Source organism: Streptomyces mayonensis (genome assembly GCF_018982965.1).
In the GTDB taxonomy this organism is placed as follows: domain Bacteria; phylum Actinomycetota; class Actinomycetes; order Streptomycetales; family Streptomycetaceae; genus Streptomyces; species Streptomyces mayonensis.
The window spans coordinates 1-56,607 of sequence record NZ_JACBYP010000034.1 but is presented as its reverse complement, the minus strand read 5'-3'; the positions used below and the strand labels follow the sequence as shown (position 1 = coordinate 56,607).

The window sequence follows — 56,607 nt, the reverse complement described above, 5'->3', positions numbered from 1 at the left end:
CCATCCACCCCTGGTCGCACGGGCACACCAAGGACTACTTCGGCCGCCTCATCGGCGCCCTCGCGGACGCGCTCGGCTTCCGCACGGACATCCCCTTCGCGGGCCTGCCGCTGCGCGCCCGCAAGGCCCTGCTGAACGGCCACAAGACCCAGGTCGAGGTCCGCTACCGCAACCGGTACGGGCGCGAGCGCCGGTACACCACGGCCTTCGAGGGTGCGATCCCCTTCGTCAAGCGCCGGCACAGCGAGGCCGAGAGCGACGCCAGCCGCGAGCGCTTCGAGGGCTACATGCGCGAGGTGCCGTGCCCCACCTGCGAGGGCACCCGCCTCAAGCCCCTCGTCCTCGCGGTCACCGTCATGGGCAGGTCGATCGCCGAGGTCTCGGCGATGTCCATCAGCGACTGCGCGGACTTCCTGGGCGAGCTGAAGCTCAACGCCCGCGACAAGAAGATCGCCGAGCGCGTGCTGAAGGAGGTCAACGAACGGCTGCGCTTCCTGGTCGACGTGGGCCTCGACTACCTCTCGCTCAACCGCGCGGCCGGCACCCTGTCCGGCGGCGAGGCCCAGCGCATCCGCCTGGCCACCCAGATCGGCTCCGGACTTGTCGGCGTGCTCTACGTCCTCGACGAGCCGTCCATCGGCCTGCACCAGCGCGACAACCACCGGCTGATCGAGACCCTCGTCCGCCTGCGCGACATGGGCAACACACTCATCGTCGTCGAGCACGACGAGGACACCATCAAGGTCGCCGACTGGATCGTCGACATCGGCCCCGGCGCGGGTGAGCACGGCGGCAAGGTCGTGCACAGCGGCTCCCTCAAGGAGCTGCTGGACAACACCGAGTCGCAGACCGGCCTGTACCTGTCCGGCAGGAAGGCCATCCCGCTGCCCGACATCCGGCGACCGCACGATCCGTCCCGGCAGCTCACCGTGCACGGCGCCCGGGAGAACAACCTCCAGGACATCGACGTGTCCTTCCCGCTGGGCGTCTTCACGGCCGTCACCGGCGTCTCGGGGTCCGGCAAGTCGACGCTGGTCAACGACATCCTCTACACCCACCTCGCCCGCGAGCTGAACGGCGCGAGGAACGTCCCGGGCCGGCACACCCGCGTGGACGGCGACGACCTCGTCGACAAGGTCGTCCACGTCGACCAGTCGCCCATCGGCCGCACCCCGCGGTCCAACCCGGCGACGTACACCGGTGTCTTCGACCACGTCCGCAAGCTGTTCGCCGAGACGACGGAGGCGAAGGTCCGCGGCTACCTGCCCGGCCGCTTCTCCTTCAACGTCAAGGGCGGCCGCTGCGAGAACTGCGCGGGCGACGGCACCATCAAGATCGAGATGAACTTCCTCCCGGACGTCTACGTCCCGTGCGAGGTCTGCCACGGCGCCCGGTACAACCGGGAGACCCTGGAGGTCCACTACAAGGGTAAGTCCATCGCCGACGTCCTGGACATGCCGATCGAGGAGGCGACCGACTTCTTCGAGGCCGTCCCCGCGATCTCCCGGCACATGAAGACCCTGAAGGACGTCGGCCTCGGCTACGTCCGGCTCGGTCAGTCCGCGACCACCCTGTCCGGCGGCGAGGCCCAGCGCGTCAAGCTCGCCAGCGAACTGCAGCGCCGCTCCACCGGCCGCACGGTCTACGTCCTGGACGAGCCGACCACCGGCCTGCACTTCGAGGACATCAGCAAGCTGCTGACGGTCCTCGCCGGACTGGTGGACAAGGGCAACACGGTCATCGTCATCGAGCACAACCTCGACGTGATCAAGACCGCCGACTGGGTCGTCGACATGGGGCCCGAGGGCGGGGCCGGCGGTGGCCTGGTGGTCGCCGAGGGCACGCCGGAACAGGTCGCCGGGGTCCCCGCCAGCCACACCGGCAAGTTCCTGCGGGACGTCCTCGGCGCCGACCGGGTCAGCGACGCGGCCTCGGTGCGGTCCCCGCGCAAGGCGGCGAAGAAGACCGCCGTCAAGAAGACGGAGGTCAAGGCGACCGCCGCCAAGACGGCCAGGGCGGCGGCCAAGAAGGCAGCCAAGCCCGCCGCGAAGAAGGCGACGCGGACGAGCAAGGCCTGAGCGACGACGCCTCGTGGAATTGGGGTGCCGGGGCCCGCGGACGATCGAACCCGTGGGCCCCGGCACCCCGCCGTACGGCAACCACAGGCAGCAACGGCAACAGCAGCAGCGGCGCGCGTCAGGCCTGCACCTCGTGCGCGTACGGCGGCTCCGCGCCCGCGCGCGAGCACGTGACCGCCGCCGCGCGCGCGGCGAAGCCCAGCAGTCCCGTCCAGCCCTCCCGCCCCAGCGCGGCAACGGCCGCCGCGTCGAGCGTGTCGCGGGCCGCGAGACCGTGCAGCAGCGCGGCGTTCACCGTGTCGCCCGCGCCGATCGTGTCGACCACTTCGACCCGCTCGCCCGGCACCGTGTACTCGCCCCCGTCACGGGTGTACGCCGTCAGCCCCGCACCGCCCCGGGTGACCACCACCGCCGCCGGGCCCGCCGCGAGCCACTCCCGCGGCGTGCCGCCGAGCCACTCGGCGTCCTCGGCGGACAGCTTCAGCAGGGACACCGACGGCAGCCAGCTCCAGAACCGGGTCCGGTAGGCGTCCGGGTCGGGGATCAGCCCCGCCCGGATGTTCGGGTCCAGTGCCGTGAACACGCCCTGCGCGGCCGTCTCGTGCAGCAGCGCCTCGTACGCGCTCGCACCCGGTTCGAGCACCAGGGAGCAGGTCCCGAAGGAGACCGCCCGAGTGCCCGGCGGCAGCCCGGCCGGCACGGTGAACAGCCGGTCCGCCGTGCCGTCCACGTAGAAGGAGTACGCCGCCGAGCCGTCCGCGTCGAGCGAGGCCACCGCGAGCGTGGTCGGCTCCGGCCCGCGCTGCACCGGAGAGACATCCACGCCGGTCTCCTCCAGCCTGCCGAGGAGCGCCTCACCGAAGGCGTCGCGGGACACCCGGGAGCAGAACGCGGTGGGGGAACCGAGGCGGCCCAGGGCGACCGCCGTGTTGTACGGGCCGCCGCCGAGCGCCGGGCGCAGCGCGGCGAGGGCACCCGTGCCCTGCGGTACCAGGTCGATCAGTGCCTCACCGGCGACGACGATCACGGGAGGGTCCTTTCGTGGGCCTTGACGGTTTGCTCGGGGCAGCCGCACGACGTGCGGTGGACGTAGGTGCAGGGCAGGCGCACGGTCCGAGCGGGCCGGTCCGGCGCGGCGAGGCGCTCCAGCAGCAACTGGACGGCCTGCGCGCCGATGTCCCTGCTGGGCTGGGCGACGGCGGTGAGCCGGGGAGCGAACAGGTCGGCCCAGGCGAAGTCGTCGAAGCAGCAGAGGGCGAGGTCGCCGGGCACGGACAGGTCCCGGGTCCGCAGGGCGCGCAGGGCGCCGATGGTCATCGCGTTGTTCGCGGTGACCAGCGCGGTGGGCGGCACCGCCAGGGACAGCAGCTCCGCCGCGGCCCGTTCGCCGCCGGCCGCCTCGGAGTCGCCGTGGACCAGCAGCCGTTCGTCGAAGGGCAGCCCCGCCGCGGCGAGCCCGTGCCGGTACCCGGTGATCCGCTCGCTCGTGGTGCTGAGCCCCGGCCGGCCCGCGACCAGGCCGATCCGCCGGTGGCCGAGCCCGGCGAGGTGGCCGACCAGGAGGGCCGTCGGCCCGGCGCTCTCGGCGCAGACCTGGTCGAAGGGCAGGGCGTCCGTGTCCTGCGGCGCGCCGACGACCCGGTCGAGGAACACGGCCGGCACCCGGTGGCGCGCGAGGTAGCCGACGAGGTCGCGCGGCTCGGCCGAGGGGGCGACGATCATGCCGTCCACGCGCCGCTCGTGCAGCAGCTGCACGACCTTGCGCTCGTGCGCGGGATCGTCGTGCGGGTCGGCGATCAGCAGGCCGTAGCCGTGTTCCAGGGCGCTCGCCTCGACGCCCTGGAGGATCTCCGTGAAGTACGGGTTGCTGATCGCCGACACCGCCAGCCCGATGGAACGGGTCCGTGAGGTCACCAGGGAACGGGCAAGGGTGTTCGGGGTGTAGCCCAGCTCCTCGACGGCGTCCAGCACGGCCCGGCGGGTGCGGGGGAGCACGGGCCGGGTGTCGTTGAGCACGTGCGAGACGGTCGCCACGGAGACCCCGGCGCTCCGTGCCACATCAGCCATGGTCGGCACCGGCCCACCCCCTTCGCTCACGGCCGCGGCTTCGGCCCACTGCCCCCTGCGTGCTGCACCGGCCGGGACCGTATCCCATCCGACGTAGGCGCGTAAACGCTTGCGCAAACGTTTACGCGCAGGCGCCCCAGCCAGCGCGCCCCGGCAGCACGCCCGCGGCCGCCCGGACAGCGCGCCCGCCGCACCCGGTCCGGGGGCGGCCCGGATCGCCCGATATCGTCACCCCTGCACGCCCCCCCCGACCAGTGGAGACCTCATGTCCGGCCGTACCGTCCCGAGCCGTCGTACCGTCCTGCGCTCGGCGGCGGTCCTCACGCCCGTCGCGGGACTCGGTGCGTCCGCCTGCTCACCGGGCGACGACGGCGCCGCCCCGGCCAGGCCCGCCGAGCCCGTCGAGCTGGGTGCGGACGGCGAGGTGACGAAGGGCGCGACCAAGTTGTACCGCGACGCGAACGTCGTGGTCAGCCGGGCCGGGGACGGCTCTCTGAAGGCGTTCAGCACGGTCTGCACGCACGCGGGGTGCCCCATCAAGAAGCTGGAGGGGACGAAGCTGGTCTGTCCCTGTCACGGCAGCGAGTTCGACGCCCGCACCGGCGAGGTGCTGCACGCCCCGGCGACCACGCCGCTCATCGAACTGCCCGTCGAGGTGAAGCAGGGCCGCATCGTCGCGAGCCCCGGCACCTGAGGCGAGCCTCCGCCCTCACTGACGTGAGCCCGGGGCCCGACCGGAGCGTTCCGGAGTCGCCGTCCCGCGCCGGAGCCGCCCGGTCGGCGGTGCCCTGCTCCCTCACTCCCAGTCCCACCCGATCCCCAGCATCCCCGACCGCACCCGCGGCTCCACGAGGTGCACCGAGCGGTGCCGCCCGCTCAGGGCCAGCTCGTGCCGGCCGCTGCGCGGCGCCGCCGGGGAGTGCTGCGTGAAGCGGTGGCAGCGCACCGGCACGGCCGCGGCGTCGAAGCACACCTGGAGCGCGTACTGCCCGCCCGCGGCGTCGAAACCGCGGACGTACTCCCGCGACGCACCCGCCGTGCCGTCCTCGACGCCGTACCGGAAGAGATACGTGTCCCCGGTGCGCAGCCGAGTGTCGAAGAGCAGCTCGGCCACGAGCACGCCCGTGTCGTGATGGGTGCGGACCCGCCCGGTGCGGCAGTTCTCCAGCGCGTGGACGGCCATCCGCGCCGGTACGCAGCCCGGGTCGCCGTAGTGGACGGCCACGAAACGGTCGACGCCGTCGTGGTGGGCGCGGACGATGTGGTGCGACTCGCGCTCCGCCAGCTCACGGCGGGGCCCGACCCTGACCCGCTCGTGGTGCCCGAGGGTGTGCACCCCGCCGTCCGCCGGCGGCCGGTCCAGCTCGGCCAGCAACCGGTCCAGGACGTCCGAGGCCTCCAGATGGGCGCGGTAGGTGCGGCCTGTGGGCCGACGGCTCGCAGGCTCCTCGTCGGCGTCGGCGAGCAGGCGGATCAGCGACTCCTCCGGCAGCCGCAGTATCTCCTCCAGGGCCCGCACGGCCCGCAGCGACTCGGGACGCTGCGGGCGCCGGGCGCCCTGCTGCCAGTAGCTCAGACTCGTGACGCCCACCCGCACCCCGTGCCGCGACAGGTGGTGCTGCACGCGCTGCAGCGGCAGTCCGCGTGCGGCGATCGCGGCGCGCAGGGCGACGTGGAAGGGGCCACCGCGCAGGGCCGAGTCGAGTTCCGCGGTGGCGAACTCCGCGTGCTGTGTGGCGTGCGGCATGCAGGGGCCTTTCTGTGAAGTTCGCGACGGCTGGTCAGACCGTTCGCGCGGACCGGCCGGGGCCGCCCCCCGCTCGCCGGCGCAGAGGTCTCCACATCCGTGCGCCGCGCTTCAGGGCCCCGAGTCCCTCCGCATTGAAGCGTGTTGACCTAGTCCCGACAACACCTGAAGGCCCGCCGGCACGTGTCCTGGCCGAGAACGCACGGGCCGGGGCGTCCCGGCGGCACAGGGGGTGACCGACCGGTCCCGTACCGTCCTCTCCGGGTGTCCCCGCGGCCCTGCTCCCCGGCTGCTCCCAGCCGCCCCGGGCACCCGCCACGTCGTCCGCGGACACCCCGCGCCGGCCTGTCCACAGGCGCCCCGGCCCGTTGTCCACAGGCGCCCCGGCCCGTCGTCCACAGCCCCGCCGCGGTGTCGGTCCCCGCCAGTAGGGTGTGAGTCATGGCCGACCCCTCCAGCTACCGCCCCAGGCCGGGAGAGATCCCGGACTCCCCGGGGGTGTACAGGTTCCGAGACGAGCACCGCCGGGTGATCTACGTCGGAAAGGCGAAGAGCCTGCGCCAGCGCCTGGCGAACTACTTCCAGGACCTGGCGAACCTCCACCCCCGCACCCGCACCATGGTCACCACGGCCGCGTCCGTGGAGTGGACGGTGGTGTCCACGGAGGTCGAGGCGCTCCAGCTGGAGTACTCCTGGATCAAGGAGTACGACCCCCGGTTCAACGTCAAGTACCGCGACGACAAGAGCTACCCGTACCTCGCGGTGACGATGAACGAGGAATTCCCCCGCGTCCAGGTCATGCGCGGCCAGAAGAAGAAGGGCGTGCGCTACTTCGGGCCCTACGGCCACGCCTGGGCGATCCGCGACACGGTCGACCTGCTGCTGCGCGTCTTCCCGGTGCGCACCTGCTCCGCAGGCGTGTTCAGGAACGCCGCCCGCACCGGCCGCCCCTGCCTGCTCGGCTACATCGGCAAGTGCTCCGCCCCGTGCGTGGAGCGGATCTCGCCCGAGGACCACCGGGAGCTCGCCGACGAGTTCTGCGACTTCATGGCCGGGCGCACGGGCACCTACCTGCGCCGTCTGGAGCGGCAGATGGGCGAGGCCGCCGAGGACATGGAGTACGAGCGGGCGGCCCGCCTGCGCGACGACATCGGCGCCCTGAAGAAGGCCATGGAGAAGAGCGCGGTCGTCCTCGCCGACGCCACCGACGCCGACCTGATCGCGGTCGCCGAGGACGAGCTGGAAGCGGCCGTGCAGATCTTCCACGTGCGCGGCGGACGCGTGCGCGGCCAGCGCGGCTGGGTCACCGACAAGGTCGAGGAGATCACCACCGGCGCCCTCGTCGAACACGCCCTCCAGCAGCTGTACGGGGAGGAGAGCGGGGACGCCGTCCCCAAGGAGGTCCTGGTCCCCGCCCTGCCCGACCCGGTCGAACCCGTGCAGCAGTGGCTGACCGACCGGCGGGGCTCCGGCGTGTCGCTGCGCATCCCGCAGCGCGGCGACAAGAAGGCGCTGATGGAGACCGTCCAGCGCAACGCCCAGCAGGCGCTCGTCCTGCACAAGACCAAGCGGGCCTCCGACCTGACGACCCGCTCGCGAGCCCTGGAGGAGATCGCCGAGGCCCTCGACCTCGACAGCGCCCCGCTCAGGATCGAGTGCTACGACATCTCGCACCTCCAGGGCGACGACGTCGTGGCCTCCATGGTCGTCTTCGAGGACGGGCTCGCCCGGAAGAGCGAATACCGGCGGTTCCAGATCAAGGGCTTCAGGGGACAGGACGACGTCCGTTCCATGCACGAGGTCATCAACCGCCGCTTCCGCCGCTACCTCGCCGAGAAGGAGAAGACCGGCGAGTGGGCCGACGGCGTGGACGGGACGGACACCGGCGACGGCCCGGGGCCGGCGGCCGAGCCGTACGCGGCCGAGCAGGGCGCCGACGGCCGGGCCCTCACCGACGGACCCGCCCTCAAGGACGACGACGGCCGCCCCAAGCGCTTCGCCTACCCGCCCCAGCTCGTCGTGGTGGACGGCGGTCAGCCGCAGGTCGCGGCCGCCCAGCGAGCCCTGGACGAACTGGGCATCGACGACATCGCCGTCTGCGGCCTCGCCAAGCGGCTGGAGGAGGTCTGGGTGCCCCGCGAGGACGACCCGGTCGTCCTGCCCCGCACCAGCGAGGGGCTGTACCTGCTCCAGCGGGTCCGTGACGAGGCGCACCGCTTCGCCATCACCTATCAGCGCACCAAGCGGGCCAAGCGCTTCCGTTCCAGCCCGCTGGACGACGTGCCCGGCCTGGGGGAGACCCGCAAACAGGCGCTGATCAAGCACTTCGGTTCGGTGAAGAAGCTGCGGTCGGCGACGATCGACCAGATCTGCGAGGTGCCCGGCATAGGCCGCAAGACGGCCGAGACGGTCGCCGTGGCCCTGGCCGGGGCCGCCCCGGCCGCACCCGCCGTGAACACGGCGACCGGAGAGATCATGGATGACGAGGACGGGGCGCCCGGAACGACGGCGGACGCCCTCGGGGAGTCCGTGTCCGCGGGCACCCCGGACGAACGACGGGGGCAGGAGAGATGACCGAGCACGAGGCACAGCCCACAGCGGGACGCGAACAGGCGCAGTCCCCGCCCGGAGAGGAGCGGACGAGGCCCGCAGACTCCGAGGCACAGGCACAGGCACAGGCACAGGCACAGGCACAGGCACAGTCCCGGCCGGGACGGGAACAGGTCAGGGCCGAGACGGGACCGGAGCAGCCCCACAGCACGACCGGCGAGGACCCGGCCGCGAGGACGACCGGCGAGGACGGGGCCGCGCGGTCGACCGGCGGGGCTTCCGGCCCGCAGGCGGCCGGAGACGACGGACCGCGCCAGGACAACGGAGCACAGGTGAGTACGGGCAAGGAAACAGCCGGGGCGCACGAGGCGGCCATCCCCGAGCTGGTGATCATCTCCGGCATGTCCGGGGCCGGCCGCTCGACGGCCGCGAAGTGTCTGGAGGACCTCGGCTGGTTCGTCGTCGACAACCTCCCGCCCGCGCTCATCCCCACCATGGTGGAGCTCGGCGCCCGCTCCCAGGGCAACGTGGCGCGCATCGCGGTCGTCGTCGACGTCCGCGGCCGCCGCTTCTTCGACAACCTCCGCGAGTCCCTCGCCGACCTCGACGCCCGCGGCGTCACCCGGCGCATCGTCTTCCTGGAGTCCTCCGACGACGCCCTGGTGCGCCGCTTCGAGTCGGTGCGCCGCCCGCACCCCCTCCAGGGTGACGGCCGCATCGTCGACGGCATCGCCGGCGAGCGGGAACTCCTGCGCGAGCTGCGCGGCGACGCCGACCTGGTGATCGACACCTCCAGCCTCAACGTGCACGAGCTGCGCGCCAAGATGGACGCCCAGTTCGCGGGCGAGGAGGAGCCCGAGCTGCGGGCCACCGTGATGTCCTTCGGCTTCAAGTACGGCCTCCCCGTCGACGCCGACCTGGTCGTGGACATGCGCTTCCTGCCCAACCCGCACTGGGTCCCGGAACTGCGCCCCTTCACCGGCCTCAACGAGGAGGTGTCGAGCTACGTCCTCAACCAGCCCGGGGCCAAGGAGTTCCTCGACCGCTACGCCGAACTGCTCCAGCTGATCGCCGCGGGCTACCGCCGGGAGGGCAAGCGCTACGTGACCGTCGCCGTCGGCTGCACCGGCGGCAAGCACCGGTCCGTGGCCGTGTCGGAGAAGCTCGCCGCCCGGCTCGCCGCCGAGGGCGTGGAGACGGTGGTCGTCCACCGGGACATGGGACGGGAATGACAGGACGTACTCCGCGGCTGAGCAGGCTGCGCCGGGGAGCGCCCGAGGGACGCGGCGGCAGACCCGCCGAGACCCGCGCCGCCCGGTCCGAGCAGGCCAGGGGCGGCCGGCCGCGCCGCCGGGGCGCCCAGCCCAAGGTCGTCGCCCTCGGCGGCGGCATGGGCCTGTCCGCCTCGCTCGCCGCGCTGCGCCGGATCACCGGCGACCTCACCGCCGTCGTCACCGTGGCCGACGACGGCGGCTCCAGCGGACGCCTGCGCGACGAGCTGGGCGTCCTGCCACCCGGCGACCTGCGCAAGGCGCTGGCCGCGCTGTGCGGCGACGACGACTGGGGTCAGACCTGGGCCCGCGTCATCCAGCACCGCTTCCAGTCCCAGGGCGACCTGCACGAACACGCCGTCGGCAATCTGCTGATCGTCGCCCTGTGGGAGCAGCTCGGCGACCACGTCCAGGCCCTGGACCTGGTCGGCAAGCTGCTCGGCGCGCACGGGCGGGTGCTGCCCATGTCCGCCGTCCCGCTGGAGCTGCAGGCTCTGGTGAAGGGCCACCGCCCCGGCCGGCCCGACGAGGTGGACACCGTACGGGGGCAGGCGACCGTGGCGCTCACGCCCGGTGAGGTGCAGTCCGTGCACCTGGTGCCCAGCGACCCGCCGGCCGTCCCGGAGGCGGTCGACGCCGTCCTGGACGCCGACTGGGTGGTGCTGGGACCCGGCTCCTGGTTCTCCTCGGTCATCCCGCACCTGCTCGTGCCGGACCTGCTGGACGCGCTGGTCGAGACGAAGGCCCGCCGCGTGCTCTCGCTGAACCTCGCCCCGCAGCCCGGAGAAACCGAGGGCTTCTCTCCGCAGCGTCATTTGGAGGTTTTGGGACGACACGCCCCTAAACTCGCCCTGGACGTGGTGCTGGCCGACGAGGCCGCCGTGCCCGACCGTGACTCGCTCACCGACGCCGCGAAACGGTTCGGCGCCGCGGTCGAGCTGGCTCCGGTCGCCCGGCCCGACGGAAGCCCGAGGCACGACCCGGAGCTGCTGGCCGCCGCGTACGACCGTATTTTTCGGATGCATGGAAGGATCGGCCCATGGCGATGACGGCAGCGGTGAAGAGCGAGATCTCCCAGCTCCCCGTCACCCGGACCTGCTGCAGGAAGGCGGAGGTATCCGCCATGCTGCGGTTCGCCGGAGGCCTCCACCTGGTGAGCGGACGCATCGTGATCGAGGCGGAGCTGGACACCGGGAACGCGGCCCGACGGCTCAAGCAGGACATCCTGGAGATCTTCGGACACAGCTCCGAACTGATCGTGATGGCACCGGGCGGGCTGCGCCGCGGCTCGCGCTTCGTCGTCCGGGTGGTCGCCGGCGGTGACCAGCTGGCCCGGCAGACCGGCCTGGTGGACGGCCGGGGCCGCCCGATCCGCGGCCTGCCGCCGCAGGTGGTCTCGGGGGCCACCTGCGACGCCGAGGCCGCCTGGCGCGGCGCCTTCCTGGCGCACGGCTCGCTCACCGAACCCGGCCGCTCCTCCTCCCTGGAGGTCACCTGCCCGGGGCCCGAGGCCGCGCTCGCCCTGGTCGGCGCCGCCCGTCGGCTGTCGATCGCCGCCAAGGCCCGCGAGGTCCGCGGCGTGGACCGGGTCGTCGTCCGTGACGGAGACGCCATCGGCGCCCTGCTCACCCGCCTCGGCGCCCACGACTCGGTGCTGGCCTGGGAGGAGCGGCGGCTGCGCCGCGAGGTCCGCGCCACCGCCAACCGCCTCGCCAACTTCGACGACGCCAACCTGCGCCGCTCGGCCCGCGCGGCCGTCGCCGCCGGTGCCCGGGTCCAGCGGGCCCTGGAGATCCTCGCCGACGACGTGCCCGAGCACCTCGCCGCCGCGGGCCGGCTCCGCATGGAGCACAAGCAGGCCTCCCTGGAGGAACTGGGCGCGCTCGCCGACCCGCCGCTGACCAAGGACGCCGTCGCCGGCCGCATCCGCCGGCTGCTGGCGATGGCCGACAAGCGGGCCTCCGACCTCGGCATCCCCGGCACCGACGCCAACCTGGGCGAGGAGGAACTCGCCGACAACCTCGTCGGCTGACGAGAGCGCTCCGCTCCGCGGCCGGCCGCGAGCAGGGTGCGCCGCCGCGAACCGGCGGCACACGGCACGCCACCAACAACCCGGCGGCACACGGCACATGGCCGGGAGCCCGGCGGCACACGGCGCGCGGCCGAACACCGTCGCCGGTCACGGTGCGTGCCGACGAGGGTCGCCGACCACACCTCGACCACGCCGTCGAGTACGCCCCCGGCCACGGTGCCGACCGCGCCGTCGGCCACGGTGCCGAAGACGGCCTCCGACACCGTCACCGGCCGCCGTCACCGGCCGCCGTCGTCGTCCGCCGCGGCGCACGGCACCGGCAGGCCGGCGACGAAGCCCGACCCGGGTGCCTGGCACCGGCGCTTCGGTCTCACGAGCCCCGCGCCCGCCGTTCCCCGTCCTGTGGCGGTGGCGGATGCCTGCCACGGACGAGTGAAAAGCGGCTCGCGGGGGACTGGCCAGGGGTCCCCAGAACGGGTGAACGTTCCGTCGCCCGAGGCGGTCCGTACCCCTACTGGCGGGTACGGACCGCCCTGCCGGGTATGGGCCGTCTCGATGTCACCACCGACGCCGTGGGGAGGTAGGGTCGGAGGTGGTCGGGGACATCCCAAATACAGCTCGCCGGCACATCGGGCCGGCGTACCAACGAGGAGATCGGTTCGTGACGATCCGCGTAGGCATCAACGGCTTTGGCCGCATCGGTCGTAACTACTTCCGCGCGCTGCTGGAGCAGGGTGCAGACATCGAGATCGTGGCTGTCAACGACCTGGGTGACACCGCGACCACCGCGCATCTGCTGAAGTACGACACCATCCTCGGCCGCCTCAAGCAGGAGGTCTCGCACACCGAGGACACCATCACCGTCGGCGACAAGACCATCAAGGTCCTTGCCGAGCGCAACCCCGCCGACATCCCGTGGGGCGAGCTGGGTGTCGACGTCGTCATCGAGTCGACCGGCATCTTCACGAAGAAGGCCGACGCCGAGAAGCACATCGCGGGCGGCGCGAAGAAGGTCCTCATCTCGGCCCCGGCCAAGGACGAGGACGTCACCATCGTGATGGGCGTCAACCAGGACAAGTACGACCCGGCGAACCACCACGTCATCTCCAACGCCTCGTGCACCACCAACTGTGTGGCTCCGATGGCGAAGGTGCTCGACGAGAACTTCGGCATCGTCAAGGGCCTGATGACGACGGTGCACGCGTACACGAACGACCAGCGCATCCTGGACTTCCCGCACAAGGACCTGCGCCGCGCCCGCGCCGCCGCGGAGAACATCATCCCCACCACCACGGGCGCCGCCAAGGCCACCGCGCTGGTCCTCCCGCAGCTCAAGGGCAAGCTGGACGGCATCGCCATGCGCGTCCCGGTCCCGACCGGCTCGGTCACCGACCTCGTCCTGGAGCTCGGCCGCGAGGTCACCAAGGAAGAGATCAACGCCGCCTTCCAGAAGGCCGCCGAGGGCGAGCTCAAGGGCATCCTGGAGTACACCGAGGACGCGATCGTCTCCTCGGACATCGTCAACGCCCCGGCGTCCTGCACCTTCGACTCGTCCCTGACCATGGTCCAGGACGGCAAGAACGTGAAGGTCATCGGCTGGTACGACAACGAGTGGGGCTACTCGAACCGCCTCGTCGACCTCACGGTCTTCGTCGGCAGCCAGCTCTGAGCGACGCGGGACCAGCAGGCACCTCGTATGCGGTAGGCAGGGCTCGGGCAGCGCAGGGTCGCGCTGCACGGGCCCTGCGCCGCGTCCGCCGCCCCCCGTCCTCGTAGGATCACGAGCGATCCGAGAATCCAGGAGCCCCCTTGAAGACGATCGACGAACTGCTCTCCGGAGGCGTCGCGGGCAAGCGCGTCTTCGTCCGCGCCGACCTCAACGTGCCGCTGGCCGGCACCACCATCACCGACGACGGCCGCATCCGCGCCGTGGTGCCCACCGTCAAGGCCCTGGCCGACGCGGGCGCGCGTGTCATCGTCGCCTCGCACCTGGGCCGCCCCAAGGGCGCCCCCGACCCCGCCTTCTCCCTGGCCCCGGCCGCCGCCCGCCTCGGTGAACTCCTCGGCGCCGACGTCGCCTTCGCCGAGGACACGGTCGGCACCTCCGCCGAGGCCACCGTCTCCGGCCTCGCCGACGGCGGCGTCGCGGTGATCGAGAACCTGCGCTTCAACGCCGGTGAGACCAGCAAGGACGACGCCGAGCGCGCCGCCTTCGCCGACCGGCTGGCCGGCCTCGCGGACGTCTACGTCGGTGACGGGTTCGGCGCCGTGCACCGCAAGCACGCCTCGGTCTTCGACCTGCCGAAGCGGCTGCCGCACTACGCCGGGTACCTCATCGCCACCGAGGTCGGCGTCCTGAAGAAGCTCACCGACGAGGTGAAGCGCCCCTACGTGGTCGCCCTCGGCGGTGCCAAGGTCTCCGACAAGCTCGCCGTCATCGACGAACTGCTCGGCAGGGCCGACCGCATCCTCATCGGCGGCGGCATGGCCTACACCTTCCTCAAGGCCAAGGGGTACGAGATCGGCACCTCCCTGCTGCAGGAGGACCAGATCCCGGCCGTCAAGGAGTACATCGAGCGCGCGGAGAAGAGCGGCGTCGAACTGGTCCTGCCGGTCGACGTCGTGGCCGGGCCCGAGTTCCCCGACCTGAAGGCCAAGGCCCCGGCCCACCCCACCACCGTCGCCGCGGACGCCGTCCCGGCCGACCAGATGGGTCTGGACATCGGTCCCGAGACCCGCAAGCTGTACGCCTCGAAGCTCGCCGACGCCGCCACCGTCTTCTGGAACGGCCCCATGGGCGTCTTCGAGCACCCCGACTACGCCGAGGGCACCAAAGCGGTCGCCCAGGCACTCGTCGACGCCCCGGGCTTCACCGTGGTCGGCGGTGGCGACTCCGCCGCGGCCGTCCGTACGCTCGGCTTCGACGAGAACGCATTCGGCCACATCTCGACCGGTGGCGGCGCCTCCCTCGAATACCTCGAGGGCAAGACGCTCCCCGGCCTCGCCGCACTGGAGGACTGACCTCAATGGCACCCAACCCGTCCGCCCGCACGCCGCTGATGGCGGGCAACTGGAAGATGAACCTCAACCACCTCGAGGCCATCGCCCACGTCCAGAAGCTCGCCTTCGCCCTCGCGGACAAGGACTACGACGCCGTCGAGGTCGCGGTCCTCGCCCCCTTCACCGACCTGCGCTCCGTGCAGACCCTGGTCGACGGGGACAAGCTCAAGATCAAGTACGGTGCCCAGGACATCTCCGCGCACGACGGCGGCGCCTACACCGGCGAGATCTCGGGCCCGATGCTGGCCAAGCTGAAGTGCGCGTACGTGGCCGTCGGTCACTCCGAGCGCAGGCAGTACCACGCCGAGACCGACGAGATCGTGAACGCCAAGGTCAAGGCCGCCTACAAGCACGGTCTGACCCCCATCCTGTGCGTCGGCGAGGAGCTGGACGTCCGCGAGGCGGGCAACCACGTCGCCCACACCCTCACCCAGGTCGAGGGCGGCCTCAAGGACCTCCCCGCCGAGCAGGCCGAGTCGGTCGTCGTCGCCTACGAGCCCGTGTGGGCCATCGGCACCGGCAAGGTCTGCGGCGCCGACGACGCCCAGGAGGTCTGCGCGGCGATCCGCGGCAAGCTCGCCGAGCTGTACTCGCAGGAACTGGCCGACAAGGTCCGCATCCAGTACGGCGGCTCCGTCAAGTCCGGCAACGTCGCCGAGATCATGGCGCAGGCCGACATCGACGGCGCCCTGGTGGGCGGCGCCTCGCTGGATTCGGACGAATTCGTCAAGATCGTGCGCTTCCGCGACCAGTAGCCTGCGGCGGGTCGGCCGGGCAGGTCGACCAGTGAGTATGCGGTCGCGGCGATACGTCGTACCCTTGCGGGGGCATGGTGGCCTGCGGGCATCGTGCCCCCGTCCCGCACAGAAGTCGTTCGTCCCGAGTCGTTGTCTCGAGTCGCTCGTCCCAAGTAGTTATCCGAGTCCGAGGAAGTTGGTCCAGCCGTGGTTTTGGGGTTCTCGATCGCCCTGATCGTCTTCAGCCTGCTGCTGATGCTGCTGGTGCTGATGCACAAGGGAAAGGGCGGCGGCCTCTCCGACATGTTCGGTGGCGGCATGCAGTCGTCCGTCGGCGGCTCCTCGGTCGCCGAGCGCAACCTCGACCGGATCACCGTGGTGGTCGGTCTGCTCTGGTTCGCGTGCATCCTCGTGCTCGGCCTGCTGATGAAGGCGAACAACTGACGCGGCACGTCGACCGTCCCGCACCCGCACACGTAAAGCCCCATGTCCGGTACGCGCCTCACCGCGCCGCCTATCATGGGGCTTGCGTCTGAGCGCTGGAGCTTGTAACTCCAATCACTGGACGCGCGTTGGGCCTTACGTAGACTGAGGCGCTCGCGGCGAAGTGAAACGCCGACTCGCTTCGCGGCACCATCACGCAGGGAGTTACGACCGTGGCAAGTGGCAACGCGATCCGGGGAAGCCGGGTCGGGGCGGGGCCGATGGGCGAGGCCGAGCGTGGCGAGTCCGCGCCCCGTCTGCGCATCTCCTTCTGGTGCTCCAACGGACACGAGACACAGCCGAGCTTCGCGAGCGACGCCCAGGTCCCCGAGACCTGGGACTGCCCGCGCTGCGGCTTCCCCGCCGGACAGGACCGGGAGAACCCGCCCGACCCGCCGCGCACCGAGCCCTACAAGACGCACCTGGCGTACGTGCGCGAGCGCCGCAGCGACGCGGACGGCGAGGCGATCCTCGCCGAGGCGCTCGCCAAACTGCGCGGCGAGATCTAGCGGACGGCCCCCGCCGGACAGGCCCCTGGTTACCGGCCCTGGTTCCGGACACGATCGGACGCCTTCACTTCTGCTCCGTTAGGTTGGACCAGCCGGGACAGCTGGTCACCTGAGAGAGAAGGCTGAAGTCCGACATGAACGCAGACGGTCGTAACAGGCTCCACCAGACGCCCGAATGGACCGCGCTGGCCAAGCACCGCGAGCAGCAGGGCGAGGTGCGGCTGCGCGAGCTCTTCGCCGCGGACCCGGGGCGCGGCAGCGACTGGTCGCTCCGTGTGGGAGACCTGTACGTCGACTACTCGAAGCACCTCGCCACCGACGAAACCCTCCGGCTGCTGCGGGAACTGGCCGTCGCGACGGACGTGTCCGGGCTGCGCGACGCGATGTTCCGCGGTGAGCGGATCAACATCACCGAGGACCGTGCGGTGCTGCACACCGCGCTGCGGGCGTCGCGGGACGCGGTGATCGAGGTCGACGGCGAGAACGTCGTGCCGAAGGTGCACGCCGTCCTCGACAGGATGGCCGCCTTCGCCGGCCGGGTCCGCTCCGGCGAGTGGACCGGCCACACCGGCCGCCGTATCCGCAACGTCGTCAACATCGGCATCGGCGGCTCCGACCTGGGCCCGGCGATGGCGTACGAGGCGCTGCGCGCCTTCACGGACCGCTCGCTGACCTTCCGGTTCGTCTCCAACGTCGACGGCGCCGACCTGCACGAGGCGGTCCGCGATCTGGACCCCGCCGAGACGCTGTTCGTCGTCGCGTCCAAGACCTTCACCACCATCGAGACGATCACCAACGCCACCTCCGCCCGGAGCTGGCTCCTCGATGCCCTCGGGGACGAAGCCGCGGTCGCCCGGCACTTCGTCGCCCTGTCGACGAACGCCGGGAAGGTCGCCGAGTTCGGTATCGACACGGCCAACATGTTCGAGTTCTGGGACTGGGTCGGCGGACGGTACTCGTACGACTCGGCGATCGGGCTGTCCCTGATGATCGCCATCGGCCCGGACCGCTTCCGGGAGATGCTGGACGGTTTCCGTCTGGTCGACGAGCACTTCCGCACCGCCCCCGCGGAGTCCAACGTGCCGCTGCTGATGGGGCTGCTGGGCGTCTGGTACGGCAACTTCCACGACGCCCAGTCGCACGCGGTACTGCCGTACAGCCACTACCTGTCGAAGTTCACGGCGTATCTCCAGCAGCTCGACATGGAGTCCAACGGCAAGTCCGTCGACCGCGACGGGCAGCGGGTGGAGTGGGAGACCGGGCCGGTCGTCTGGGGGACGCCGGGGACCAACGGGCAGCATGCCTATTACCAGTTGATCCATCAGGGCACGAAGCTGATCCCGGCGGACTTCATCGGCTTCGCCGAGCCGGTGGGGGAGCTGAGTGACGGGCTGAAGGCCCAGCACGACCTGCTGATGGCGAACTTCTTCGCCCAGACCCAGGCGCTGGCCTTCGGGAAGACCGCGGACGAGGTACGGGCGGAAGGGGTGCCGGAGGATCTGGTCGCGCACAAGACCTTCCGGGGCGACCGGCCGACGACCACGATCCTCGCCCGCGAGTTGACTCCGTCGGTGCTGGGGCAGCTGATCGCGCTGTACGAGCACAAGGTGTTCGTGCAGGGGGCGGTGTGGAACGTGGACTCGTTCGACCAGTGGGGTGTGGAGCTGGGGAAGGTGCTGGCCAAGCGGGTGGAGCCGGCGTTGACGGAGGGCGCGGAGGTGCCGGGGCTCGACGCGTCCACGGAGGCCCTCGTGGCGGTGTACCGGGAGTTGCGCGGGCGGGAGTGAGGCGCGGACGGTGACGGGGTGGGGCGGCGGGTTCTTCGCCCCCGCCGTCCCTTCCCTTCCCGTCCCTGGGGGGGGGTGCCCCCAGACCCCCTCATCGGCCTTCGGCCTCGTCCTCACACGCCGGACGGGGTGATTCAGTGTGCTTCGTAGAGGGCTTTCGGCAGTCGGGAGGCCGCCGGCTCGTCCAGGAGCCACAGGGTGCGGGTCCTGCCGCGGGCGCCCGCTGCGGGGGCCTGGATCTCGCCCGTGCCCGCCAGGGCCATCGCCACCGCGTTCGCCTTGTCCTCGCCCGCCGCCAGCAGCCACACCTCACGGGCGGTGCGGATCGCGGGAAGAGTGAGCGAGATGCGGGTGGGCGGTGGCTTGGGGGAGCCGTGGACGCCGATGACCGTGAGCTCCGTCTCCCGGACGCCGGGGTGCTCCGGGAAGAGCGACGCCACGTGCGTGTCCGGGCCGACGCCCAGCAGCAGGACGTCGAACGAGGGGACCTCGGCGTGGTTCTCCGGGACGGCCGCCCCCGCCAGTTCCCGCGCGTACGCCGCAGCGGCGGCCTCCACGTCCGTGCCGTGGGGGCCGTCGGACGCCGGCATCGCGTGCACGCGCTCGGGGTCCAGCGGCACCGCGTCGAGCAGCGCCTGACGCGCCTGGGTGACGTTGCGCTCCGGGTCGCCCTCGGGCAGGTAGCGCTCGTCGCCCCACCACAGGTCGAGGCGGCCCCAGTCGATCGCGTCCCGCGCCGGGGAGGCGGCGAGCGCGGCGAGCAGGCCGTTGCCGTTGCGGCCGCCCGTGAGGACCACGGACGCGCTGCCCCGGGAGGCCTGCGCGTCCACGATCCTCGTGATCAGGCGGGCCGCCGCGGCCTCGGCCATCAGCCCCTTGTCGCGGTGCACGACCAGCTGCGGGGTGTCGCTCATTTCGCCGCCGCCTTCCTCACCGGTGCCTCCTCCTGCGCCGCGTCCTTCGCGGGAGCTTTCGCAGCCGTCCCGACGGGGGCCGCGGCGGCGCCGCCCCGTTCGTCCGCGCCTCCTTTGGCCGGCGCGTCCGGCGCGTCCGACGTGTCCGGCGTGTCCGGCGTGTTCAGCCGGTCCACCCCGTACCGCAGCGCCGAGGCGTACGTGTCGTCCGGGTCCAGGCGGCGCAGCTCCTCCGCGATCAGCTCGGCCGTCTCACGGCGCTTGAGCGCGACCGCGCGGGCCGGCTGGCCGTGGATGGACAGGTTCGCCAGCGAACCGTCGGCCCGGTCCAGGACCACCGGACCGCCGTCGGTCTCCATCCGGACCGCCGTGAGACCGGGCCCTTCCGACGCCGAACGCTTGACCGGCACGGCGAGCCGGTCCGCGAGCCACATGGCGAGCAGCTCGCAGCTCGGGTTCAGCTCCTCGCCCTCCACCTCGACCGCCTGCACCTCGCAGTCGACCTGGTCGAGGGCCGCCGCCAGCATCGAGCGCCACGGCGTGATGCGGGTCCAGGACAGGTCGGTGTCGCCGGGCGCGTAGGCATCCGCGCGGGCGGCCAGCTCCCGTATCGGCTCCTCGCAGGCGTAGGTGTCGGTGACCCGGCGCTGGGCGAGGGCGCCCAGGGGGTCCTTCGCCGGATCGAGCGGCGCGTTGACCGGCCACCAGACCACGACCGGTGCGTCCGGCAGCAGCAGCGGCAGGACCACCGACTGGGCGTGGTCGACGACGTCGCCGTACAGCCGCAGCACGATCGTCTCGCCGGTGCCCGCGTCGGCACCGAGGCGTACCTCGGCGTCGAGGCGGGAGCGGGTGCGGTCCCGCGGGGAGCGCGAGACCCGCTTGATGACGACGAGCGTGCGCGAGGGGTGCTCGTGCGCGGCGTCGCTCGCGGCCTTCAGCGCGTCGTAGGCGTTCTCCTCGTCGGTGACGATGACCAGGGTGAGCACCATGCCGACCGCCGGGGTGCCGATCGCCCGCCGGCCGAGGACCAGCGCCTTGTTGATCTTGCTGGCCGTGGTGTCCGTGAGGTCTGTCTTCATGGGCGGCGCCAGCTCCGTCCGTCTCGCTCCAGCATGTCGTCGGCCTCGACGGGCCCCCAGGTCCCGGCCGGGTACTGCGCCGGAGTGCCGTGCTGGTCCCAGTACTCCTCGATCGGGTCGAGGATCTTCCAGGACAGCTCGACCTCCTCGGTGCGCGGGAACAGGTTGGCGTCGCCCAGGAGCACGTCCAGGATCAGGCGCTCGTACGCCTCCGGGCTGGACTCGGTGAAGGACTCCCCGTAGGCGAAGTCCATCGACACGTCGCGGATCTCCATCGACGTGCCCGGCACCTTCGAGCCGAAGCGGACGGTGACGCCCTCGTCGGGCTGGACGCGGATGACGATCGCGTTCGAGCCCAGCTCCTCGGTGGCCGTCGTGTCGAAGGGGGAGTGCGGGGCACGCTGGAAGACCACCGCGATCTCCGTGACCCGGCGGCCCAGGCGCTTGCCGGTGCGCAGGTAGAAGGGGACGCCCGCCCAGCGGCGGTTGTCGATCCCGACCCTGATCGCGGCGTAGGTGTCGGTCTTCGACTTGGGGTCGATACCGTCCTCTTCGAGGTAGCCGACGGCCTTCGCGCCGCCCTGCCAGCCGGCCGCGTACTGGCCGCGCACGGTGTCCCGGCCCAGGTCCTTGGGGAGGCGGACCGCGCCGAGGACCTTGGTCTTCTCCGCGGCCAGCGCGTCCGCGTCGAAGGAGGCGGGCTCCTCCATCGCGGTCAGGGCGAGCAGTTGGAGGAGGTGGTTCTGGATGACGTCGCGGGCGGCGCCGATGCCGTCGTAGTAGCCGGCCCGGCCGCCGATGCCGATGTCCTCGGCCATCGTGATCTGCACGTGGTCGACGTAGGAGCGGTTCCAGATCGGCTCGAACATCGTGTTGGCGAAGCGCAGCGCCAGGATGTTCTGGACCGTCTCCTTGCCCAGGTAGTGGTCGATCCGGAAGACCTGGTCCGGGGCGAAGACCTCATGGACGATCGCGTTCAGCTCCTCGGCCGACCTCAGGTCGTGTCCGAAGGGCTTCTCGATCACCGCGCGGCGCCAGGAGCCGCTCGACTGGTCGGCCAGGCCGTGCCGCTTGAGCTGCTGGATGACCACCGGGAAGGACCTCGGCGGCACCGACAGGTAGAAGGCGAAGTTGCCGCCCGTGCCCTGTGCCTTGTCCAGCTCCTCGATGGTGCCGCGCAGCCGCTCGAAGGCGTCGTCGTCGTCGAAGGTGCCCTGGACGAAGCGCATCCCCTGGATGAGCTGCTGCCAGACCTCCTCGCGGAACGGGGTGCGGGAGTGCTCCTTGACGGCGTCGTGCACGACTTGGGCGAAGTCCTCGTGCTCCCAGTCGCGGCGGGCGAAACCGACGAGCGAGAAGCCCGGCGGCAGCAGACCCCGGTTGGCGAGGTCGTACACGGCGGGCATGAGCTTCTTGCGGGACAGGTCGCCGGTGACGCCGAAAATGACCAGACCCGACGGCCCCGCGATGCGCGGGAGCCGTCGGTCTGCGGGGTCACGCAGCGGATTGCTGCTTGACAATTCTCAGCCCTTCGAGGGAGCGAGGCGCTTGAGCTCCGCCTCCGTGGACTTCAGCAGGTCGTTCCAGGACGCCTCGAACTTCTCGACGCCCTCGTCCTCCAGGAGCTGGACCACCTCGTCGTAGCCGATGCCGAGCTTCTCGACGGCGTCGAGGTCGGCGCGGGCCTGCTCGTACGTCCCGGCGACGGCGTTGCCGGTGATCTCGCCGTGGTCCTCGGTGGCCAGCAGGGTGGCCTCCGGCATGGTGTTGACGGTGTTCGGCACGACCAGGTCCGTGACGTACATGGTGTCGCTGTACGCCTTGTCCTTGACGCCGGTCGACGCCCACAGCGGACGCTGCTTGTTGGCGCCGGCCTTCTCCAGGGCGGCCCAGCGGTCGGTGCCGAAGGCCTCCTCGTACGCCTCGTAGGCGAGACGGGCGTTGGCGACGGCGGCCTTGCCGCGCGCGGCCTTGGCCTCGTCGGTGCCGAGCGCGTCGAGCCGCTTGTCGATCTCGGTGTCCACGCGGGACACGAAGAAGGACGCCACGGAGTGGATCTGCGACAGGTCCAGGCCGCGCTCCCTGGCCTTCTCCAGGCCGGTCTGGAAGGCGTCCATGACCTTGCGGTAGCGCTCCAGGGAGAAGATCAGCGTGACGTTGACGCTGATGCCCAGGCCGATGGTCTCGGCGATCGCGGGCAGGCCCGCCTCGGTGGCCGGGATCTTGATGAACGTGTTCGGCCGGTCCACCAGCCACGCCAGCTGCTTGGCCTCGGCGACCGTGGCGTGCGTGTTGTGCGCCAGACGCGGGTCCACCTCGATGGAGACCCGGCCGTCCTTGCCGCCGGTGTTGTCGAAGACCGGACGCAGGATGTCGGCGGCGTCGCGGACGTCCGCCGTGGTGATCATGCGGATGGCCTCTTCGACCGTGACCCCGCGCACCGCGAGGTCGGAGAGCTGCTGGTCGTAGCCGTCGCCCTGCGAGATCGCCTTCTGGAAGATCGACGGGTTGGTGGTGACGCCCACGACGTGCTGCTGGTCGATCAGCTCCGCCAGGTTGCCGGACGTGATCCGCTTGCGGGACAGGTCGTCCAGCCAGATCGCGACGCCTTCGTCGGAGAGGCGCTTGAGTGCGTCTGTCATGGAAAATGCATCTCCTACGTGTCGTGTACGAGCGTCAGCGCTGAGCCGCGGCGAGGGATTCCCGCGCGGCGTCCGCCACGTTCTCGGCGGTGAAACCGAACTCCTTGAAGAGCACCTTGCCGTCCGCGGACGCGCCGAAGTGCTCCAGGGAGACGATGCGGCCGGCGTCCCCCACGTACTTGTGCCAGGTCAGGCCGATCCCGGCCTCCACCGCGACCCGGGCCCGCACGGACGGGGGCAGGACGCTGTCCCGGTACCCCTGGTCCTGCTGCTCGAACCACTCGACGGACGGCATGGACACCACCCGGGTCGGCACCCCGCCGGCCTGCAGCTGCTCGCGCGCCTCCACGGCGACGTGCACCTCGGAACCGGTCGCGATCAGCACGACCTGGGCGTCACCACCGTCGGCCTCGAACAGCACGTAGCCGCCCTTGGCCGCGTCGTCGTTCGGCTCGTACGTCGGCACGCCCTGGCGGGTCAGCGCCAGACCGTGCGGCTGGCCCTTGCCGAACTCCTTCGTCCAGCGGCGCAGGATCTCGCGCCAGGCGATCGCCGTCTCGTTGGCGTCGGCCGGGCGGACCACGTTCAGACCCGGGATCGCGCGCAGCGAGGCCAGGTGCTCGACCGGCTGGTGGGTCGGGCCGTCCTCGCCCAGGCCGATGGAGTCGTGCGTCCACACGTACGTCACCGGCAGGTGCATCAGCGCCGACAGGCGGACGGCGTTGCGCATGTAGTCGGAGAAGACCAGGAAGGTCCCCCCGTAGATGCGGGTGTTGCCGTGCAGCGCGATGCCGTTCATCTCCGCGGCCATCGCGTGCTCGCGGATGCCGAAGTGGATGGTGCGGCCGTACGGGTCCGCCTCGGGCAGGGGGTTGCCCGCCGGGAGGAAGGACGACGTCTTGTCGATCGTCGTGTTGTTCGAGCCGGCCAGGTCGGCCGAGCCGCCCCACAGCTCGGGCACGATCGCGCCCAGCGCCTGGAGCACCTTGCCGGACGCGGCGCGCGTGGCGACGCCCTTGCCCGTCTCGAAGACCGGGATCTTCTCCTCCCAGCCCGCCGGCAGCTCGCCCTTGGCGACCCGCTCGTACTCGGCGGCGCGCTCCGGGTTGTTGTCCTTCCACTGCTGGAAGGACTTCTCCCACACCGTGCGGGCCGCCTGACCCTTCTCCAGGGCCTTGCGGGTGTGCGCGATGACCTCGTCGGAGACCTCGAAGGACTTCTCCGGGTCGAAGCCCAGGACGCGCTTGGTGGCCGCGACCTCCTCGTCGCCGAGCGCCGAGCCGTGCGCGGCCTCGGTGTTCTGCGCGTTCGGGGCGGGCCAGGCGATGATCGAGCGCATGGCGATGAAGGACGGCCGGTCGGTGACCTGCTTGGCCGCCTCGATCGCGTCGTAGAGCGCGTTCGGGTCGAGGTCGCCGTCGGGCTTCGGGGCGACGCGCTGCACGTGCCAGCCGTAGGCCTCGTACCGCTTGCAGGTGTCCTCGGAGACCGCGGTCTCGGTGTCGCCCTCGATGGAGATGTGGTTGTCGTCCCACAGCAGCACCAGGTTGCCGAGCTTCTGGTGGCCCGCGAGGGAGGACGCCTCGGAGGAGATGCCCTCCTGGAGGCAGCCGTCACCTGCGATGCAGTAGACGAAGTGGTCGAACGGGGACTCGCCCGCGGCGGCCTCCGGGTCGAACAGGCCGCGCTCGTAGCGGGCGGCCATCGCCATGCCCACCGCGTTGGCGACACCCTGGCCCAGCGGGCCGGTCGTGGTCTCCACGCCCGTGGTGTGGCCGTACTCCGGGTGGCCCGGGGTCTTGGAACCCCAGGTGCGGAAGGACTCCAGGTCCGCCAGCTCCAGGCCGAAGCCGGCCAGGTACAGCTGGGTGTAGAGGGTCAGGGACGAGTGGCCGGCGGACAGCACGAAACGGTCGCGCCCGACCCAGTTCGCGTCGGCGGGGTCGTGCCGCATCACCTTCTGGAAGAGGGTGTAGGCGGCGGGCGCCAGGCTCATCGCCGTACCCGGATGGCCGTTGCCAACCTTCTGTACGGCATCGGCGGCCAGGACGCGGGCGGTGTCCACGGCCCGCTGGTCCAGTTCGGTCCACTCGAGGTCTGTGGTGGTCGGCTTGGTGCTCACCCTGAGTCAGGGCTCCTCTCCACATGTCGGATGCCGGTGCACGCGTGCACCGGCTGCCGGCGCGTCCGTGAGTCGGCCGGCCGCTGTCGAGCCTACCCCCGTAAGTACGTGCGTTTTTCCCTGGAAACCAGAGTGCCGGGAGTCTTCTCGGTCTGCCTGTCGACCAGCGCAAACCGTATTCGGCAAGTGAATACGCAGCCGCTCATCTGACTGCTCAATGGGACCGGTGGACGCACGTCGGAGCGGGGCCGCCAACACGAGCCCACCCCCGCGGATGGCGAGGTACGGGCAACGTCTAAAGTGGCGTGGTACGCGCGAGCCTTTACCGGCACTTCACACGGTCGGGCTTGCTGGGATGTCTCTGTCAGGGGTGTGCGTGACGGCCGTTGAATCCCGTCCTGCGGGGGTTATCGGGACGAGCCAGGGCCCGAGTCACCGGCCGTTCGGGGCCCGTGTCAAGGCTTTCGTGGCGCTGACCAAGCCGCGGATCATCGAGCTTCTGCTGATCACCACTGTTCCGGTGATGTTCCTCGCCGAGCAGGGTGTTCCGAATCTGAAGCTGGTGCTGCTGACCTGTGTCGGCGGTTATCTCTCCGCCGGCGGCGCCAACGCGCTGAACATGTACATCGACCGCGACATCGACGCGCTGATGGACCGGACCTCGCAGCGTCCGCTGGTGACCGGCATGGTCAGTCCGGCCGAATGCCTGGTCTTCGGCATCGCGCTCGCGGTCGTCTCCACGCTGCTTTTCGGATTCACCGTCAACTGGCTGTCGGCCTGGCTCTCGCTCGGGGCGCTCCTCTTCTACGTCGTCGTCTACACGATGATCCTCAAGCGCCGCACCTCGCAGAACATCGTCTGGGGCGGCATCGCCGGCTGCCTGCCGGTCCTCATCGGCTGGTCGGCCGTGACCAACTCGATGTCCTGGGCGCCGATCATCCTCTTCGGCGTGATGTTCTTCTGGACGCCGCCGCACTACTGGCCGCTGTCCATGAAGGTCAAGGACGACTACGCACGCGTCGGTGTGCCGATGCTCCCGGTGATCGCGTCCAACAAGGTGGTCGCCCGGCAGATCGTCATCTACAGCTGGGTCATGGTCGTCGTCTCGCTGCTGCTGACGCCGCTCGGCTACACCGGCTGGTTCTACACGGCCGTCGCCCTGCTGGCCGGCGGCATGTGGCTGTGGGAGGCGCACGGGCTGCAGAACCGGGCCAAGGCCGAGGTCACGGGCGGCAAGCTGAAGGAGATGCGGCTGTTCCACTGGTCGATCACCTACGTTTCGGTGCTGTTCCTGGCGATCGCGGTGGACCCCTTCCTGCGCTGAGCGCTCTCGGCGAGCCGTCCGACGGGCGGGGCGCGTGGTCAAGGCCACGCACCCCGCCCGTCGCCGTTCGATCTACCCGTCGGTAGCATCCTGGTCATGGCAGACACGGAGCAGGCGGACACGGGGCAGGCGGACACGGGGCAGGCCGGCGCGAAGGGCGGCTGGGCCGACCGGTGGGACGCGTTCGAGGTGACCCGGACGGCCAAGCGGATCGACGCCTTCGCCAAGGCCCACGGCGGTGCCGAGGCCCAGGTGGCGTACCTCGGTGAGCGCGGGGCCCGGATCGTGCTCGTCGGTGCGGACGGCGCCTGGGGCGACCTGGTGGCGCGGACCCACGAGCGGGCGCGGAAGGCCGTGGAACAGTCCGGGATCACCGTCCACGACGACTTCGACGGCGAGTTCGCGGCCAGGGTCACCACCGGCCGCTACGAGTGGTCCCGCATGGCCGGTCTCCAGATCGGCGGGCGGGGCAACCCCGGAACCGGGCGGGACAACACCTGAGACCGGGCCGGGCGAATACCTGGGGCCGGGCCGAGCAACACCTGAGACCGGGTTCACCCGTTAGGACCGTAGGAAGCGCGCACGGCGCACGAGCCGCGAGGCGCGCGGGCCGCGAGGCGCACGGTCCCAGCAGGGGGAGCCCGGATGATCGAAACGCCGTCCCTGGTCGACCAGTACTGCCACGGCGTCCTGAGAACGGAGCTGGGCCTCGGCACCTTCGAGGCCCAGCTGGCCCGCACCGAGGGCCCGCCAGCGCCGGGCACCACCCTCTTCGACACCCAGACCGGCTTCGCGGTACGCCGCTGGTGCCCGCCCCTGCTCGGCCTGGAACCCCACTGCCCGCCCGCCCGGTACCTGGCCCGGCGCCGTGAACTGGGCGTCATGGAGGCCGACCGCCGGCTGCTGCGCGGCAGCGGCATCACGACCTACCTGGTCGACGCCGGACTGCCGGGCGACCTCACCGGCCCCGCCGAGATGGCCGCCAGCGCGGACGCCGACGCCCGCGAGATCGTGCGCCTGGAACTTCTGGCCGAGCAGGTCGCGGACACCTCGGGCACCGTCGAGTCTTTCCTCACCAACCTCGCCGAGGCGGTGCACGGAGCCGCCGTCCACGCGGTCGCCTTCACCTCCGTCGCGGGGGTACGGCACGGGCTGGCCCTCGCTCCGGAACCGCCCGGCGCCGGTGAGGTGCGCGGGGCCGCCGCCCGCTGGCTGACCGGGCGCGAGGTCGGCGGCGAGCTGAGCGACCCCGTGCTGCTGCGGCACCTGCTGTGGATCGCCGTCGCCTCCGGCCTGCCGCTCCAGCTGCACGCGGGCCTCGGCGAACCGGGCCTGCGCATCGACCGCACCGACCCGGTGCTGCTCACCGACTTCGTCCGGGCCACCGCCGGCCTCGGCACCGACCTGGTCCTGCTGCACGGCTACCCGTACCACCGCCACGCCGCCCACTTGGCCGGCGTCTTCCCGCACGTCTACGCCGACTCCGGCGCCGCCCTGGTGCGCACCGGCGCCCGCGCCGCGACGGTCCTCGCGGAGATCCTTGAGCTGGCGCCCTTCGGCAAGATCCTCTTCTCCAGCGGCGCCCAGGGCCTGCCCGAACTGCACGTGGTGGCCGCCGGCCTGTTCCGCGAGGCCCTCGGCCGGGTGCTGGGCGCCTGGGTCTCCGAGGGTGCGTGGTCACTGGTGGACGCGCAACGGGTGGCGGCGATGATCGCGTGGGGGAACGCGGGGCGGGTGTACGGGCTGGAGCAGGAACGGCGGGTGTACGGGCCGGAGTGAGCAGGAACGGCGGGTGTACGGGCCGGAGCAGAACACCGACACTGGGCGGATGCCGACCGACGCCCTGCTCGACCGCTTCCTCGCCGGCCTCGCACCCCTCGACCCCGTCGCCGTCTGGGCCCACGGCTCGCTGGGCGGAGGCGACTACCAGGAGGGCCGCAGCGACCTCGACCTGATCGCGGTGCTGCCCCGGTCGGCCACGGCCCGCACGGCCTGGCGGCTGGGGCTGCTGCACGCCTCCTTGCGCGCCGAACCCCTGGCCGGGCTGCTGCACTGCAGCTACCTGTCGCCCGGCGCCGCCGTCGACCCGGAGCAGCGGCACCTGACATGGGCGCACCGGCAGCTCTTCAAGCGGACGGTCACGCCGGTCACCCGGCACGAACTCCACAGCTTCGGACGTGTCCTGCACGGCGAGTCGCCGGAGCACCTGCTGCCGTCGGTCCCGGAACCGGAACTGACCGGATTCGTCGTCCGTGACCAGCGCGACTTCTGGCGGCCCGCGGTGCGCAGGGCGGAGCTGTGGCGGCAGGACGTCTGGGTCGACCTGGGCCTGCTCACCTTCGCCCGTGCCACCCTCACGCTGCGGGAGGGCCGCCTGATCACCAAGCGGCAGGCCCTGGACGAGCTGCCCGCCCTGGGCGCTCCCGGCGAGGTCGTCGAGGACGTGGCCGAGCGGCGCTACGGGAGCCCCGGGCCGGGCACCGAGGAGTGGATCACCCGTCGGGCCGGTCTGACCCGGAGCTACTTCGGCCCGGCCATCGACACGCTGCTGGGCGCGTGGTCCTGACCGGGCAGCCCGGGCACCGTCTCCTCCGGCCGCTCGCGCAGCGCCAGCAGCACGCGGAGCACCGCGATCCACACCAGGCACGAGCCCAGCATGTGCAGGCCCACGAGGACCTCGGGCAGGTCGGTGAAGTACTGGACGTAGCCCACCACACCCTGCGCGAGCAGGACCAGGAACAGGTCGCGGGTGCGGGACAGCGGGCCCTTGGGGGCGTCGACCGCCTTCAGTACGAACCACAGCGCGAAGGTCAGGGTCACCACGATCCAGGCCAGGACCGCGTGGGCCTTGCTCACCATCTCCCAGTCGACCGGCATCCGCGGCACGTCGCTGGAGTCGCCCGCGTGCGGGCCCGCGCCGGTGACCACGGTGCCGACCGCGATCAGCAGGACCGAGACGCCGGTCAGGACCCACACCAGCTGCTGGATCGCCCTGCCGACCAGGGGGCGCGGCGCCCCGTCGCCCTCCCGGGTGCGCTGCCACATCACGGTTGCCACGGCGATCAGGGCCGTGGACAGCAGGAAGTGGGCCGCGACCGTGTACGGGTTGAGGCCGACCAGGACCACGATGCCGCCGAGGACCGCGTTGCCCATGACGACCCAGAACTGCGTCCAGCCCAGCAGCGTCACACCGCGCCGGTACGGCTTCTGCGACCGGGCGGCGATGATCGCCCAGCCGACCGCGGCGCACAGGACGTACGTCAGCATGCGGTTGCCGAACTCGATCACACCGTGGACACCCATCTCGCTCGTCGAGGTGAGCGAGTCGTCGGTGCACTTGGGCCAGGTCGGGCAGCCGAGGCCCGAGCCGGTGAGGCGTACGGCACCGCCGGTGACGACGATGACCACCGCCATGGCGAGCGCGACGAGGGCCGCCCGCTGGACCGTCCGGGGTTGCGGGGTCCAGCGAGCGGCGATGAAGGCGAGCGGATTGCGCATGGCGGCTGCGGCGTCGGCGCGCGTCACGTTTGGCACGCCGTCCATCGTAGGCGCCCGCTTGTGCACGCTTTCACGAGGGTCGGGGTCCCGGCACGGGCCGCTATTCCCAGCGGAAGAACTTCCCGGCCGCCGCGAGCCCCGCGACCGCCCACACCGCGAGGATCCCCAGGTCGCCCCACGGCATGTCGGCGCCGTGCTGGAGGACGTCCCGCAGTCCGTCGGACAGGGCGGAGATCGGCAGCAGGCCCAGTACGCTCTGCGCCGCGTCCGGGAACCTGTCCAGCGGCACGATCACGCCGCCGCCCACGAGCAGCAGCAGGAAGACCAGGTTGGCGGCGGCCAGGGTGGCCTCAGCCTTCAGCGTGCCCGCCATCAGCAGCCCGAGACCGGAGAACGCGGCGGTGCCGAGCAGCAGGAGCAGCAGTACGGCCGCCGGGTTGCCCTGCGGCGACCAGCCCAGCGCGAAGGCGATGACCGTCAGCAGCGCGATCTGGAGGACCTCGGTGACCAGCACCGACAGCGTCTTCGCGGTCATCAGGCCCCAGCGGGGCAGTGGCGAGGCGGCCAGCCGCTTCAGCACCCCGTAGCGACGCTCGAAGCCGGTGGCGATGGCCTGTCCGGTGAACGCCGTCGACATCACCGCCAGCGCGAGGACGCCGGGGGCGAGGAAGTCGACCGACTCCCCGGTGCCGGTGTCGACGATGTCGACGGAGCTGAACAGGACGAGCAGCAGCGTCGGGATGACCACCGTCAGGAGCAGTTGCTCGCCGTTGCGCAGCAGCATCTTCGTCTCGAGCACGGCCTGCGCCGCGATCATGCGCCCGAGGGGCGCGGCACCGGGCTGCGGCGCGTACGCTCCGGTCGCCCCCCTCGGTCCGGTCGCCCCGGTCGTCGTGGTGGTCACCCGCGCAACTCCCTACCCGTCAGCTCAAGGAAAACGTCCTCCAGTGTGTGCCGTTCCACCGAGATGCGGTCCGGCATCACCCCGTGCTGGGCGCACCAGGAGGTGACCGTCGCCAGCAGTTGCGGGTCGACCTCGCCGTTCACCCGGTAGGTGCCCGGGGTCAGCTCGGCCGCCGCGGAGTCCGGCGGGAGCGCCTTGAGCAGGGAGGCGATGTCCAGTCCCGGCCGCCCGGAGAACCGCAGGGTGTTCTCGGCGCCGCCGCGGCACAGCTCCTCGGGCGAGCCCTGGGCGATGACCCGGCCGGCGTCGATGACGGCCACGTCGTCGGCCAGTTGTTCGGCCTCGTCCATGTGGTGCGTGGTGAGGATCACGGAGACGCCGTCGCCCCGCAGGTCCCGGACGAGGTCCCAGGTGGCACGGCGGGCCTGGGGGTCGAGTCCGGCGGTCGGTTCGTCCAGGAACACCAGCTCCGGACGCCCGACCACGGCCATCGCGAGGGCGAGCCGCTGCTGCTGGCCCCCGGACAGCCTGCGGTACGTGGTCCGGCCGCACGAGTCCAGGCCGAGCCGCTCGATCAGCGCGTCGACGTCCAGGGGGTGGGCGTGCAGCTTCGCGACGTGGCGCAGCATCTCGTCGGCGCGGGCCCCGGAGTAGACGCCGCCGGACTGGAGCATCACGCCGATCCGCGGTCGCAGTGCGGCGCCCTGGCGGACCGGGTCGAGGCCCAGGACGTGCACCGTGCCGGAGTCCGGCCGCCGGTACCCCTCGCAGGTCTCGACCGTGGTCGTCTTGCCCGCGCCGTTGGGTCCGAGTACGGCGGTGATCCCCGCCCGGGCCGTCAGGTCGAGGCCGTCCACCGCGGTCTTCGTGCCGTACCGCTTCACCAGGGCCTGCACCTGGACCACGGGCTCGCTTCGCATGGTTCACGAGTCTAGGGAGGCGGCCGGACGGCCGGGCGCGGGGGTGTGGAAAACCCCTCTCCGGAGTGCTTCCTCTCCGGATCGCCCCCCCGCTCGGGATCGCCTCCGCTCCGGAGTCCGCCTCCGGAGCGCAGAGGAACTCGCTCTCCTGAGCGCAGCGGGACTCGTGCCCGCGGGCGGCCCTATTCCCGAGGGCGGTGCAGGGGCAGCCAGCGTTCCGCGTAGGCGACCGCGTCGGGAAGCGGGAACAGCCGGGCCTCGGCCGCTCCGACCGTGCCGCGTACGACGGGGCGGTCCCGTTCGAAGTCGTGGCCCAGTTCGTCGAAGCCCTCCGACGTGATCGACACCTCGGTCACCCGCTCCCATCCCACCGGTCCCGGGCGCCCCACCTCCACCAGCGGGGAGGGGATCCGGTACTCGGCGAGGTGGAAGGCGGTGCAGGTGTCGTAACCCGTGCCGAGCAGCAGGACCCGGGCGTCGAGCCGTTCCAGCGTGGCCAGGGGGCTCCGTTCCCCGAGCCGGCAGTCCGCCGCGTGGCCCGCGATCACCTCGGCGGCCCGGGCGCCGAGCGCCGCGAAGGAGGTCTGCGGATGGGCGCTGCGCCGGGCGCCGGGCCAGGTGCGCACCGTCTCCGGAACGACGCCGACGCCGAGCGAGGGCGTGATAAGGGGGTCGTAGGCGGGCGTCGCGGCGCGCACGGTGTCCCACCACTCCTCGGGCACCGGCGGGTTCGTCCACAGGGCCGGGTCGGAGAGGTCGCCGGTCTGGGTCGGCACCACCAGGGTGCCGCCCGGACGGAGGACGTCGAGCAGCGCCTGGACGACCGCGACGGGCCCTCCGCAGACCCAGCCGAGCGCGCTGAGGGAGGAGTGCACGAGGAGGGTGTCGCCGGTGCGCACGCCCAGTTCGCGCAGCCCGGCGGCGAGCGTGCCGCGGGTGACGAGTGGGCCGGTCGGAGGGGGTGTGGGCATGCGGGGGAGTGTTCCCGAAGGAGGGAGCGAACGCCATCCGATTGCCTCCCGGATGATCGATCAGGGATCGTTTCCGCAGGTCACCTTAGGTATGCCTAAGTGACGCAGGGCACCGTCGGATGATCCGGACGCGGCTTGCCCGGCCCGGAGGAATTACGCAACAATGGCGTTGTGAAAAACGTTGGCGAGGCTCCGCAGGAGGAACTCGCGACCGGTGAGCGGTCGACCCGCAACCGTGTCGCGCGCTCCATCCTGGACCACGGGCCGTCGACCGTCGCCGAGCTCGCCGGACGCCTGGGCCTGACCCAGGCCGCCGTCCGGCGCCACCTCGACGCGCTGGTCGCCGACGACGTGGTCGAGGCCCGCGAGCAGCGGGTCTACGGCGCGCGCACGCGCGGGCGGCCCGCCAAGGTCTTCGCGCTCACCGACTGCGGCCGGGACGCCTTCGACCAGTCGTACGACAAGCTGGCCGCCGACGCCCTGCGCTGGATCGCCGAGCAGGAGGGCGGGGAGCAGGCGATCGCCGCCTTCGCCCGCGCCCGGATCGCCGCCCAGTCGGGCGCGTACCGCAAGGCCGTCGAGTCCGTCCCCGCCGAGCGGCGCGCGGAAGCGCTGGCCAAGGCCCTGAGCAAGGACGGGTACGCTGCTGCCGCGCGCAGCGCGCCCCACCCCCAGCAGGGCGAGCAGCTGTGCCAGCACCACTGCCCGGTCGCCCACGTCGCGGAGCAGTTTCCGCAGCTGTGCGAGGCGGAGACGGAATTTTTCGCCGAGCTGCTCGGTACGCATGTACAGCGGCTCGCGACCATCGCGCACGGCGACGGCGTCTGCACCACGTTCATTCCGAAGACTTCGCACGCGCCACCCACGGCGCGCGCGACCGAGAACACCGCTAACGCATCTGCAAGCACGGCCGGGAGGAACCCCGCATGACTCTCCCCACGGAGACTGCTCACCCTGAGCTCGAGGGCCTGGGCAAGTACGAATACGGCTGGGCCGACTCCGACACGGCCGGCGCCTCTGCCAAGCGTGGCATCGACGAGGACGTCGTCCGCGACATCTCCGCGAAGAAGAACGAGCCGGAGTGGATGACCAAGCTCCGCCTCAAGGGCCTGCGCCTCTTCGAGAAGAAGCCGATGCCGAACTGGGGCTCGGACCTGTCGGGGATCGACTTCGACAACATCAAGTACTTCGTGCGCTCCACGGAGAAGCAGGCGGCGTCCTGGGAGGACCTGCCCGAGGACATCAAGAACACGTACGACAAGCTCGGCATCCCCGAGGCGGAGAAGCAGCGCCTCGTCGCCGGTGTCGCGGCCCAGTACGAGTCGGAGGTCGTCTACCACCAGATCCGCGAGGACCTGGAGGAGCAGGGCGTCATCTTCCTGGACACCGACACCGCCCTGAAGGAGCACCCGGAGCTCTTCAAGGAGTACTTCGGCACCGTCATCCCCGTCGGTGACAACAAGTTCGCGTCGCTGAACAGCGCCGTGTGGTCCGGCGGCTCCTTCATCTACGTGCCGAAGGGCGTGCACGTCGAGATCCCGCTCCAGGCCTACTTCCGTATCAACACGGAGAACATGGGCCAGTTCGAGCGGACCCTGATCATCGTCGACGAGGGCGCCTACGTGCACTACGTCGAGGGCTGCACCGCGCCGATCTACCAGTCGGACTCGCTGCACTCCGCGGTCGTCGAGATCATCGTCAAGAAGAACGCCCGCTGCCGCTACACGACCATCCAGAACTGGTCGAACAACGTCTACAACCTGGTCACCAAGCGCGCCGTGGCGTACGAGGGCGCGACCATGGAGTGGATCGACGGCAACATCGGCTCCAAGGTGACGATGAAGTACCCGGCCGTCTACCTCATGGGCGAGCACGCCAAGGGCGAGACCCTGTCCATCGCCTTCGCGGGCGAGGGCCAGCACCAGGACGCCGGCTCCAAGATGGTCCACATGGCGCCGAACACCTCCTCCAACATCGTCTCGAAGTCCGTGGCACGCGGCGGCGGCCGCACCTCCTACCGCGGTCTCGTCGAGATCGGCGAGGGCGCCCACGGCTCCAAGTCGAACGTGCTGTGCGACGCCCTGCTCGTCGACACCATCTCCCGCTCCGACACGTACCCCTACGTGGACGTCCGTGAGGACGACGTGTCCATGGGCCACGAGGCGACCGTCTCCAAGGTCTCCGAGGACCAGCTCTTCTACCTGATGAGCCGCGGTCTGAGCGAGTTCGAGGCGATGGCGATGATCGTGCGCGGCTTCGTCGAGCCGATCGCCAAGGAGCTGCCCATGGAGTACGCCCTCGAACTCAACCGGCTGATCGAGCTGCAGATGGAGGGCGCGGTCGGCTGACCCCGCCCCCGCAGCAGTCCCCAGATTCAGGAACGCAGGAAGAGAGCAGACCGACAGCCATGGCTGAGGCTCAGAACATCCCCGTGGGCTCCACCACCGCGGGCCAGATCGCGGTGGCCGCCGAGTCGACCGTCGCCACGCGCATGAGCGCGCCCGCGTCCTTCGACGTGGCGGACTTCCCGGTCCCGCACGGCCGCGAGGAGGAGTGGCGGTTCACCCCGCTGGAGCGGCTGCGCGGGCTGCACGACGGCACCGCCGCCGCCACCGGCGACGGCGTGAAGGTCGACATCGACGCCCCCGAGGGCGTCGTCGTCGAGACCGTCGGCCGCGACGACGCGCGCATCGGCAGGGCCGGCGCCCCGGTGGACCGGGTCGCCGCCCAGGCCTACTCGGCGTTCGAGAAGGCCGGCGTGCTCACCGTCCCCAAGGAGACGGTGCTCACCGAGCCGATCCGCATCGCCGTGCACGGCGAGGGCGGCACCGCCTACGCACACCAGGTCGTCGAGCTGGGCGCCTTCGCGGAGGCCGTGGTCGTCATCGACCACACCGGCGACGCGGTGCTCGCCGCCAACGTCGACTACGTCCTGGGCGACGGTGCCAAGCTGACCGTCGTCTCGGTCCAGGACTGGGACGACAAGGCGGTGCACGTCGGCCAGCACAACGCCCTCGTCGGCCGCGACGCGACCTTCAAGTCCTTCGTCGTCACCTTCGGCGGCGACTTGGTCCGGCTGCACCCGCGGGTCGCGTACGCCGGTCCCGGCGGCGAGGCCGAGCTGTTCGGCCTGTACTTCACCGACCAGGGCCAGCACCAGGAGCACCGCCTCCTGGTCGACCACAACATCCCGCACTGCAAGTCGAACGTCGTCTACAAGGGCGCGCTGCAGGGCGACGACGCGCACGCCGTCTGGATCGGCGACGTGCTCATCGAGGCCGCCGCCGAGGGCACCGACACCTACGAGATGAACCGCAACCTCGTCCTCACGGACGGCGCGCGGGTCGACTCCGTGCCGAACCTGGAGATCGAGACCGGTGAGATCGTCGGCGCCGGCCACGCCTCCGCCACCGGCCGCTTCGACGACGAGCAGCTCTTCTACCTGATGGCGCGCGGCATCCCCGAGATCGACGCCCGCCGCCTGGTGGTCCGCGGCTTCTTCGCCGAGCTGGTCCAGCAGATCGGCGTCGCGGACATCGAGGAGCGTCTGATCGCCAAGATCGAAGAGGAGCTGGAGGCGTCGGTCGGATGACCTTCGTACGCGTCTGTGGAGCGGACGAGCTGGAGGAGGACACCCCGAAGCGGGTGGAACTCGACGGCACGCCGGTCTCCGTCGTGCGGACCGGGGGCGAGGTCTTCGCGATCAACGACATCTGCTCGCACGCGAACGTCTCGCTGGCCGAGGGCGAGGTCGACGACTGCCACATCGAGTGCTGGCTGCACGGCTCGCGCTTCGACCTCCGTTCCGGCAAGCCCGACAGCCTTCCGGCGACGCGCCCCGTTCCCGTTTACCCCGTAAAGATCGAAGGGGGCGGCGTCCTCGTTGACGTACGCGCCTCCCTCACCCAGGAGTCCTGAGGCACCCATGGCAACGCTTGAAATCCGAGACCTGCACGTCACCGTCGAGGCCGACAACGCCACGAAGGAGATCCTCAAGGGCGTCGACCTCACCGTGAAGCAGGGCGAGACGCACGCCATCATGGGCCCGAACGGCTCCGGCAAGTCGACCCTCGCCTACTCGCTCGCGGGTCACCCCAAGTACACGATCACCGGCGGCACCGTCACGCTCGACGGCGAGGACGTCCTGGAGATGTCCGTCGACGAGCGCGCCCGCGCCGGCCTCTTCCTCGCCATGCAGTACCCGGTCGAGGTCCCCGGCGTCTCCGTCTCCAACTTCCTGCGCACCTCCGCCACCGCCGTCCGCGGCGAGGCCCCCAAGCTGCGGCACTGGGTCAAGGAGGTCAGGGAGACCATGGAGCGCCTCAACATGGACCCCTCCTTCGCCGAGCGCAACGTCAACGAGGGCTTCTCCGGCGGTGAGAAGAAGCGCCACGAGATCCTCCAGCTGGAGCTGCTCAAGCCGAAGATCGCGATCCTCGACGAGACCGACTCCGGCCTGGACGTCGACGCCCTGCGCGTCGTCTCCGAGGGCGTCAACCGGGTCCGCGAGACCGGCGAGGTCGGCACCCTGCTGATCACGCACTACACGCGCATCCTGCGCTACATCAAGCCCGACCACGTGCACGTCTTCGCAGGCGGCCGCATCGCCGAGTCCGGCGGCGCCGAGCTGGCCGACAAGCTGGAGGCCGAGGGCTACGAGGCATACACGAAGGGCGGCGCATCCGAGTGACACAGCTGCCGGGCCTCCTCGACACCGAGGCGATCCGCAAGGACTTCCCGATCCTGGACCGCCGGGTCCACGACGGGCGGAAGCTCGTCTACCTCGACAACGCCGCGACCTCGCAGACCCCCCGCCAGGTCATCGACGTGCTCGACGAGTACTACGAGCAGCACAACGCCAACGTCCACCGTGGCGTGCACGTCCTCGCCGAGGAGGCCACGGCGCTGTACGAGGGCGCGCGTGACAAGGTCGCGGAGTTCATCAACGCGCCCTCGCGCGACGAGGTGATCTTCACCAAGAACGCCTCGGAGTCCCTCAACCTGGTCGCGAACATGCTGGGCTGGGCCGACGACCCCTACCGCGTGGACCACGAGACCGAGATCGTCATCACGGAGATGGAGCACCACTCCAACATCGTGCCGTGGCAGCTGCTCGCGCAGCGCACCGGTGCGAAGCTCCGCTGGTTCGGCCTCACGGACGACGGCCGCCTGGACCTGTCCAACGTCGACGAGGTCATCACCGAGAAGACGAAGGTCGTGTCCTTCGTCCTGGTCTCCAACATCCTGGGCACCCAGAACCCGGTCGAGGCCATCGTGCGCCGCGCCCAGGAGGTCGGGGCACTCGTCTGCATCGACGCCTCCCAGGCCGCGCCGCACATGCCGCTGGACGTGCAGGCCCTCCAGGCCGACTTCGTGGCCTTCACCGGCCACAAGATGTGCGGCCCGACCGGCATCGGCGTGCTGTGGGGGCGCCAGGAGCTGCTGGAGGACCTCCCGCCGTTCCTCGGCGGCGGCGAGATGATCGAGACGGTCTCGATGCACTCCTCCACCTACGCCCCCGCCCCGCACAAGTTCGAGGCGGGCACGCCCCCCATCGCGGGCGCGGTCGGCCTGGGTGCCGCGATCGACTACCTGAACTCGATCGGCATGGACCGGATCCTGGCGCACGAGCACGCGCTGACCGAGTACGCGGTCAAGCGGCTGCTCGAGGTCCCCGACCTGCGCATCATCGGCCCCACCACGGCCGAGGAGCGCGGCGCCGCGATCTCCTTCACGCTCGGCGACATCCACCCGCACGACGTGGGCCAGGTCCTCGACGAGCTGGGCATCGCCGTCCGGGTCGGACACCACTGCGCCCGCCCCGTCTGCCTGCGCTACGGAATTCCTGCGACCACCCGAGCGTCGTTCTATCTGTACTCCACGCCGGCCGAGATCGACGCGCTGGTCGACGGCCTGGAGCACGTACGGAACTTCTTCGGCTGACAGGACGGACGAGCGATCGCATGAAGCTGGACTCCATGTACCAGGACGTCATCCTGGACCACTACAAGAACCCGCACGGGCGGGGCTTGCGGGATGGCGACGCCGAGGTCCACCACGTCAACCCCACCTGCGGGGACGAGATCACGCTCCGCGTGAAGTACGACGGCACGACGATCAGTGACGTCAGCTACGAGGGTCAGGGCTGCTCCATCAGCCAGGCCAGCGCCTCCGTGCTGAACGACCTGCTGGTCGGCAAGGACCTCGCCGAGGCGCAGCGGATCCAGGAGACCTTCCTGGAGCTGATGCAGTCCAAGGGCAGGATCGAGCCCGACGACGCGATGGAGGAGGTCCTGGAGGACGCGGTCGCGTTCGCCGGGGTCTCGAAGTACCCGGCCCGGGTCAAGTGCGCCCTGCTGAGCTGGATGGCCTGGAAGGACGCGACGGCCCAGGCGCTGGACGGCGCCGACGCCGAGAAGGAGACGACGGCATGAGCGAGACCGTGGAAATGAAACCGGCCTCGGAGGAGGAACTCCGCGAGGCCCTGATGGACGTCGTGGACCCCGAGCTGGGCATCGACGTCGTCAACCTCGGCCTGATCTACGGCATCCACGTCGACGAGGCGAACATCGCCACCATCGACATGACCCTGACGTCGGCGGCGTGTCCGCTGACCGACGTGATCGAGGACCAGGCCAAGTCCGCCACCGACGGCATCGTCAACGAGCTGCGGATCAACTGGGTCTGGATGCCGCCGTGGGGTCCGGACAAGATCACGGACGACGGCCGCGAGCAGCTGCGCGCGCTCGGGTTCAACGTCTGAACCACACCGGCAGTACTGCTTCGGAAACGGCGGCACCTTCGGGTGCCGCCGTTTCCGTGTCCGCCTCTCGCCCCGTTATGTACGCTCGTACACATGGGATATCTGCTCCTGGTCGGAGCCATCGCCGCCGAGGTCGCCGGGACCACCGCCATGAAGTACAGCGAGGGTTTCAGCAGGCTGGCCCCCTCGCTCCTGACGGCCCTCGGCTACATCGTGTCCTTCGGGCTGCTCGCGCAGACCCTGAAGACCCTGAACGTCGGCACCGCCTACGCCATCTGGTCCGGCCTGGGCACCGCGGCCATCGCCGCGATCGGCGTGCTCTTCATGGGCGAGGGCATGACCGCCACCAAGGCCGCCGGCATCGCGCTGATCATCCTCGGCGTCGTCGTCCTCAACCTCGGCGGAGCCCACTGATGCCCCGCCGCCACGATCCCGAACGCCGCCAGCGCATCATTGACGCGGCGATCAGGGTCGTCGGGCGGAAGGGCATCGCCGGGCTCAGCCACCGCAGCGTCGCCGCCGAGGCGGACGTGCCGCTCGGCTCCACGACGTACCACTTCACGACCCTCGACGACCTCATGGTCGCCGCCCTGCGCCAGGCCAACGAGGGCTTCGCCCAGGTCGTCGCCGCGCATCCCGCCCTCTCGGACCCCGAGGCCGACCTGCCCGCCGAACTCGCCCGCGTCCTCGGCGAGTGGCTCGGCGGCGACCGCACCGGCGTGGAGCTGGAGTACGAGCTGTACCTCGCCGCCCTGCGCCGTCCCGCGCTGCGCCCCGTCGCCGCGGAGTGGGCCGAGGGCGTGGGCGCCCTGCTCGCCGCCCGCACCGACCCCACCACGGCCCGCGCCCTGGTCGCCGTACTCGACGGCATCTGCCTCCAGGTCCTGCTGACGGACACCCCGTACGACGAGGAGTACGCGCGGGAGGTGCTGACCCGGCTGCTCTCCGCGCCCGGCACCCGAGACGGCCGCGGTCCCGGCTCGCATCCACCGGCGGCGGCCGGTTAGGTTGCCCTCATGACCGACACGACTGCTCCCCGCACCACCGGCGCCGTGGCCGCCGGCCTCGCCACGATCGCCGCCGACGGCACCGTCCTCGACACCTGGTTCCCGGCCCCCGAACTGTCCGCCGAGGCGGGCCCGTCCGGTACCGAGCGTCTCACCGCCGAACAGGCCGCCGAACTCCTCGGCGGCGGTGCCACCGCTGCGGTCGGTCCGGACGCCCGCCGCGGCGTCGAGGTGGTCGCGGTCCGCACGGTCATCTCCTCGCTGGACGAGAAGCCGGTCGACACCCACGACGTCTACCTGCGCCTGCACCTGCTCTCCCACCGGCTGGTCAGGCCGCACGGCCAGAACCTGGACGGCATCTTCGCCCACCTCGCCAACGTCGCCTGGACCTCGCTCGGCCCGGTCGCCGTCGACGACGTCGAGAAGGTCCGCCTCAACGCCCGCGCCGAGGGTCTGCACCTCCAGGTCACCTCGGTCGACAAGTTCCCGCGCATGACCGACTACGTCGCCCCCAAGGGCGTCCGCATCGCCGACGCCGACCGCGTCCGGCTCGGCGCGCACCTGTCCGCGGGCACCACGGTCATGCACGAGGGCTTCGTCAACTTCAACGCCGGCACGCTCGGCACCTCGATGGTCGAGGGCCGCATCTCTGCCGGCGTCGTCGTCGGCGACGGCTCCGACATCGGCGGCGGCGCCTCCACCATGGGTACCCTCTCCGGCGGCGGCAACGTCCGCATCGTCATCGGCGAGCGCTGCCTGGTCGGCGCCGAGGCGGGCGTCGGCATCGCGCTGGGCGACGAGTGCGTGGTCGAGGCCGGCCTCTACGTCACCGCGGGCACCCGCGTCACGATGCCCGACGGCCAGATCGTCAAGGCCCGCGAACTCTCCGGCGCCGACCACATCCTCTTCCGCCGCAACTCGGTCACCGGCACGGTCGAGGCCCGCCCGAACAACGCGGTCTGGGGCGGCCTGAACGACATCCTGCACAGCCACAACTGACCCGGCGTCCGCCGAGCGCCCTCCCCGTGTGCCGCGGGGAGGGCGCTCAGCGTTTCAGGGCCCGGTACCGCTTCAGCAGGGCGGTGACGCGGGTCTGGTCCGCCGGGCCGTTCAGCTCGGTGAGGAGGTCGTCGGGGCACAGTTCGTACAGGTCGCCCCACCAGCGGCGGCCCCTGGTGTCCCAGATGCGGTATCCGCCCGGGACGCCCCGGGCCACGTAGCGTCTTCTGCTCATCGGCGTCGACCGTAGGCGGCGCGGCGGCGCGCCGCCAGTGGTCTGGGAGCGCGTCCCGGTGACGTGGACGGGGGAGCGCCCTCCGTACGGATGACTGAGCGTGACCTTCCGCCGGGTCCGGCGGATGAACGGGACGACGGACACAGGGTCCGATCAGAGGCCGATCCGACGAAACGAGGGCCTGGTATGACGAACGAGCGGGCGAGGACCGTGGCGCGTTGGCTGGCCGGGGCAGGCGCTTCGGCGCTGGTGTGCTGCGCCCCGGTACTGGCCGCGGGGGCCGCCCACGCCGACGAGACGACGACCGGTTCGCACAACGGGCCCCGCGTGGGGCTCCTCAACGTCCACGTCGGGCAGATCGACGACCCGGCGGAGGACGTGCTGGAGCACACCCTGCTGTTCGGCGACGGCTACGCCTGGAACTGAGGGGCAGGGGTAGCGCCGTACCGGCCTGGGTACCCGGGGTGCTCCGAACCGGGAGGAGGCGGAACACCGTGACCGGAACCATGCACACCAGGCCGGTGCACGACGAGAACCACTCCGTGGGCGAACTCGTCGGACAGGCCACCGAGCAGCTCTCCAGGCTCGTGCGTCAGGAAGTGGCCCTCGCCAAGATGGAACTGGCGGAGAAGGGCAAGCGCGCCGGGCGCGGGGGCGGGATGCTGGGTGCCGCGGGCGCCATCGCCTACGTCGGCCTCTTCGCGCTGGCCGGTACGGCCGCCGCCGCGCTCTCGCTGGTCCTGCCCGTCTGGGCCGCCGCGCTCGTCGTGACGGCGGCGCTCTTCCTGATCGCCGCCGTCCTGGCCATGACCGGTCGAGCACAGCTCCGCCGGGCCGTGCCGCTGGGGCCCGAGGAGACCCTCGGCAGCGTCAGGGCCGACGTGGACCAGATCAGGGAAAGGGCACATCGATGACCGACGCGACCAGCCGGGACGGCGCGACGAGCGGCTCCACCGCGCAGCCGGCCGGCGGGGCCAAGGGGCCCGACGAACTGCGCAGGCAGATCGAGCAGACCCGCGGCCAGCTCGGCGACACCGTGGAGGAGCTGGCGGGCAAGGCGGACGTGAAGGGCCGTGCGAAGGCCCGGGCCGCCGACCTGAAGGACCGGGCCGGCGCCGTGACCGTGCAACTGCGCAGCTCCGCCGCGCACGCCGGGCACGCCGTGCAGGGCAGGGCGGGCAGGGCCGGCCACCGGAAGGCGGATCCGGTGGCCGGTACGGCCGGGACCGGCGGGGCCACCGAGTGGCATCCGCCGCGGGCGCGGGGCACGGTCCGGGCGGGGCTCGGGCGTTCGCGCACCGTAGTGGTCGCCGGGGTGGCGGTCGGCGCGGTGCTTGTGGTGGGCCTGGTGCGCCGCCGCCGGCACGGGCACCGCTGAGCCCACGGGTACGGCCGCGACAGGCGGGTACGGCCGAGTACAGGGGTACGGCTGAGTACACGGATACGGCGGACGCGGCGCGGTGGGGCGGCTCCGGCGCGAGCCCTCGCCCGGGAGCCGCGCTCGCCGAGCCGGTGCTCGGGCCGGGCTTGACCTCAAGTCCGGTCGAGGTCGGAGGGTGGTGCGTGCAGCCGAAGAGCACCGACCCCTGGAGACCGGCATGACCCGTCGCACCGACGCCCACCCCGAGCTGGACCGCCCCGACGTCCTGGCGCCCTTCTTCAGCACCTGGCGCGTGGGCACCCCCGCACGGCAGCGGCTGACCGTCGACGCCATCGCCCGCACCTGGGAGCGGCGGCCCTGGCCCGCCGAGGGGCTGCGCGGCTACCACGTCTACACCGGTCACGACGGCAGCACCCTGCTGCACCACTCCCAGTGGACGAGCGAGCAGGCATACGAGGCCTTCGCCAGAACCCACCGGCAGGAGCGCGTCGACGAGATCGACACCGCCGTGCCGGGCATCGAGCGCCTCGGACTCGGCAGGTACCGGCGCTACCGCAGCACGGCCGGCGAGGACCGGGCGGCCGCCGTTCCGGGGTGCGTCGTGATCGTCGGCGTCGAGTTCGACGGGCCCGACCCCGGCAGGCAGCGTGCCTGGGTGGACGCCGTCTTCGAGGCCCTGGAGAGTGAGCCGGCGCCGCACCCCGGCGGCATCCGCGCCCACTTCCACCTCAGCACCGACGGCACCCGCGTCCTCAACTACGCCGAGTGGGAGAGCGCGCAGGCCCACCGCGACGCCCTCGCCGCCCCCGGCGACGGCGTCGGCTCGCCGACGGCCCAGTGGACGCGGGTGCAGAACTGGCCGGGCCTGAAGAGCAGCACGGTCGACCGCTACGACCACGCCCTCGGTCTCGTCCCCGGCTGACCCGCGCCACCCGCCCCGCCTACGGCCCGCCGGTCACGGCCTGAACCGCACCACCTGCGGGTCGTGGTCGCTGATCTGGTCGTGGAACTCGGCGTTGACGTGCACGCTGTCGTAGGTCAGGTGCCCGCCGTGCCGGACCGACGGGCTGACCAGGATCTGGTCCAGGACCTGACTGTTGCCCTGGTAGACGTACGAGTAACGCTCGCTCTCCGGCAGCGACTTCACCGCCGACCACAGTGCTCCGCCGTCCTCCAGGATGTGCGTCGTCCGCGAGAATTCGAAGTCGTTGATGTCGCCGAGGGCGACGACGTCCGCGTCCTTCCGGACGGCGAGGATCTCCTTGACGAAGGTGTTCACCACCCTCGCCTGGGCGTGGCGCTGCGTCTCCGAGCCGCGCGCCGGCGGCTGGTACTGGGCCGTGAGCCCCTGGTCGCCGCCCTTGGAGCTGAAGTGGTTGGCGATCACGAAGACCGTCCGGCCGCGGAAGACGAACTCGCCCGCCAGCGGCTTGCGGCTGTCCTCCCAGGCCGGGTCCGCCGGCGCGATCCGGCCGGGGGAGTGGGTGAGCGCCGCCCCGCCGCGGACCTTGCGCACCCCGGTCGCCGTCGTCGCGTCGCCGCCCGGGCGGTCGGTGAAGGAGACCCGCTCCGGGTTGAACAGGAACGCCTGCCGGATGTTGCCGCCGGGCTCACCGCCGTCCGCCTTGTCCACCGGGTCGATGCCCCGCCAGTCGTAGCGCGGGCCGCCGGCCGCGACGATCGCGTCGATGAGCCTGCCGACCGTCGCGTCGGCCGCCACCGTGCCGTCGTCCGTGGCGCCGTTGTTGTCCTGGATCTCCTCCAGGGACACGACGTCGGGCGACTTCAGGCGGTGCACGATCGCGTCGGCGTGCGCCGCGAAGGTGTCGTCGGACGGGTCGAGGTTCTCGACGTTGTACGTCGCCACCGCCAGCTCCCGCGCGCTCTGCCGGCGCGTCGACTCGCGCTCCGTGCCGCCGCTCTCCAGAGTGCCGATCTCGCGCGCGGCCAGCGTGTAGCCGCCGTACTGGTTGTAGTCCAGCGGGCCGGAGGTCGTCCCGGCGAGGGTGTCGCCCACGTCGGCCGCCGGGAAGCCGGCCGGCTCGCCCAGCGACTGGATCTGCAGCCGGCCGGTGTTCTGGGCGCCGTAGGAGCCGTAGACCGTGCCGCCGCGGCGGTTCGGGTTCTCCCGGGGCTTCACCGTGACCCACAGCTCGGTGTACGGGTCCGTGGCGCCGACCACCCTGGCGTCGGAGACCCGGACGTTCATGCCCTCCAGGGACTCGTAGTGGTCCAGGGCGTACCGCGCGGGCCGCAGCCGCAGGCCGTTGACCGACCCGTTCGCCGCGTCGTCGCCCTCGGGCGCGTACGCGCGCGGCACCGAGCGGGCGGAGACGGTCGTCGCGGCCGGCAGCGCGTTGCCGCTCGAGACGACGGTGACCGTCGGGCGGGTGATCTCGGTGACCGACTGGTTGCCCGAGGACGTGCCGCCCGGGACGTACTCCGAGACCGTGCCCGACACGGTGACCGCGTCACCCACCGCGACCCGCGGGGCCTCGTTCGTGAAGACGAAGACGCCCTCGCTGGTGGCCGGGTCGTCGTCCGGCCGCGGGTCCTGGATCCAGAACCCCTTGGAGTTGCCGTAGCCGCGGACGCCGGTGACGATTCCGGCCACGTCCGTGACCTGCTTGCCCGCGTACGGCGACAGGCGGGTGCTGCCCTGGACGTCGTGGATCCGCAGGGAACCGGCCGGGGCGGGGCCGGCGTGCGCGGGCGCGGTGAGGGCGACGGTGGACGCCGCCGAGCAGACGGCGGCGACGGTGAGCGCGGCGAGGCGCGTCGAGGACTTGCTGGCCAACGGGATCCCTCCGGGGACGTGACGTGGCGCCGGGACGAGGGCGTGACGCATGGGGCGGCAGGGTGCACACGGGTCCCGGGGGACGGCCGCCCCCGGTTCTGGCCCGGTCCCTCCCCGGCCCTCCCCTCGCTTCCCCACGCTCTCCTCTTCGTTTCTACGCGCGTCAATCTCCTGCCGGGTCACGCCCGTTGTCAAGGTTTCGGCCATGTACACCACCCGACGGGGAGATGAACCGGGCGGCATGGGTGGAAACCCGTCTAGGCTGAGCCGTTGAGCGGTACGGCGTCCGGATGGTCGTACGGCGGTCAAGGCGCGCGAGGAGAAACAAGCCGATGTCAGACAGCTCCACCCTGCCGCCCGCACGGCTGCGCCCCGAAGCGGAGCTGGCCCGCGACGCGCTGTCCGCGCCGGTGCTCGCCCGGGCCGTGCGGCTGGCCCGCTGGGCGGGCCCCGGCACCCGGGTCGACGCCGGGGGCGGACTCGTCGAGGAACAGCTGCCCGCGGCGGCCGAGCAGCTCGGGCTGAGCGGGGACGACGCCGCCGCGTACGCGAGCGAGGCCTGGCGGATCGCCGTGGACACCGGGCTCGTCGAGATCACCGACGAGGAAGCGGGCACCGTAGCTCCGGGCGAGGACCTCGCCCTGCTCACCGGCGGTTCCCCGCAGGACGTGCTCGGACTCTGGCTCACCGCCCTGGAGGCGGTGCTCGCCGACGCGAGCGTGCCCGACCTCGACGACCTGGTCGACGCGATGGCCGAGGGCGGCGAGGTGGACCTCTCCTCCCTCGACTGGGACCCCGAGGCCGAGTCCGAGTTCCTCGACGGCGTGCTCGGCAACCTGTACCTGCTCACCGTCGGCGACGAGGGCCCCGGCGACGCCCCGGTGCCGCTGCCCGCCCTGGCCGCCTCCGTGATCGTGCCCAGCGACATGGGCGAGCCCAGCAACGAGGTCCTGGAGCAGGTCTCGGACGCGATGATGCGCCTGGACGACCAGTTCCGGCTCCTCGAACCGGTCGGACTCGTCGAGTACCAGCCGGTCGACGAGGCGCTGATGGCCGACGCCGACGAGGAGCCCGCGGCCCCCGTCGACGAGGCCGACGTCGCCCGCTACGGCATGGTGCGGCTCACCCCGCTGGGACTGTACGGACTGCGCGCCCGGCTCCTGGACGCCGGCTTCGAGGCCCCCGCCGTCGGGGACCTCGCCGACAAGGGCGCCGACGCGCTCCTCGACGGCACCGCGCCCTTCCCGCCGGCCGCGGCCCACGCCGAGACCGAGCTGTGGCTGGCCGGGCGGAGCCCGCTCGACGCCGCCCGGGAACTGCTGGCGGCGGCCCGCGGCTCGGACCCCGGTGCGCCGCTGCGCCGGCTCCGCTGCCAGCAGGCGCTCTCCCTGGTCGGCGCCGAGGCCGAGCCCGCCCTGCGGGAGGTCCTCGACGACGCCGAGCTGGGCGGCCTGGCGCGGGTGTGGCTCACCGAGCACGGCGCCCGGGACGTGCCGGCGCCGCCGCAGGAGATGGTCTTCTGGCTGACCATCGACACCGTCGCCGCGCAGCTCGCCGCAGAGGGCAACTCCGAGGAACTGCAGGCCCTGGTGGAGGGTCTGGCCCAGCAGCACAGCGGCTTCTTCGACACGGCCTGGCGCGTCGGCCACCCGGCGACCCCGGACGTCCTGGAGGCGATGGGACGGCTGCACCCCGACAAGAAGATCGCCAAGGAGGCCCGCAAGGCCGCCTTCAAGGCCCGCAGCCAGCACGGCGGCTGACCCGGCGGGGAGGAAGGCGGGGGACAAGGGGAGGGAAAGCGGCCGGACTGATCCGGGTCCCGGTGGCACGCCGTGCGGACGGCGGTCGCCCCGGGCCGGTCCGCACGGGGGCGGGGAACCCCCGCGCCGGGACGGTGAGAGGTCGCCGCCGGTTCAGCCGGAGTTCAGACATGCGTGCGCCTCCCGTTCAGGCGCGGGCGCCACCGTGGCGGCGGACCGAGGTACGCCACCCTCCACGGCTCGCCCACGTCACAGGAGACAGCATGTCGCTCACCCGCAGGGACTTCGCCGGCCGATCGGCGCTCACCGGTGCCGGAGTCGCACTGGCGGGCAGTGTCGGCGCCCTCGCCACCGCCCCCAACGCGCTCGCCTCCACGGACACCGAGAGCGTGGGGGAGGAGCACGGCAACGGTCACGGCCACGGCCACGGCGGCATCGGCTACGGGCCGCTGATCCCCGACCCGGACGGCATCCTCGCCCTGCCCGCCCGCTTCAGCTACGAGGTCATCACCTACTCCGGGCGGACCAGGCTGGAGTCCGGCGAGTACACCCCCTCCAACCACGACGGCACCGCCACCTTCGACGGCCCGCGCGGCGCCACCCTCCTCGTCAACAACCACGAGCTGGGCGGCCACCGCGACGACTGGCCGCACCCGGTACCGCTCGCCGAGGGCCTCGTCTACGACCCCGCCGCCGCCGGCGGCTGCACCGTCGTCGAGGTCCGGCGCGGCGGCCACGTCGCCGAGTGGGTCGGCATCGCCGGCACCGCCACCAACTGCGCGGGCGGCAGCACCCCGTGGGGCACCTGGCTGACCTGCGAGGAGACCGAGGACAGGGCCGGCTCCAACGGCATGACCAAGGACCACGGCTACGTGTTCGAGGTCGACCCCGAGGACCACCGCGCCAACCGGGACCCCGAGCCGATCAAAGCGCTCGGCCGCTACGCCCATGAGGCCGTCGTCGTCGACCCCGGGCGCGGCCACCTCTACCTCACCGAGGACGCCTCCGGACCCAACGGCCTGCTCTACCGCTGGACGCCGCCGGAGCACTTCCGGCACGGCCGCGGCCGGCTGCGCGCCCTGGCCGAGGACGCCGGGGTCCTCCAGGCGTTCAAGTGCCTCGACTCCGGCGGCAGGTTCGTCGACGACCTCTCCCGCGCGACGAAGACCGGCACGGTCTACGGCGTCGACTGGGTCGACGTCCCCGACCGCGACGCGAAGAGCACCTCCGTGCGCAGTCAGTTCGCCGACGGCGAGGTCACCCGCGCCCGCAAGCTGGAAGGCATGTGGTGGGCCGACGGCGGCGCGTACATCGTCTCCTCCTACGCCCGTGACGAGAGCCCCGGCCGCCCCCACGACGGCCAGGTCTGGTTCTACGACCCGAAGCGGCGCACCCTCACCCTGAAGGTCCTGCTCGGCGTCAACGCCGACCCCGACCAGGACGGCGCCTTCGACGGCCCGGACAACATCACCGTCTCCCCGTACGGCGGTCTGGTCATCGCCGAGGACGGCGAGGGCGTCCAGCACCTCTTCGGCGCCACCGACAGCGGGCGCACCTACCCCATCGCACGCAACGAGCTGAACATCGGCACCGAGGACGACCCCGAGTACAGCGAGTTCACCGGCGTCACCTTCTCGCCCGACGGCCGGACCCTGTACGCCAACATCCAGACGCCGGGCATCATGCTGGCGATCACGGGTCCCTGGAAGCGCCAGCGCCGGGAACGCTAACCGACGGCAGGCAGCAGGAGGCGGAAGACGCAGCCGCCTTCGGGGCGGCCGTCCAGTTCCAGACGCCCGTCGTGCGCCTCGGCGATGGCGGAGGCGATGGCGAGCCCGAGACCCGAGCCGGCCACCCGGTCCGGGTCGCGGCGCCCGGCCCGGTAGAAGCGGCTGAAGACGTGCCGTGCGTCGTCCGGGGCGATGCCCGGCCCGTCGTCGACGACTTCGACCACGCACACGGCGGCCCCGTACGGCATCGGCCGCCCGGTGCCGACCCGGCCGGGCCGGTCCGTGCCACCGCAGTCCCCGCCGGCCCGGGCTGCGCCCACCCGGACGAGGACCCGGGTGCCGGCCGGGGTGTGCGCGCAGGCGTTGGACAGGAGGTTGCCCAGGATCTGGGCGAGCTGGTGCCCGTCGCCGAGCGCCTCGACGACGTCGAGGTCCTGGCCCCCGTCGTTCTCCCAGTCACCCGCACCCGCACCCGAACCCGAACCCGCACCCGCACCCGCACCCGAACCCGAACCCGCACCGGCACCCGCTCCGGCATCGGCACCGCTCCTGGCCCGTTCCTCGCCCTCGCCCTCGCCCCGGCCCGGCAGGCGGCCGCCGAGCGGCTGGAGGCCGATGTTCCGGTCCGGGTGGCGTACGGCGGTGTCCGCGATGGCGTCCGCGCACAGGGAGAGCAGGTCGACGCGCTCGCGGCGGCGTACGGGCGCGTGACCGAGCTTGGCGAGCAGGAAGAGGTCGTCGACCAGGCGGCTCATGCGGTCGGCGTCGTGCACGATCCGGCTGTGCGCCTCCCGGCGTCGCGCGCCGGTCATCCGGGGCTGGTCGACGAGGAGTTCGGCGAAACCCTGGATCGCCGTGAGCGGGGTGCGCAGTTCGTGACCCGCGTCCGCCATGAACCGCCGCATGCGCCGCTCCGAGTCCTCGGCCCGGTGCAGGGCGCTGCGGAGCCGGTCGAGCATCGTGTTGAGGGCCAGGCCAAGGCGCCCCACCTCCGTGTCGGCGTCGGTCACCGGCACGTTCAGCTCCAGGTCGCCCGCGGTGATGTGCTCGGCGGTGCGCTCCACCCGGGTGAGCGGACGCAGACCCAGGCGGACGGCGGCGTTGCCCAGCAGCACGACGCCGCCCGCCGCCAGCGTGCCGAGCCCGACGCCGAACCAGAGCAGCTTGGCCGTCGCGCCGTCCACCGTGTCGAGCGGCAGGGCCACCACCGACCGCACCTGCCCGGGACCTGAGGCGGCGATCACCCGCCAGTCGGAGCCGTCGCCGCCGTCGGCCGGCACCGTGGCGGGCCTGCCGTCGGACAGCTCCAGGTCGGCCGCCCGGTCGGGCAGGTCCGGTCCGGCCGGGCTGGTGCGTCCCAGCGCGTCCTTGAGCAGGTCGCCCTGCGGGCCGTAGAAGAAGACGCGGTAGTCGGAGGGCAGCACGTCGGGGGCCCGGTGGCTGAGGCTGCCGTCGGCCAGGTCCTCGTACATCCCGGGAGGCGGCCGGAACCCGGCGAGCCGGTCGTCGACCTGGTCGGTCAGCCAGGACCGCAGGACCACCAGGCCGGCGAGCTGGCAGAGGGCGACCGCGCCGGTGGCCAGGAGCCCGGCGATCAGCACGAGACGGCTGCGCAGCGAGCGCGGACACAGCCGGCCCGGACGGCTCACGGTGTCACCGCCCCGCCTCCTCGGGCGGGAGCCGCAGGCAGTACCCCACCCCGCGCACGGTGTGGATCAGCGCGGGCGGTACCTGGTCGATCTTGCGGCGCAGGCTCTTCACGTACGTGTCGACGATGCGGGTGTCGCCGGAGAAGCCGTACTGCCAGACCTGGTGCAGGATCTCCCGCTTCTCCAGGACCCGTTCCGGGTGGGACAGCAGGCAGGACAGGAGGCGGAACTCGGTCGGCGACAGCTTCACCGCACGCTCCGCGCGGCGGACGCGGTGCGCGTCCTCGTCCAGGGTCAGGTCCGCGTACCGCAGCGGGGCCCGCGGCACGGCGGCGGACGCGGCAGCCGTGCCGCGGCGCAGGATGGCTCTGATGCGCAGCAGGACCTCCTGGACGTGGAACGGCTTGGTGACGTAGTCGTCGCCGCCCGCGCTGAGGCCGATGATGCGGTCCTCGATGTCGGTCCGGGCGGTGAGGAAGAGCACCGGCGTGTAGCAGCCCCGCGCCCGGAGTTCACGGGTGAGCAGGAACCCGTCCGTGTCGGGCAGCATCACGTCCAGGACGACCAGGTCCGGTCGGCCGCTGTCCGCCTCGGACATCGCCTCCCGTCCGCAGGCCGCGGTGACCACGCTGTGTCCGGCGGCGGTGAGCGCGGCGGTGAGCAGCGCGCGGATGCTCGGATCGTCCTCCACGACGAGGATCGTGTGCCCGCCGGTGGGGGTCCGCGGGACGGGGCGGTGCTCGGTCATGGTGCACACCTCGGGCGTGTCGGACGGGAACGGGGCCGGTGGTGCGGGCCGTGGCCCCGGCCCGTGGGCGGGCGGGGGCCACGGTGCGGCGCGATGGTAGCCGGGCAGCCTGTGCGGGACCCGTCAGCCGGTCACCTGCTCGTTCGCGGCGAGGGCCTTGCCGCGTTCGGTGACGGTCCTGCGCAGGGCGGACACGGCCGAGTCCAGCTGTTCGGAGTCGGCGCCCGCGGCCCGTGCCTGGTCGGCGAGGTCCGTCAGTGCCTCGGAGGCGGCGCCGGACCCGAAGAACGCCTGGTACAGCTTCCGGTACGCCTTCTCGTAGACGTCGTCGAAGGCGTCCGACTCCAGGAACCTCGTCTTGAGGACGTGCCCGGACATGGGGCCGCCGCCTCCCGCCCGGCCCTGGCCCTGTTCCTGCCCTTGTCCCTGCTCCGGCCCCTGCTCCGGCCCCGGTGGCTGGGCCTGTCCCGCCGGCCGGTCCTGGCCCGGTTGGCCGTCCTGTTCCGGCGCCCCGTCCGCGCCCGCGCCCACGCCCGGGCCTCCGCCTCCCATGCCGACGGAGTCGTCCGGCCCCGCGGTCGCGTCCCCGCTGAAGGTGAGGTTGTAGTCCCAGCCGAGCACCGAGAACCTCCTGGTGCCCAGGTCGTACCGGAGCAGGTAGTTCTTGCCCGGTCCGGCCATGTCGTCGAAGTTCAGCAACAGGTTCTGGGTGGCGACGTAGGAGGCCAGGGAGTCGACGTCCACGTAGGTGCCGAGGTCGCGGGCGAACTGCTCGTCCGACGCCTCGTTGACCCACTTGATGAGCTTCATGACCGGTTCCAGGTCCTGGCTGCCCTTCTTGTTGAGCTGTTTGAAGGACTTCTCGTAGTCGGTCGGGTCGTCGCCCGCGTAGTCGAAGCTGCTGCCGGCCCGGGCCTTGTACAGCACCCCGTCGCCGTCGCCTATGTCCTCGCCGTAGTCGGTGTCGGGGTTCTCCACCATCAGCCGGGTGACGGCCGGGCGGTTGTTCACCGTGAGGGAGGTGAAGCCGTACCGCTCGGCCTTCTGGCCGCTCGCGGCGGTGAGCGAGAGGGACAGCGCCTCGTTGAGCGGCACCTCGGCGTTGCTGCCCGGACGCAGCGAGATCTCCCGCTCGCCCTGGTAGGCGCGGCCCTCGACGTACTCGTCGATCTTGATGAGCCAGGGCAGTTCCTCGGGCTTCTTCTCGGACAGGTCGTACATCGCCATGCCCCCGCCTCCGCCGCCTTCGCCCCGTCCGCCGCCGGCCTGCCCGTCGCCGTTGCGGTTGCCGTCGGCGCCGCCCGCCGCACCGCCGCCCGCGTCGCCCCGGCGGGCGCCCTGCGGGGCGCCGTCCGGCATGTCCTGGCCGCCACCAGGCATGCCGCGGCCGCCGCCCCGCAGGGACATCAGGGTGGAGTTGCCCTTGAGGCGGATGCCGACGTCGTTCAGGTGGACGCCGTCGACGGTGAGGTCCGCCTCGATGTACTCCTTCGTGCCGTCGTCCTTGAACTCCTTGATCATCTTGTCGAAGTCGGTCTGGTCGTAGGTCAGCTCCACCGAGTGCGGGACCGAGGTGTCGTAGAGGTCCACCGTCCCCGCGACGTCGTCGGTGACGGCGTCCGCCTCGACGCGCGAGGCGGAGGTGACGTACGGGGAGATCCGCGCGTCGCCGAGGAAGTACACCATCGAGGCGAGGCCCACCCCGAGGGCGGCGGCCGGTTTCCAGTGGTGGCGCAGCCGTACCGGCAGCCGGTCCCGCAGCCTCCGTGCGCGTCGCGCCGTCGGGTCGGCCGCCATCACAGGTCGGTGGTGTCGTAGCCGGTCAGCACGGTGACCCGCTGTCCCGACGTACGCTCCTGGAGGGCGTTGACGAGGTCGCCGGGCTCGGCGCCCTTCTTCAGACGGACGGTGTAGAACACCTCGCTGAGCGCGCCGCCGCGGATCGTCTCCGTGCTGACCAGCTCGAACTCGCTGGTGTACTTGATCAGGACGTCGCGGATCTGCGGGGTGTAGTCGTCACCGGCCGGGACCTGCACCTTGACGACCTGGCGCTGCACGTTGAGGGCGAACCAGTCGAACTTGAACATGATGAGGACGACCGCGCAGATCACCACGGCGCCGACCGCCGCCAGCGTGTAGAAGCGGGCGCCGCAGGCCATGCCGATGGCCATCGCCAGGAAGATGAAGCCGACGTCCCGGGTCTCCTTGACCGCGTTGCGGAAGCGGACCACGGACAGGGCGCCGACCAGGGAGAACGCCCTCGCCAGGTTGGATCCGACGACCAGCATGATCAGTGCGACGATCATGCCGACGATCACCAGGGTCTGCACGTAGGACTGGCTGTAGGAGACGTTGCGGTGCGTGTACCGGTACACGAAGCCGATCAGTGTGGACAGGACGAACGACAGCGCCATCGCCGCCACGACGTCGGCCACGCTGAACGTGCCGCTGAGTTCCTGCAGATCGAGATCGAAGTTCACTTGGCTCCTGCTTTCAACGGCGCGTGGGGCGCCGACCGCTGCTGCAGCGGCTGTTCCTCTGGTGGGGTGGGCGGCGGGAAGTCCGCCTCGTTGACGTGGAAGACGGACCGGGGCGCGAGGCCGAACGTCTCGATGGACTGCACGTACTTGGAGACCCGGATCAGGTTCAGGTTGCGGCGCGCCGTCAGGTCCGTGATCCAGTGCGGCGTGCGCTCGTTGACCTTGATCTCCATGATCGCCATGTGCGGCGGGACGGTGAACCGGTTCTCGGGCGTGGGCGTGCCGAAGTGGAAGTCCCGGTCCCGGCCCCGCACCCGACGGTCGAAGGTGACGCGCAAGCCGGTGTCGGAGCCCCGGCCGACCAGTGCCTCGCGCTGGTAGCCGGTGATCGCGGTGGCCCGCAGGTCCAGCCGTACGACGAGGTCGAGCACCTCCTGGACGAAGGCGCTCTCCCGCTCCGAGTGGGCGACCGCCTCCCTGCCGTCGCACAGTTGCCGGGCCGTGCCGTAGGGGAGGGTGATCCGGCGCTTCTGGGTGACGCGGTTGACGCGCTGCTTGATCTCCACGCAGACCGGGGAGTCGTCGGTGACGCCGTCGGGGCCGCCGTAGTGCCGGATGCGCAGCTTGCGGCGGAACTTCAGGCCCTCGATCTTCTCCCAGTAGAACCGCAGGCGCGGCGTGTCGTAGTAGAGGCTCCACACGCCGTACCCGCCGACCGGGCTGTGCGCGTCCCGGTCCATGCGTTCGGCCAGCTCGTCCCGGATGGCCGCCGCCTGCTCCACGGGAACGAGGTACTTCAGCTCGAACCGGTTGAACGCGTGCAGCCGGCTCGCCACATGCAACGGTTCCTCACCCTGCGAGGGGACCACCCTGCGCCTCCTTCGTCGTACGTCGCCGACCGACCGGCCAGGAGCACGCAACCAGCGGCAGATGAGGGAGCCATGAGAATTCCGGGTGGATTGGAGGAGTCTTCCGGGCGTCCGGAAGATGAACGGAAGGGGCTTCCAGGGCCGCCTCGGTAGGGTGGCCCGTACGTGCCGAGCGGCAGGGGGAAGTGATGACGCAGGTCAGGCCCATGCGAGCGGATGCCCGGCGCAATCGCGCGCGGTTGCTGCGGACGGCGGCCGAGGTGTTCGCCGAGCACGGGGCGGGAGCGTCGCTGGACGACGTCGCCCGGCGGGCGGGGGTCGGGACCGGCACGCTGTACCGGCACTTCCCGACGCGGCAGGCCTTGCTGGAGGCCGTCTACCTCGAAAGCGTCGAGGCGATCGCCGCCCGCGCCGACACCCTCGCGGCCGCCCGCCCGCCGGGGGCGGCGCTCGTCGGGTGGCTCGGCGAACTCGCCGTCGGCATGCTCCAGGTGTGCGGAATGAAGGCGCTGCTGGGTACGGCCTTCACCGGGGCGGAAGCGGTGGCGGACCGGGCGTGCGGCGACTGTGTGCGCGGTGCGGCGGAACGGCTGGTGCGCGCGGCGCAGGAGGCGGGGGCGGTGCGCGGCGACGTCGAGCCGATCGACGTGCTGCGGCTGGTGCACGGGGTCGTGACGGCGTGCGAGTCGGCCGGGGAGAGCGACGGAACGGCCGTCCGGCGGTACCTGGCGCTGCTCATGGAGGGACTGGCGCGGGCGTAGGGGCGCTGTGGAGCTCCAGGGCCCGTCACTGAGGAGGCGCCCCGCCCCTCGATCCGGGCGGGGCGCCTCAGGTGGGCGGCCGGTCGGCTACAGCGCCTGCGCCGACGGCTTCACCATGCCGCGTACCGTGCGGGACTTGACGAAGTCGCCGATGGCCGTCATCTCCCACTCGCCGGAGTACTGGCGGATCAGCTTCGCCATCATCACGCCGGTCTGCGCCTCGGCGCTGGTGAGGTCGAAGCGGACCAGTTCCTCGCCGCTCGCGGCGTCGACGAGGCGGCAGTACGCCTTGGCGACCTCCGTGAACTTCTGGCCGGAGAACGAGTTGACCGTGAAGACCAGGCCACTGACCTCCTGCGGCAGCCGGCCGAGATCGACGACGATCACCTCGTCGTCGCCGCCGCCCTCGCCGGTGAGGTTGTCGCCGGAGTGCTTGACCGCGCCGTTCAGGATCGAGAGCTTGCCGAAGTAGCAGCTGTCGATGTGGTTGCGCTGCGGGCCGTAGGCGATGACCGACGCGTCGAGGTCGATGTCCTTGCCGCGGTACGCCGGCTCCCAGCCGAGGCCCATCTTGACCTGGGAGAGCACCGGCCGGCCGCCCTTGACGAGGGACACGGTCTGGTTCTTCTGGAGGCTGACCCGGCCCTTGTCGAGGTTGATCTTGCCGGCGCCCGGTGCGGGGGCGGGCGGTGCGGCCGGCGGCGCGGGCTCCTCCACCGTGACGCCGAAG

The 56,607-nt window shown here is 71.8% G+C and carries 54 protein-coding genes (1 of these 54 only partly in view); 34 read left to right on the top strand and 20 right to left on the bottom strand.

Annotated elements, in window-relative coordinates:
- On the top strand, nt 1–2,078 hold the 3' portion of the coding sequence (gene uvrA / locus HZS56_RS15795) for an excinuclease ABC subunit UvrA (protein ID WP_216721312.1). It extends 928 nt beyond the left edge of the window; only the last 2,078 of its 3,006 coding nucleotides appear in the window; the start codon falls outside the window, past its left edge; the stop codon is at nt 2,076–2,078.
- 118 nt (nt 2,079–2,196) lie between these two features.
- On the opposite strand, the gene HZS56_RS15790 is transcribed toward uvrA, so the two are convergent.
- Together HZS56_RS15790 and HZS56_RS15785 are read right to left on the bottom strand one after the other, a co-directional pair.
- Nucleotides 2,197–3,105, bottom strand: a complete 909-nt coding sequence (locus HZS56_RS15790) for a carbohydrate kinase family protein (protein ID WP_216721311.1) — start codon at nt 3,103–3,105, stop codon at nt 2,197–2,199.
- Nucleotides 3,102–4,154, bottom strand: coding sequence for a LacI family DNA-binding transcriptional regulator (locus tag HZS56_RS15785; RefSeq protein ID WP_216721310.1), 1,053 nt, complete (start codon nt 4,152–4,154; stop codon nt 3,102–3,104). The genes HZS56_RS15790 and HZS56_RS15785 overlap by 4 nt, the downstream gene beginning before the upstream one ends.
- A 256-nt stretch (nt 4,155–4,410) precedes the next feature.
- Between HZS56_RS15785 and HZS56_RS15780 the strand changes: the two genes are divergently transcribed.
- On the top strand, nt 4,411–4,839 hold the full coding sequence (locus HZS56_RS15780; RefSeq protein WP_216721309.1) for a Rieske (2Fe-2S) protein: 429 nt from the start codon (nt 4,411–4,413) through the stop codon (nt 4,837–4,839).
- A 102-nt stretch (nt 4,840–4,941) separates the two neighbouring features.
- On the opposite strand, the gene HZS56_RS15775 is transcribed toward HZS56_RS15780, so the two are convergent.
- Nucleotides 4,942–5,892 carry a hypothetical protein gene (locus HZS56_RS15775; protein WP_216721308.1) on the bottom strand — a complete coding sequence of 317 codons (951 nt, stop codon included), beginning with the start codon at nt 5,890–5,892 and terminating at the stop codon, nt 4,942–4,944.
- 441 nt (nt 5,893–6,333) lie between these two features.
- Between HZS56_RS15775 and uvrC the strand changes: the two genes are divergently transcribed.
- From uvrC to pgi, 10 genes are all read left to right on the top strand, one after another.
- Nucleotides 6,334–8,466, top strand: a complete 2,133-nt coding sequence (uvrC, locus tag HZS56_RS15770; protein WP_216721307.1) for an excinuclease ABC subunit UvrC — start codon at nt 6,334–6,336, stop codon at nt 8,464–8,466.
- Complete coding sequence (gene rapZ / locus HZS56_RS15765; protein ID WP_253914314.1) at nt 8,463–9,674, top strand: RNase adapter RapZ; 1,212 nt, start codon at nt 8,463–8,465, stop codon at nt 9,672–9,674. The genes uvrC and rapZ overlap by 4 nt, the downstream gene beginning before the upstream one ends.
- Nucleotides 9,671–10,762: a gluconeogenesis factor YvcK family protein gene (locus HZS56_RS15760; RefSeq protein WP_216721306.1), complete on the top strand. Its 1,092-nt coding sequence runs from the start codon at nt 9,671–9,673 to the stop codon at nt 10,760–10,762. Before rapZ ends, HZS56_RS15760 begins: the two co-directional genes overlap by 4 nt.
- Nucleotides 10,753–11,745, top strand: coding sequence for a DNA-binding protein WhiA (gene whiA, locus HZS56_RS15755; RefSeq protein ID WP_216721305.1), 993 nt, complete (start codon nt 10,753–10,755; stop codon nt 11,743–11,745). The genes HZS56_RS15760 and whiA overlap by 10 nt, the downstream gene beginning before the upstream one ends.
- 661 nt (nt 11,746–12,406) lie before the next feature.
- Nucleotides 12,407–13,414 (top strand): type I glyceraldehyde-3-phosphate dehydrogenase, encoded by a 1,008-nt coding sequence (gap, locus tag HZS56_RS15750; protein WP_216721304.1) that lies wholly within the window; start codon nt 12,407–12,409, stop codon nt 13,412–13,414.
- Nucleotides 13,415–13,554: 140 nt separating this feature from the next.
- Nucleotides 13,555–14,766 (top strand): phosphoglycerate kinase, encoded by a 1,212-nt coding sequence (locus HZS56_RS15745; RefSeq protein ID WP_216721303.1) that lies wholly within the window; start codon nt 13,555–13,557, stop codon nt 14,764–14,766.
- 38 nt (nt 14,767–14,804) lie between these two features.
- Nucleotides 14,805–15,560, top strand: a complete 756-nt coding sequence (tpiA, locus tag HZS56_RS15740) for a triose-phosphate isomerase (RefSeq protein WP_216721328.1) — start codon at nt 14,805–14,807, stop codon at nt 15,558–15,560.
- Nucleotides 15,561–15,749: 189 nt separating this feature from the next.
- On the top strand, nt 15,750–15,986 hold the full coding sequence (gene secG / locus HZS56_RS15735; protein WP_216721302.1) for a preprotein translocase subunit SecG: 237 nt from the start codon (nt 15,750–15,752) through the stop codon (nt 15,984–15,986).
- A gap of 212 nt (nt 15,987–16,198) precedes the next feature.
- A complete protein-coding gene (locus HZS56_RS15730) occupies nt 16,199–16,534 on the top strand; it encodes an RNA polymerase-binding protein RbpA (protein ID WP_078856302.1) in 336 nt (111 codons plus the stop codon).
- 134 nt (nt 16,535–16,668) lie between these two features.
- On the top strand, nt 16,669–18,321 hold the full coding sequence (gene pgi / locus HZS56_RS15725; RefSeq protein WP_216721301.1) for a glucose-6-phosphate isomerase: 1,653 nt from the start codon (nt 16,669–16,671) through the stop codon (nt 18,319–18,321).
- Between the two features lie 134 nt (nt 18,322–18,455).
- Here the strand turns inward: pgi and pgl are convergent, their stop codons facing one another.
- Genes pgl through tkt form a run of 5 tightly spaced genes read right to left on the bottom strand, consistent with a single transcriptional unit; the run spans nt 18,456 to nt 25,081 of the window.
- Nucleotides 18,456–19,235 carry a 6-phosphogluconolactonase gene (pgl, locus tag HZS56_RS15720; protein WP_216721300.1) on the bottom strand — a complete coding sequence of 260 codons (780 nt, stop codon included), beginning with the start codon at nt 19,233–19,235 and terminating at the stop codon, nt 18,456–18,458.
- Complete coding sequence (opcA, locus tag HZS56_RS15715) at nt 19,232–20,317, bottom strand: glucose-6-phosphate dehydrogenase assembly protein OpcA (protein ID WP_216721299.1); 1,086 nt, start codon at nt 20,315–20,317, stop codon at nt 19,232–19,234. Before opcA ends, pgl begins: the two co-directional genes overlap by 4 nt.
- The gene (zwf, locus tag HZS56_RS15710) at nt 20,314–21,837 is read right to left on the bottom strand and encodes a glucose-6-phosphate dehydrogenase (RefSeq protein ID WP_216721298.1); all 1,524 of its coding nucleotides are present in this window, start codon (nt 21,835–21,837) and stop codon (nt 20,314–20,316) included. Before zwf ends, opcA begins: the two co-directional genes overlap by 4 nt.
- 3 nt (nt 21,838–21,840) lie before the next feature.
- The gene (gene tal, locus HZS56_RS15705; RefSeq protein WP_216721297.1) at nt 21,841–22,959 is read right to left on the bottom strand and encodes a transaldolase; all 1,119 of its coding nucleotides are present in this window, start codon (nt 22,957–22,959) and stop codon (nt 21,841–21,843) included.
- Between the two features lie 34 nt (nt 22,960–22,993).
- On the bottom strand, nt 22,994–25,081 hold the full coding sequence (tkt, locus tag HZS56_RS15700; RefSeq protein ID WP_216721296.1) for a transketolase: 2,088 nt from the start codon (nt 25,079–25,081) through the stop codon (nt 22,994–22,996).
- 355 nt (nt 25,082–25,436) lie between these two features.
- Between tkt and HZS56_RS15695 the strand changes: the two genes are divergently transcribed.
- From HZS56_RS15695 to HZS56_RS15680, 4 genes are all read left to right on the top strand, one after another.
- Nucleotides 25,437–26,405, top strand: coding sequence for a heme o synthase (locus HZS56_RS15695; protein ID WP_253914313.1), 969 nt, complete (start codon nt 25,437–25,439; stop codon nt 26,403–26,405).
- A 96-nt stretch (nt 26,406–26,501) separates the two neighbouring features.
- Nucleotides 26,502–26,906 (top strand): hypothetical protein, encoded by a 405-nt coding sequence (locus HZS56_RS15690; protein ID WP_216721295.1) that lies wholly within the window; start codon nt 26,502–26,504, stop codon nt 26,904–26,906.
- Between the two features lie 144 nt (nt 26,907–27,050).
- Nucleotides 27,051–28,184 carry an amidohydrolase family protein gene (locus HZS56_RS15685; RefSeq protein ID WP_216721294.1) on the top strand — a complete coding sequence of 378 codons (1,134 nt, stop codon included), beginning with the start codon at nt 27,051–27,053 and terminating at the stop codon, nt 28,182–28,184.
- A gap of 49 nt (nt 28,185–28,233) precedes the next feature.
- Nucleotides 28,234–28,971 (top strand): nucleotidyltransferase, encoded by a 738-nt coding sequence (locus HZS56_RS15680; protein ID WP_216721293.1) that lies wholly within the window; start codon nt 28,234–28,236, stop codon nt 28,969–28,971.
- On the opposite strand, the gene HZS56_RS15675 is transcribed toward HZS56_RS15680, so the two are convergent.
- From HZS56_RS15675 to HZS56_RS15660, 4 genes are all read right to left on the bottom strand, one after another.
- Entirely contained in the window at nt 28,926–29,948 is a 1,023-nt protein-coding gene (locus HZS56_RS15675; RefSeq protein ID WP_216721292.1) for a COX15/CtaA family protein, read from the bottom strand. The two genes, HZS56_RS15680 and HZS56_RS15675, sit on opposite strands and share 46 nt — an antisense overlap.
- A gap of 55 nt (nt 29,949–30,003) precedes the next feature.
- Nucleotides 30,004–30,720, bottom strand: coding sequence for an ABC transporter permease (locus HZS56_RS15670; RefSeq protein ID WP_253914320.1), 717 nt, complete (start codon nt 30,718–30,720; stop codon nt 30,004–30,006).
- A gap of 83 nt (nt 30,721–30,803) precedes the next feature.
- A complete protein-coding gene (locus tag HZS56_RS15665; protein ID WP_216721290.1) occupies nt 30,804–31,727 on the bottom strand; it encodes an ABC transporter ATP-binding protein in 924 nt (307 codons plus the stop codon).
- 182 nt (nt 31,728–31,909) lie between these two features.
- A complete protein-coding gene (locus HZS56_RS15660) occupies nt 31,910–32,698 on the bottom strand; it encodes an AAC(3) family N-acetyltransferase (protein ID WP_216721289.1) in 789 nt (262 codons plus the stop codon).
- Nucleotides 32,699–32,869: 171 nt separating this feature from the next.
- On the opposite strand from HZS56_RS15660, the gene HZS56_RS15655 reads away from it, so the two are divergent.
- The 11 genes from HZS56_RS15655 (at nt 32,870) to dapD (ending at nt 41,467) form a co-directional block, all read left to right on the top strand.
- The gene (locus tag HZS56_RS15655) at nt 32,870–33,628 is read left to right on the top strand and encodes a helix-turn-helix transcriptional regulator (protein ID WP_216721288.1); all 759 of its coding nucleotides are present in this window, start codon (nt 32,870–32,872) and stop codon (nt 33,626–33,628) included.
- Nucleotides 33,625–35,046, top strand: coding sequence for a Fe-S cluster assembly protein SufB (sufB, locus tag HZS56_RS15650; RefSeq protein ID WP_216721287.1), 1,422 nt, complete (start codon nt 33,625–33,627; stop codon nt 35,044–35,046). Before HZS56_RS15655 ends, sufB begins: the two co-directional genes overlap by 4 nt.
- Before the next feature lie 59 nt (nt 35,047–35,105).
- Complete coding sequence (gene sufD / locus HZS56_RS15645) at nt 35,106–36,290, top strand: Fe-S cluster assembly protein SufD (protein ID WP_216721286.1); 1,185 nt, start codon at nt 35,106–35,108, stop codon at nt 36,288–36,290.
- The gene (locus tag HZS56_RS15640) at nt 36,287–36,616 is read left to right on the top strand and encodes a non-heme iron oxygenase ferredoxin subunit (protein WP_216721285.1); all 330 of its coding nucleotides are present in this window, start codon (nt 36,287–36,289) and stop codon (nt 36,614–36,616) included. The genes sufD and HZS56_RS15640 overlap by 4 nt, the downstream gene beginning before the upstream one ends.
- Nucleotides 36,617–36,623: 7 nt before the next feature.
- Nucleotides 36,624–37,388 (top strand): Fe-S cluster assembly ATPase SufC, encoded by a 765-nt coding sequence (sufC, locus tag HZS56_RS15635; RefSeq protein WP_216721284.1) that lies wholly within the window; start codon nt 36,624–36,626, stop codon nt 37,386–37,388.
- On the top strand, nt 37,385–38,641 hold the full coding sequence (locus HZS56_RS15630) for a cysteine desulfurase (RefSeq protein WP_216721283.1): 1,257 nt from the start codon (nt 37,385–37,387) through the stop codon (nt 38,639–38,641). Before sufC ends, HZS56_RS15630 begins: the two co-directional genes overlap by 4 nt.
- A gap of 20 nt (nt 38,642–38,661) precedes the next feature.
- Nucleotides 38,662–39,132: a Fe-S cluster assembly sulfur transfer protein SufU gene (gene sufU, locus HZS56_RS15625; protein ID WP_216721282.1), complete on the top strand. Its 471-nt coding sequence runs from the start codon at nt 38,662–38,664 to the stop codon at nt 39,130–39,132.
- On the top strand, nt 39,129–39,461 hold the full coding sequence (locus HZS56_RS15620) for a metal-sulfur cluster assembly factor (RefSeq protein WP_216721281.1): 333 nt from the start codon (nt 39,129–39,131) through the stop codon (nt 39,459–39,461). The genes sufU and HZS56_RS15620 overlap by 4 nt, the downstream gene beginning before the upstream one ends.
- A gap of 93 nt (nt 39,462–39,554) precedes the next feature.
- Nucleotides 39,555–39,875, top strand: a complete 321-nt coding sequence (locus HZS56_RS15615) for a DMT family transporter (RefSeq protein WP_216721280.1) — start codon at nt 39,555–39,557, stop codon at nt 39,873–39,875.
- Entirely contained in the window at nt 39,875–40,468 is a 594-nt protein-coding gene (locus HZS56_RS15610; RefSeq protein WP_216721279.1) for a TetR/AcrR family transcriptional regulator, read from the top strand. Before HZS56_RS15615 ends, HZS56_RS15610 begins: the two co-directional genes overlap by 1 nt.
- A gap of 9 nt (nt 40,469–40,477) precedes the next feature.
- Complete coding sequence (dapD, locus tag HZS56_RS15605) at nt 40,478–41,467, top strand: 2,3,4,5-tetrahydropyridine-2,6-dicarboxylate N-succinyltransferase (RefSeq protein WP_216721278.1); 990 nt, start codon at nt 40,478–40,480, stop codon at nt 41,465–41,467.
- 46 nt (nt 41,468–41,513) lie between these two features.
- Here the strand turns inward: dapD and HZS56_RS15600 are convergent, their stop codons facing one another.
- Nucleotides 41,514–41,702, bottom strand: a complete 189-nt coding sequence (locus tag HZS56_RS15600) for a hypothetical protein (RefSeq protein ID WP_216721277.1) — start codon at nt 41,700–41,702, stop codon at nt 41,514–41,516.
- Between the two features lie 186 nt (nt 41,703–41,888).
- Between HZS56_RS15600 and HZS56_RS15595 the strand changes: the two genes are divergently transcribed.
- From HZS56_RS15595 to HZS56_RS15580, 4 genes are all read left to right on the top strand, one after another.
- A complete protein-coding gene (locus HZS56_RS15595) occupies nt 41,889–42,128 on the top strand; it encodes a hypothetical protein (protein ID WP_216721276.1) in 240 nt (79 codons plus the stop codon).
- A 68-nt stretch (nt 42,129–42,196) separates the two neighbouring features.
- Entirely contained in the window at nt 42,197–42,616 is a 420-nt protein-coding gene (locus HZS56_RS15590) for a phage holin family protein (RefSeq protein ID WP_216721275.1), read from the top strand.
- A complete protein-coding gene (locus HZS56_RS15585; protein WP_216721274.1) occupies nt 42,613–43,080 on the top strand; it encodes a DUF3618 domain-containing protein in 468 nt (155 codons plus the stop codon). The genes HZS56_RS15590 and HZS56_RS15585 overlap by 4 nt, the downstream gene beginning before the upstream one ends.
- Before the next feature lie 220 nt (nt 43,081–43,300).
- Entirely contained in the window at nt 43,301–44,005 is a 705-nt protein-coding gene (locus HZS56_RS15580; RefSeq protein ID WP_216721273.1) for an antibiotic biosynthesis monooxygenase family protein, read from the top strand.
- 33 nt (nt 44,006–44,038) lie between these two features.
- Here HZS56_RS15580 and HZS56_RS15575 read toward each other — a convergent pair whose 3' ends face one another.
- A complete protein-coding gene (locus tag HZS56_RS15575) occupies nt 44,039–45,880 on the bottom strand; it encodes a DUF8508 domain-containing protein (protein WP_216721272.1) in 1,842 nt (613 codons plus the stop codon).
- 332 nt (nt 45,881–46,212) lie between these two features.
- Here HZS56_RS15575 and HZS56_RS15570 point away from each other — a divergent pair, with 332 nt between their 5' ends.
- Nucleotides 46,213–47,640: a hypothetical protein gene (locus HZS56_RS15570; protein ID WP_216721271.1), complete on the top strand. Its 1,428-nt coding sequence runs from the start codon at nt 46,213–46,215 to the stop codon at nt 47,638–47,640.
- Nucleotides 47,641–47,903: 263 nt separating this feature from the next.
- A complete protein-coding gene (locus tag HZS56_RS15565) occupies nt 47,904–49,370 on the top strand; it encodes an alkaline phosphatase PhoX (RefSeq protein ID WP_216721270.1) in 1,467 nt (488 codons plus the stop codon).
- On the opposite strand, the gene HZS56_RS38220 is transcribed toward HZS56_RS15565, so the two are convergent.
- The 5 genes from HZS56_RS38220 to HZS56_RS15540 form a co-directional block, all read right to left on the bottom strand.
- Complete coding sequence (locus HZS56_RS38220; RefSeq protein ID WP_308408083.1) at nt 49,367–51,019, bottom strand: HAMP domain-containing sensor histidine kinase; 1,653 nt, start codon at nt 51,017–51,019, stop codon at nt 49,367–49,369. The two genes, HZS56_RS15565 and HZS56_RS38220, sit on opposite strands and share 4 nt — an antisense overlap.
- Before the next feature lie 4 nt (nt 51,020–51,023).
- Nucleotides 51,024–51,767 (bottom strand): response regulator transcription factor, encoded by a 744-nt coding sequence (locus HZS56_RS15555; RefSeq protein WP_216721269.1) that lies wholly within the window; start codon nt 51,765–51,767, stop codon nt 51,024–51,026.
- 123 nt (nt 51,768–51,890) lie between these two features.
- Nucleotides 51,891–53,564: a CotH kinase family protein gene (locus HZS56_RS15550; RefSeq protein WP_216721268.1), complete on the bottom strand. Its 1,674-nt coding sequence runs from the start codon at nt 53,562–53,564 to the stop codon at nt 51,891–51,893.
- Complete coding sequence (locus tag HZS56_RS15545) at nt 53,564–54,247, bottom strand: DUF4956 domain-containing protein (protein WP_031046903.1); 684 nt, start codon at nt 54,245–54,247, stop codon at nt 53,564–53,566. Before HZS56_RS15545 ends, HZS56_RS15550 begins: the two co-directional genes overlap by 1 nt.
- Entirely contained in the window at nt 54,244–55,116 is an 873-nt protein-coding gene (locus HZS56_RS15540) for a polyphosphate polymerase domain-containing protein (RefSeq protein WP_308408082.1), read from the bottom strand. Before HZS56_RS15540 ends, HZS56_RS15545 begins: the two co-directional genes overlap by 4 nt.
- A 188-nt stretch (nt 55,117–55,304) precedes the next feature.
- Here HZS56_RS15540 and HZS56_RS15535 point away from each other — a divergent pair, with 188 nt between their 5' ends.
- The gene (locus tag HZS56_RS15535) at nt 55,305–55,877 is read left to right on the top strand and encodes a TetR/AcrR family transcriptional regulator (RefSeq protein WP_216721267.1); all 573 of its coding nucleotides are present in this window, start codon (nt 55,305–55,307) and stop codon (nt 55,875–55,877) included.
- Nucleotides 55,878–55,964: 87 nt separating this feature from the next.
- Here the strand turns inward: HZS56_RS15535 and HZS56_RS15530 are convergent.
- Nucleotides 55,965–56,607, bottom strand: a 643-nt coding sequence (locus HZS56_RS15530) for a TerD family protein (protein WP_216721266.1), incomplete at its 5' end; no start/stop codon positions are given.

Bases quoted from the DNA above. Each gene is read 5' to 3' on its own strand.
- HZS56_RS15780 (WP_216721309.1), top strand. From the start codon at position 4,411: ATGTCCGGCCGTACCGTCCCGAGCCGTCGTACCGTCCTGCGCTCGGCG.
- HZS56_RS15775 (WP_216721308.1), bottom strand. From the start codon at position 5,892: ATGCCGCACGCCACACAGCACGCGGAGTTCGCCACCGCGGAACTCGAC.
- uvrC (WP_216721307.1), top strand. From the start codon at position 6,334: ATGGCCGACCCCTCCAGCTACCGCCCCAGGCCGGGAGAGATCCCGGAC.
- rapZ (WP_253914314.1), top strand. From the start codon at position 8,463: ATGACCGAGCACGAGGCACAGCCCACAGCGGGACGCGAACAGGCGCAG.
- HZS56_RS15760 (WP_216721306.1), top strand. From the start codon at position 9,671: ATGACAGGACGTACTCCGCGGCTGAGCAGGCTGCGCCGGGGAGCGCCC.
- whiA (WP_216721305.1), top strand. From the start codon at position 10,753: ATGGCGATGACGGCAGCGGTGAAGAGCGAGATCTCCCAGCTCCCCGTC.
- tpiA (WP_216721328.1), top strand. From the start codon at position 14,805: ATGGCGGGCAACTGGAAGATGAACCTCAACCACCTCGAGGCCATCGCC.
- pgi (WP_216721301.1), top strand. From the start codon at position 16,669: ATGAACGCAGACGGTCGTAACAGGCTCCACCAGACGCCCGAATGGACC.
- pgl (WP_216721300.1), bottom strand. From the start codon at position 19,235: ATGAGCGACACCCCGCAGCTGGTCGTGCACCGCGACAAGGGGCTGATG.
- opcA (WP_216721299.1), bottom strand. From the start codon at position 20,317: ATGAAGACAGACCTCACGGACACCACGGCCAGCAAGATCAACAAGGCG.
- tal (WP_216721297.1), bottom strand. From the start codon at position 22,959: ATGACAGACGCACTCAAGCGCCTCTCCGACGAAGGCGTCGCGATCTGG.
- HZS56_RS15695 (WP_253914313.1), top strand. From the start codon at position 25,437: ATGTCTCTGTCAGGGGTGTGCGTGACGGCCGTTGAATCCCGTCCTGCG.
- HZS56_RS15690 (WP_216721295.1), top strand. From the start codon at position 26,502: ATGGCAGACACGGAGCAGGCGGACACGGGGCAGGCGGACACGGGGCAG.
- HZS56_RS15685 (WP_216721294.1), top strand. From the start codon at position 27,051: ATGATCGAAACGCCGTCCCTGGTCGACCAGTACTGCCACGGCGTCCTG.
- HZS56_RS15680 (WP_216721293.1), top strand. From the start codon at position 28,234: ATGCCGACCGACGCCCTGCTCGACCGCTTCCTCGCCGGCCTCGCACCC.
- HZS56_RS15675 (WP_216721292.1), bottom strand. From the start codon at position 29,948: ATGGACGGCGTGCCAAACGTGACGCGCGCCGACGCCGCAGCCGCCATG.
- HZS56_RS15670 (WP_253914320.1), bottom strand. From the start codon at position 30,720: ATGATCGCGGCGCAGGCCGTGCTCGAGACGAAGATGCTGCTGCGCAAC.
- HZS56_RS15665 (WP_216721290.1), bottom strand. From the start codon at position 31,727: ATGCGAAGCGAGCCCGTGGTCCAGGTGCAGGCCCTGGTGAAGCGGTAC.
- HZS56_RS15660 (WP_216721289.1), bottom strand. From the start codon at position 32,698: ATGCCCACACCCCCTCCGACCGGCCCACTCGTCACCCGCGGCACGCTC.
- sufB (WP_216721287.1), top strand. From the start codon at position 33,625: ATGACTCTCCCCACGGAGACTGCTCACCCTGAGCTCGAGGGCCTGGGC.
- sufD (WP_216721286.1), top strand. From the start codon at position 35,106: ATGGCTGAGGCTCAGAACATCCCCGTGGGCTCCACCACCGCGGGCCAG.
- HZS56_RS15640 (WP_216721285.1), top strand. From the start codon at position 36,287: ATGACCTTCGTACGCGTCTGTGGAGCGGACGAGCTGGAGGAGGACACC.
- sufC (WP_216721284.1), top strand. From the start codon at position 36,624: ATGGCAACGCTTGAAATCCGAGACCTGCACGTCACCGTCGAGGCCGAC.
- sufU (WP_216721282.1), top strand. From the start codon at position 38,662: ATGAAGCTGGACTCCATGTACCAGGACGTCATCCTGGACCACTACAAG.
- HZS56_RS15620 (WP_216721281.1), top strand. From the start codon at position 39,129: ATGAGCGAGACCGTGGAAATGAAACCGGCCTCGGAGGAGGAACTCCGC.
- HZS56_RS15615 (WP_216721280.1), top strand. From the start codon at position 39,555: ATGGGATATCTGCTCCTGGTCGGAGCCATCGCCGCCGAGGTCGCCGGG.
- HZS56_RS15610 (WP_216721279.1), top strand. From the start codon at position 39,875: ATGCCCCGCCGCCACGATCCCGAACGCCGCCAGCGCATCATTGACGCG.
- dapD (WP_216721278.1), top strand. From the start codon at position 40,478: ATGACCGACACGACTGCTCCCCGCACCACCGGCGCCGTGGCCGCCGGC.
- HZS56_RS15600 (WP_216721277.1), bottom strand. From the start codon at position 41,702: ATGAGCAGAAGACGCTACGTGGCCCGGGGCGTCCCGGGCGGATACCGC.
- HZS56_RS15595 (WP_216721276.1), top strand. From the start codon at position 41,889: ATGACGAACGAGCGGGCGAGGACCGTGGCGCGTTGGCTGGCCGGGGCA.
- HZS56_RS15585 (WP_216721274.1), top strand. From the start codon at position 42,613: ATGACCGACGCGACCAGCCGGGACGGCGCGACGAGCGGCTCCACCGCG.
- HZS56_RS15580 (WP_216721273.1), top strand. From the start codon at position 43,301: ATGACCCGTCGCACCGACGCCCACCCCGAGCTGGACCGCCCCGACGTC.
- HZS56_RS15570 (WP_216721271.1), top strand. From the start codon at position 46,213: ATGTCAGACAGCTCCACCCTGCCGCCCGCACGGCTGCGCCCCGAAGCG.
- HZS56_RS15565 (WP_216721270.1), top strand. From the start codon at position 47,904: ATGTCGCTCACCCGCAGGGACTTCGCCGGCCGATCGGCGCTCACCGGT.
- HZS56_RS15555 (WP_216721269.1), bottom strand. From the start codon at position 51,767: ATGACCGAGCACCGCCCCGTCCCGCGGACCCCCACCGGCGGGCACACG.
- HZS56_RS15550 (WP_216721268.1), bottom strand. From the start codon at position 53,564: ATGGCGGCCGACCCGACGGCGCGACGCGCACGGAGGCTGCGGGACCGG.
- HZS56_RS15535 (WP_216721267.1), top strand. From the start codon at position 55,305: ATGACGCAGGTCAGGCCCATGCGAGCGGATGCCCGGCGCAATCGCGCG.